The organism is Vibrio kyushuensis, assembly GCF_050337325.1.
Lineage (GTDB): Bacteria > Pseudomonadota > Gammaproteobacteria > Enterobacterales > Vibrionaceae > Vibrio > Vibrio kyushuensis.
On the sequence record NZ_JAKJSV010000004.1, the window covers coordinates 461372 to 519042 of the forward strand.

A 57671-nucleotide genomic window follows, 5' to 3' on the forward strand; every position below is an offset into this window, starting at 1 on the left:
GCGACAGTCATCAATATGACATTGTCTTTATGGACTATCGAATGCCAGAAATGGATGGTCTAGAAGCCACTAAAGTTCTAAGACAACGTGGCTTTGATAAACCCATCATAGCGCTAACGGCGGCTGTTACAGCGGAAGAGCGTGAGAAGTGTATTAACAGCGGTATGAATGATGTATTAACCAAACCGTATACCGCTTCATGTTTATATAAAATAATGACTAAGTGGATCAAGCCTGATTTAAATTAACTCTCTAACACTGGTAGAATTCGGCTTAGTTTATCGAGTGTCTCTTGATACTCTGAATCACACTCACTGTCTGCGACGACGCCGCCACCAGCCCACGCATAAATATTAGAATCTTTTGCTACAAGGGTACGAATGGTAATGCTGGTATCCATCGTTCCATCACGACTGATATAACCGATGCTGCCACAGTAAGCACTTCGTCTGTGAGGTTCGAGCTCTTCAATGATCTCCATCGCTCTCACTTTCGGAGCACCTGTAATGGAGCCGCCCGGAAAACATGCCTTAAGTAAGTCAGCATTACTGTAGTTGTCATCAAGTTTTGCTCTAATCGTACTGACAAGGTGGTGCACAGCTGGGAAGCTTTCTATATCAAACAGCTTTGGCACATGAACGCTACCAGGCTTCGCTACTCGGCCAATATCATTACGAAGCAAATCAACAATCATCAAGTTTTCAGCTTGATCTTTTTCAGCGCAAGCCAGTTCATGAGCGTTGGCATCATCAATTTTTTTATCGTCAGATCGCGGTCTTGTACCTTTGATAGGTTTGGTTTCAATGAAGCGGTCTTTTATTTGCAAAAAACGCTCAGGTGAGACGCTTAAAATTGCGCTCTCGTCGGTTCGAATGAAAGCAGAGAAAGGCGCAAGATTATGAGACTCAAGCTTCAGGTATGCTTGCCATTCGCTGCCTATATAATTGGCATGAAAGCGTTGCGCCAAGTTAATTTGATAGCAGTCACCAGAAAGAAGGTACTGCTGTACTTTGTCAAACTTGGTGGAGTAGCTCTGCTTAGTCATATTTGAAGCCCAAGGAGAACTCAACTGAAATGGAACATGTTGGTTTTGGTCGCTTGACTTGGCTTGTGACTGTAGCCATTGCCAGTGAGCATCCACATGAAGGCCAACGATATACGCAGAGCGTTTATGATGATCAATCATCAATGCCCACTCATAAAGACCGACCGCCATCTCCGGTAAGCCAATGTCATCTTCTGCTAAATTTGGTAAGGCTTCGACTCGACGCCCCAAATCATAGGAAAAGTAGCCTACAGCTCCTCCTATAAAAGGAAGCTCAGTACAATGCTCTTCGTCTGGAAGGTACTGATTCTGGAGGCTAGCAAGCAGTTCAAATGGGTCACTATGGCTATCAAAATTGCCGTTAGGGCTTGTCACATGAGTCGCTAACTGCCGAGTGGTTAATGTCACTATTGGATTCGCAACTAAAATATCAAAGCGACTATCAATGTGCTCTTCGGAGGCTGAGCGCAAAAGCATAGCCCAAGGTTGATGCTGGATAGGTGCGAATAGCTGATTGGCTAAGTCCGGTTGGTAGTCAATAGATGTCGTTTGGACAGACTCTTGCTCTTTAATTTTCATACGATTAAGTGTTCATGCAGATAGGGTTCATGCGGGGGAAGTGTTCATTTGTATAAATTGTGACGAAGAAAACGATCACTTCATAGCGCCTAAAGGAAAGCAAGAGTATCATAAAAACCAAATAAAAAGTCGCTACTTGATTGTAATGTCGATAGAAGTTGTTAAAGGCTGCCATACGGTGCTTTCTATAGCTCTCGACTCTTTCTATGATTAAAGGTAGTGATAAAGGAAGCATAACTATAATGAGGAAAGCAATGACAGCCATTCGTAAGCAAGATGTCATCAGTAGCGTTGCTGATGCACTCCAATATATCTCTTTCTATCACCCGCTCGATTTTATTCAAGCGCTTGATGCTGCTTACCAGCGTGAAGAGAGTAAAGCCGCCAAAGACGCAATTGCTCAAATCCTAATAAATTCTAGAATGTCTGCGGAAGGGCACCGCCCACTTTGTCAAGATACGGGCATTGTGACCTGTTTTGTTAACATCGGAATGGATGTTAAATGGGAAACAGACCTAACGGTTCAGCAGATGATCGATGAAGGGGTTCGTCAAGCGTATAACAACCCAGATAACCCACTGCGAGCTTCTATTCTAAAAGACCCTGCAGGCAAGCGAATTAATACCAAAGATAATACGCCAGCGGTTGTGCACATTAATATGGTGCCGGGTGATAAAGTTGATATTCAAATTGCAGCCAAGGGCGGCGGTTCTGAAAACAAAACTAAGATGGTGATGCTAAACCCGTCAGATGACATTGCAGAGTGGGTAGAAAAAACACTACCAACGATGGGCGCGGGTTGGTGTCCACCAGGCATGTTAGGCATAGGCATTGGCGGTACGGCTGAAAAATCAGCGGTACTGGCGAAGGAATCATTGATGGGGCATATCGACATTCAAGAATTGATCGATCGCGGCCCTGAGAATGCTGAAGAAGAACTTCGTCTAGATATCTTCAATCGAGTGAACAAATTAGGTATTGGTGCGCAAGGCCTTGGCGGTTTAACAACCGTGGTTGATGTGAAAATTATGACTGCGCCAACGCATGCGGCGTCAAAACCAGTGACCATGATCCCTAACTGTGCGGCTACTCGTCACGTACACTTCACGCTTGATGGCAGTGGTCCTGCGGAATTAACACCGCCTAAACTTGAAGATTGGCCTGATATTACTTGGGAAGCAGGCGAAAACACGCGTCGAGTCAACCTAGATGAAGTTACACAGGAAGACGTTCAATCGTGGAAAACGGGTGAAACGGTTCTGCTTTCGGGTAAGATTTTAACCGGCCGTGATGCGATGCATAAACGTCTACAAGGCATGATTGAAAATGGTGAAGGTCTGCCTGAAGGGTTAGACCTTAAAGGTAAGTTTATTTACTACGTTGGCCCTGTTGATGCAGTAGGTGATGAAGTTGTAGGACCTGCAGGCCCGACAACAGCAACACGTATGGATAAGTTCACAGACATGATGCTAGAAGATGTTGGCATTATGGGCATGATTGGTAAAGCCGAGCGTGGTCCTGCAACGGTTGAGTCAATTAAGAAGCATAAGGCTGTTTACTTAATGGCTGTTGGTGGCGCAGCTTACCTAGTGTCGAAAGCGATTAAGAAATCACGTGTTGTCGCGTTTGAAGATTTGGGTATGGAAGCGATTTACGAATTTGAAGTTGAAGATATGCCTGTGACAGTGGCGGTAGACTCAACGGGTGCTAATGCTCACCAAATTGGTCCAGATACTTGGAAAGTTAAGATTGCAGAAGCAAATTCATAATAGATTTGATTCTTAATGATGAGACTCTTTAAAAATGTTGATGGCAACCGCTTAAATCTAACATTGCATTGGCGAAAGCCACTTTGAGTCTCGTTATACTTTCTTAAAGTAAAAAATATCAAACAGTTAAATTTGCATTATGGTTATAGTCTATAACTCTGATCTAGATATAAACTTAACTTACAAACACGATTTCAGGAGAGTAGAGTGCCTCGATTTATTCAGATTTTACAAATTGCCATTGCGATTGTAGTTGGTAGTTTCCTTGGTTATGACTTGATTTTGCACGGTATTAGCATTTTTGATGTTAAGTACGTCACCATCACTTGTGTTTTGTTTGTGATGCTAGAGCTTGCTCTGTTTGTTATCTACAAGTTGATAGAAGACGACTAAAGATTATCGGACTTCTCCAATCTCTAAGCCCTTGATATTAATCAGGGGCTTTTTTGTTCATCTAAGATTAAGATTAACTCAATTAGATTAGTCTCACAGGTTTAGTAAGAGAGCATTAATGAAAAGACTGAAACAAGAAGTGAACGACTTTCTTTATCGAAGTACCGACTCTCATGTTCGCATCGCGGTCACGGGGTTATCCCGTGCTGGGAAAACCGCTTTCATTACCTCTATGGTCAATCAGCTTTTGCACACTTCTACTCATGACAATTTGCCGCTGCTAAAAGCGGCAAGAGGCAAGCGGATTATTGGTGCAAAGCGTGTTCCTCAACATAATATGATGGTCCCTAGATTCGCCTATGACGAAGCGATTGAACAGCTAGGTTCAACACCGCCTCAGTGGCCGATACCAACACGTGATGTTAGTGAAATTCGCTTGGCGATTAAGTACAAGCCAGAAAAACGACATAAAAAAATCCTGAGCTCTACCTCTACACTTTATCTCGACATTATAGATTACCCCGGTGAGTGGTTGCTCGACCTTCCTCTGCTTGATATGGATTTTCACCAATGGTCGGAGAGCCAATTTGACGCGCTTAAAGGACAAAGAAAAGTTCTGGCTGAAAACTGGTTAAAACAACTGGAAGCGTTAGATCTCAACGCGGAAGCGGATGAGAAGACGTTAGAGTCAATTTCTTTGGCTTACACAGAGTATTTGCATAGCTGTAAAGAGGCGGGCCTTCATTGGGTTCAGCCTGGGCGTTTTGTTCTGCCTGGCGATCTTTCGGGAGCGCCCGTATTACAGTTTTTTCCTTGCCGAATTAAGTCAGGCAGTAAACCTGAAAAAAACACTAATCTTGAGATGCTGTCTAAGCGATATCAGCAGTATCAACAAAAAGTGGTGAAAGCTTTTTATAAGCAATATTTCTCGACGTTCGATCGACAAGTGGTTCTGGTTGATTGCTTGTCGCCGTTAAACGCCAGTCATGAATCATTCAATGATATGAGTACGGCTTTAGAGCAAATTATGCACAGCTTCCGATACGGTCGCAGCGGTATCCTTAAACGCCTTTTCTCTCCCAAAATTGACAAGATTCTATTTGCGGCCACTAAAGCTGATCACGTCACTCCTGAACAACACCCTAATTTGGTGTCATTGTTACAGCAACTGGTACACCCCGCATGGAAAAATGCTGCTTTTGAAAACATAGATATGAATTGCATTGCTATGGCCTCAATACAGGCAACCACCGCGGGTTTTATCAACTCCGGTGATAGTACTATGGCCGCGATTCAAGGTCATACTTTACAAGGCGATGCGCTGACGGTTTTCCCTGGAGACGTACCGAGTAAATTACCTCGCGCTGAGTATTGGAGTGAAACAGGTTTTGAGTTCAACTCTTTCGCGCCAAAACAAAAGCCAGAATACGGTCCGAGTGAGCATATTCGAATGGATAAGGCTCTGGAATATATTATTGGAGACAAGCTTAAATGACCGATTTAAAGACAAAGCATGTTTTTACACAGTCGCTAGATAAGTCGAGTATGGATACTCGCGAGAGCAGTGGTTATACAAATGCGAGTGTTGGTGAAGAACGCGAGTTAAACGCTCAACAAATATTAGATACGCAGCAAGCTGAAATGTTTGTTCCAAGTGTCGCCATTGAAGAGAGTCCCGAAGTCGAGTTAGATCTATTAATTCGCCCAAAGAAAGGTAGCAAGAGGCTGTTCGCAGCATTATTTACCGTTTTTAGTGGTTTACTGGGTTGGCAAGCGATTGATTCAATTTTGACGGCCATTACAACCTCCGATTGGCTCTCTCTCGGTTGGTCAGGGCTCATCGCAACTATTTCCGCCTTAGGCGTTGGCGCAATCGGTAAAGAACTCTGGAAACTAAGAAAGCTCCGTCATCATTTTACCGCACAAGAGCAAAGTGAAGCGTTAATCAAACAAGGAGGCGTCGGAAAAGCTCGTTCCTTTTGTATCGATATAGCGAAACAAAGCGGATTAACCGATGAGAACCCAAGTTTTGATCGGTGGAAAAATAGCATTACCGATTCACACAGTGATGCTGAAGTTATTGAGCTTTATGAGTCGCTCGTTGTACGCCAATTTGATGAGAAAGCCGCTCAAATAGTGACAAAGCATGCGACCGAATCCGCCATTTTGGTTGCTGTTAGCCCACTTGCGTTGGCGGATATGGCACTTGTAGCGTGGCGAAATTTAAAGATGATCGACTCATTAGCCACCTTGTATGGCGTCGAACTTGGTTATTGGTCACGAGTATCACTGTTCAAACTCGTGTTAGTCAATATGGCAGCGGCGGGAGCCAGTGAACTTGCGATAGACGCCAGTATGGATTTGCTCTCGATGGATGTCGCGGGGAAACTGTCCGCTAGAGCAGGGCAGGGGATTGGCGTTGGAATTCTATCTGCAAGGATTGGAATTAAGGCCATTGCACTGTTAAGGCCTATGGCTTGGCAAAAAGAGAATGCATTAACCTTGTCGACGATTCGCAAGCAGATCGTCTCCAAAGTCGCTGCTATTTCAAGCAAATAGTCGTAAGCATCGTCTTATTCAAGTTAGAATTCTTGACGCATTACAGGGCATGAGCGAAACTAGTGTCAACTTTTTCTGACACCGTTCAATTAGGATTTCTTAGTGCGTCTAGAAGTATTTTGTGAAGATAGATTAGGTCTAACTCGAGAGTTGCTTGATATATTAGCCTCAAAGAATATTGACCTACGCGGCATCGAAATTGATGTCAGTGGTATTATTTACCTCAATTGTCCCGATATTGATTTTGACACTTTCAGTGAGTTGATGACTGAGATACGTCGAATTTCTGGGGTGAAAGACGTTCGAAAAATCCAATTCATGCCAATTGAACGGCACAATACAGAGCTAATATCTCTACTTAATAACCTTCCAGATCCTGTACTAGCGATTGATCTTAAAGGTCATATCGATTTAGCTAACCATGCGGCGGTCGATCTATTTAAACAAGCCGATTCAGATATTATCGGTCAGCAAGTTTCTTCTTTATTACCAAGCTTTGATTTTTCTCATTGGTTTGAAGGCAGTATTATCCGTCAACGTGAAAATCTCGTCATTGACGGGCTTGATTACGCAATGGAAATCATGCCGGTTTATATTACGGGTGAGTCAAACGAATCAACCTTAGCCAGCGCAGTAATGATCATTCGTTCTGGCAGTAACAAGCTTCAGTTTGATGATAACCTACCTCTTAATAACAACTTGGGTTTCGAGTACTTTGTTGGGGTATCCAATCGTCATAAAGCCTTAATCAGCCAAGCCAAGAAACTATCAATGCTTGATCAACCCTTACTGATTGAAGGCGAAACCGGAACAGGCAAAGAGATGTTGGCACGTGCTTGCCACAATCGTTCTAATAGAGCCGCTTCTTCATTCTTGATTTTAAGCTGTGCATCAATGCCTGATGACGTTGCTGAGACCGAATTGTTTGGTCACGCACCGGGATCATTTAATCATGAACAAGGTCATAAAGGGATTTTTGAGCAGGCGAATGGCGGTACCGTATTTCTCGATGAAATTGGTGAGATGAGTGCTCACTTGCAAATAAAGTTATTGAGGTTTTTACAAGACGGCACATTTAGACGAGTAGGCGAAGAGCATGAAGTGCATGTTGATGTCCGTGTTATTGCATCGACAAGACACAACCTTGCAGAACTTGCAGACTCAGGCGCGTTTAGAGAAGATCTGTTTTATCGACTTAATGTACTGACTCTGCGTATTCCTGCATTACGTGAGCGAACTAATGACATTGCACCGTTGTTGGAGTTGTTCGCAGCAAAATACGCGACTCAACTTGGTATGGCGAAACCTGAAATGGCAGACGATCTGGTTGATGGGCTTTCGAATTATCAATGGCCGGGCAATATGCGCCAACTCGATAATATGGTGCTGCGAGCACTGACCGAGTGGCAAGAAGGCCGCCTTGATGTGTCACTATTCCATTTACCACAATTAGAAGCGGTATCGACAGGCATTCCGAGTGTAAACTTAGATGGCTCCCTTGATGAAATCATGAAAGAGTATGAATCACAGGTACTTGAAAGGCTTTACCAGTCGTTCCCATCAAGTCGAAAATTGGCAAAACGTCTAAACGTTTCTCATACATCGATTGCTAATAAGTTACGTGATTATTCGATTCGAAAAAATCAGTAAAGATGAAATCGATGCAAGACTATTACCGATAAACCGCTCATGAATGATAGAGGCGAATGAATAGAACGAACTCACACCGTAGTGTCTATGAAGCTGATGATAGCTTCGTGCTGCGCACTGCAGAAATCGACGACGCTCAAAGAATTACTGATTACTTTAACCGGAATCGCTCGCATCTGAAGGCATGGGAGCCTAAACGGGAAGAGGCTTTCTTTAGCTATACTGGTTGGGCTCAGAAACTTGTAAAGCTTCACGAACTTCATTCGCTCGGGCTTGGCTTTTATTTGATCATCATTGACCCCAATGAAGATAAAGTGATTGGTACGGTTTCATTCAGTAATTTATCTAGATTTCCTTGCTATACCTGCACCGTCGGTTATTCTCTTGATGAAAATGCCCAAGGTAAAGGGATCATGTCCCGTGCACTCAAGCTTGCGGTAAATTACATGTTTACCTATCAGTCAATGCACCGAATTAACGCGGCTTATATGCCAAGTAATGAACGAAGTGCTGCGGTACTAAAGAATAATGGTTTTGAAAAAGAAGGTTTTGCTAAACAGTTCTTACTTATTAACGGTCAGTGGCAAGATCATATTTTGACCAGTTGTATTAATTTCGATTGGAAGGCGGTGAATCGGTGAACGAACGGCTAGTTAAACAGCTTTCACTTATTATAGAACTCGATCAGCTCAAGTCTGTTTTACGCCGTACACGAGTGAAAAGTGCTGATGGGCGTTTGGAAAATAGCGCAGAACACAGTTGGCATGTCGCGCTTATGGCGATATTAATGGAAGAGCATGCCAATGAGCCTGTTGATATTTCACGAGTAGTAAAAATGTTGCTATTGCACGACATTGTCGAAATAGATGCTGGCGACACCTTTGTCTATGATATGGCGGCTTCACTTGAGCAGGAAGAGAAAGAGTTGGCGGCAGCTGAGCGTTTGTTCTCAATGCTGCCAAGTGATCAAGGTAATGAGCTAAAAACAATTTGGCTTGAGTTTGAATCCGCTTTAACGGCAGATGCCAAGTTTGCCAAAGCGCTTGATCGTATAATCCCCATGTTGCTTAACTTTCATAATGATGGACAAAGTTGGCAAGAACATGGCGTCACTCAAGAGCAAGTGCTAAACGTCAACAGTAAGATTGCGCTTGGATCGCAGACGCTGTGGGATGAAGCAAAACGAATGATAGATCTAGCTGTTGATAACGGCTGGTTAAAAAAATAACGAGGAATTTGAATGTCGTATTTGCCTTTGGATCAATACCAAAGAAAATGGATCTTTACACACCAATCAATGCCAGTTCCTGAAGAGGATCTTGCACTGATAAAACCAATGGATGCCGCAAGAGCTTCACAGCTGTGGAAAGAGAACATCAGCCCTCAGAGCCCTGATGTCGATCGTTTAAGCAGCCAAGATTGGCCGCGTAAAGAGAGCAACTGGACGACGGAAGTTGACTGGATGGCTAACTGGGAAGATGACGAACTTGGCTTACCTGAAGAGTTGATTGAAAAGCTAGGCTGGCAAGACGATGTAACGGTCTATTTCTGCTACGAAAAATATAATATTTTAGAAACTAAATGGTCTGTTTTTAAAAAGCATTGGAAGAATTTCTTGTTCTACGATGATGGCCCAATATTGCTTGGGCGTCGCCGCAAAGAAGCACTGTGGTTTAACTCAAAAGGTACGGTTAAGTTTGGTATTCGTAGCTGACCTTTAAACGAGAGTAATATGAAAAGCAGCGAATATCGCTGCTTTTTTGTGATTTAGTTCAAATTAAATGCCTATACTTAGCTGAGCATCACCCACTTACAAGGTGAAAGATGAGTGTAGAGCAGAAAATACTTCAAATGGTTGTTGAGATCACGGAGCAGACGAACTCTATTTCGTTAGCGCACTGTGTGACCGCAACTTTAGCCGAAATGGTGCCGATTCAAAGTGTCCACCTAGTTCATTATTCTGGTGAGTCCTCTCATCTAATCGCTGCAATAACTCGCGAAGAGAATAACCATGGGCAAGCCTCGTATCACTGGTTGCCGACAGAAGAAAAGCCTATCTCTGCTGACTTTGACCATAATATGAGTTCTAGTATGATCAAAGATTCCGGTACTGGTCTCTTTCATTGTATTTTCCCTATCTGTATTGATGAACACACATCTGCTCGCTTTATTGTGGTCATGGCTCAGCGCCCAAATGAGTTTCAGCTTCTTATCGAAGGCTTCAGCCATATTTACAAAAACTACTTAATCGTTTTAAGGGATAGTGAACGCGACGAACTGACTGGGCTTATGAACCGAAAAGTGATGGAGCAAAAACTAACACAAAGCTTTGAGTCTTCTGTCGAAGGGCAGTTTGACGACGAATACTCTCCAAGAGTTGCAATATTGGATATTGATAAGTTCAAGGCGATCAATGACACATTTGGGCATTTGATTGGCGATGAAGTGTTGTTGATTTTCTCTCAACAAATGCAGCAGTTTTTTAATCACGAAGAACAACTGTTTCGCTTTGGTGGTGAGGAGTTTGTCGTGCTGTTTCCTCGAACAAAACTGGATGACGCAGAAAAGAGAATGGAGGATTTTCGTCAACATATAGAACAATACCGTTTCCCTCAAGTATCCCAAGTTACTTTTAGCGGTGGCATCTGCTCAATTCAATCGACAGATTTTGTTCCTAGTATTTTAGATCATGCAGATAAAGCGCTTTACTACGCAAAAGATAATGGCCGTAATAGAGTCTGTAGCTATCAACGATTGAAAGATGAAGGCGTATTTAGCGATGATGATATAAGTGATAGTGATGCCGAATTATTTTAACTTACTGTAACGTCAAGTGTTTATGTGTGATTATTATTCCATATTTTGTGGTTAAAAAAGACTCTTCAACGTTGTGTGGTATTCTTCATCGATATATTGATATCACTATTAATTGAGTGTTTGCATGCAAGGAAGCGCAGTAGAAAACCTAATTTTACAGTTGAAAAAGGACTTTTACGTAAAGCTTGGTTTTATGCATTCCGACACTGTATGCCAATGTGACCCAACCTTATCAATGCTGACGGAAGAAGAGCTGAAAGTTATAGAATCGGCTTGGGTTGAACTGTCATTGTGGCAGCAGAACCAAAGTCATTAATACTTTACCTTTTCTATATTTAAGTCTTAAAACGCCATCTTGAAAAATCACGGCTTCGTTTAATTCGTTTCAATTTAAGTTTCTGCTCGGTCAGTCGTTTAGCTTCTATATGGCTCATTCGTTATACTCTTTTCATTCAGATACGTTTCATTTTAAATGAACTATTGAAAAACTTATTAACAATCCCCATAGTTACTCTCAGTAGGCGTGTGACACGTTATTGTCATTAGTACTAAAGCAAACATTAAGTGAGTAGTAATATGGCGGAAGTTCGAGCCAGAGTTGGTCTTAAAGTCGGTTCCCAAAGTAATATTGATGCGGAACTTCTCTCTTTTCATGGTTTAAATTCAGAAAAAGAGCATGTCGCGCTTATATTCAAGCAGGCAGATAAGCAAACAAATACACCATTAGTTCGCATGCACTCAGAGTGCTTAACTGGCGATGTATTTCATTCGTCACGTTGTGATTGTGGTGAGCAGCTAGAAGAAACCATTGTAAAAATGGGCGATGAAGGTGGAATTATTTTGTATCTTCGTCAAGAAGGACGCGGCATTGGTCTTTATAATAAAATTGATGCTTATCGTTTGCAAAGCGAAGGTATGAATACGTATGAAGCCAATAACCATCTAGGGTTTGGTGATGACCTGCGTGATTTTACAGAAGCAGCTCAGATGTTAAAGGCGTTAGAAGTCGACAAAATTCGTCTCGTAACGAATAACCCGAAGAAGATTAAAGAACTGCAAGACAATGGCATTAAGATAGCTGAAGTAGTAAACACCTCTGCTCACGTCAAGTCAGGTAACGAAAGTTATTTACAAGCGAAAGTTTCTCATGGCAAACACAATTTAAAGCTTTAGTTTTATTGAGTTTGTTATAGAAAGCCTCACTTAGTTGAGGCTTTTTTGCTTTTTAGTGCTCATACAGTTGCTTAATTTTCTGCCATACTTTTAGATATCGTCAACAGGGAGTGTATGAGAATGAAAAAAAGAGTTCTGTTCGTGTTATCAGTGATGTTGCTATCGCTCCCTACGTTAGCGCTAGATCTAGAGCGCTTTGAGGCGCTAACATGGTTAGAGCCTCACTCTTCTACTGTGCAGTTGATACAGTACCCAGACTTACTAGATCAAATCTATCGAGAGAATGACGATCAATTGATCTGGTTTGATGTCGATGAAAGTCAAAAATTAGAACTGCAGCTTGAGATGATAGAAAAAGCGGGGTTTAGTCCGCTCTTCACTAATCAACTAACGCAATTAGAACTCTTTCGTAACGAAAACCGTTGGTTTGAATATGATTTGTTGGCGACTGACACACTGCTTCTGTATATGAGTTACGCGGAGCAAGCTCCATTAGTTGGTGAATCGTGGTTTTTTAATCAGCCCCTGAAAAGCACTTTACCTGCGCCAAGTAGAAAATCGATAAACTCGCTGCTTATCGCTGTCGAGCTTCATCAACTTGAAGAGCTCATTGATGAGTATACGCCGAGCAACGCTGACTATCGTGAGATCAGTGCGTCATATAAGCGTTTAAAGCAATTTGAACAGACAAGTTTACCCACATATCACCAGAAAAAATTAACCAAAGTAGGCGATAAGCTCACTCATCGTAATGAACTGATTCAACGTCTTAAGGTTGTTAACGTTAATACCGATGGTGTCCGAGATGATGTTAATTGGTATGACGCTTCTCTAATAGAACCGATCAAAGAATTTCAACGCATTCATGGGCTGAAGGAAGATGGCATCATTGGCGCGCAAACATTGAAATGGTTAAACACACCACCTTCTCAGCGACTAGCAATGCTTGCTCTTAATGCTGAACGCTCAAGACTGTGGCCGATGCAAAGGGACACTCTGATCTTGGTGAACGTTCCTAGTTTTGATATGACTTACTGGTATTTAGGTGAGGAAGTGTTTCAGTCGAAAGTTGTCGTAGGACGGACTTCAAGAAAAACACCGGTTATGCATACAAAGTTGGACTCATTAATTCTTAATCCGAGTTGGAATGTGCCAAGAAAGATTATGGTGGAAGATATCTTGCCTCAGGTAAAGCGGGACGAGAATTATCTTATGAACAATCGATTTGAGATTGTGAAACGCTGGAATACGCCAGCCACTGTGAACCCAGAAGAGATAGATTGGGCTCAAGTTAACCCTAAGACATTCCCTTATAAAATGCGTCAACTTTCAGGGGATAGTAATGCGCTAGGCTTATACAAATTTAATACGCCTAACCGTCGAGCTATTTATCTGCATGACACACCGAGTAAGCATTTATTCGCGAAAGATATTAGAGCCTTTAGCTCCGGTTGTGTACGGGTTGAAAATGCTGATCTGTTTGCCAATACGCTATTAGAAACGCAAGGACTTGATGTTGTCGACTCGGAAAGCAATGATCACCTGACGACTCAGTCGATTGCGTTAAAAAAGAGAATCCCAGTTCATATTATTTATCAAACCGTCTGGGTTGAGTCTGGGCAAGTTCAGTATCGAGATGATATTTACCAATACGATACCTATCATCACGATGCTAATTATAACGAAACCTACGGCAAAGCGCGGCAAATTCAGGGTAAAGGATAACTCTGACGAATTTCTGACAATTCAATCATTAGTAAAACTTTTCTTTGTCGGTCAAATAGTAAGCGGTTAATTTCGTCTGTTTGACCGTTTCTAGCACGATTTATGCATTTGAACTTCACATTCTAGTTAGGTAATGTCCACGTTCTTATTATTGGGCAGTGTGTGTGAAGGGTAATATTTTGGTTTTGTCTCGACGTCATTTTTTAAAGTTAGCGGGTGGTAGTATTGTAGTTGCAAGCGGTGTTCCCTCTATTGCTCGTGCATCTTATCCAGATAAACCACGTCACTTGGTGATGAATAATCTGCATACTGGTGAAAGTGTTGAAACGAGTTACTTCAATGGTGTGGATTATATCGAAGGTGAACTCAATCGACTTAACCATTTATGCCGAGATTTCCGCCGAAATGAAGTCCACCCAATGGATCGACGCTTGTTTGATCAAATCTCTAATATTCAGTCGCTAATAGGCTCGAACGCTGAAGTTCAAATTATCTCTGGTTATCGCTCTCCAATCACGAACGAATCACTACGTACAAAATCAAACGGTGTTGCTAAGAAAAGCTTCCACATGCTCGGCCAAGCCATGGACTTTCGACTTGATGGTGTTGACTTGAAAAGCGTACGAGAAGCCGCTATTGGTCTAAAAGCGGGTGGTGTTGGTTATTATCCTCGAAGTAACTTCATCCATATTGATACTGGACCAGTAAGAAACTGGGCATAGTCTAATATGTGCTCATTCGCCTTGTACAAGCATTGAAAAACAAAATTGGTAGTGTCATAGTTCGGGCAGTTTCGATTGTGTTCAAGGTAGATATATGTCTCTTCAGTACCAAGTAGTTCCGGTTACCTCTTTTGCTCAAAACTGTTCCATTGTCTGGTGTGATGAAACCATGGAAGCCGTGGTTGTCGATCCAGGGGGGGATGTTAAACAGTTAGTGATGATGATCAATGAGTTAGGCGTTAAAGTTGTACAGCTTGTACTCACTCACGGCCATCTTGATCATGTTGGTGGAACCGAGCCTCTAGCTAAAGAACTTGGTGGTCTTGACGTTATTGGACCTCATATTGGTGATAAGTTCTGGTTAGACGGATTACCAAACCAAAGCCAAATGTTTGGTTTTGCCCATACTGACTCATTTGAACCCAACAAATGGCTGGAAGAGGGAGATACGGTCTCTTTTGGTAATCAGTCTCTAAATGTTGTTCATACTCCAGGTCACACGCCAGGGCATGTCATTTTGTTTAACGAAGCGGCCAAGTTAGCGTTTGTGGGTGATGTGCTTTTTGCTGGTGGAATTGGTCGTACTGATTTCCCTCAAGGCAATCATGCAACGCTTATCTCTTCGATTAAAGAGAAGCTATGGCCATTAGGTAATGATGTAACCTTCATTCCAGGTCATGGTCCTTCTTCAACATTTGGTAAAGAGCGAGTTTCAAACCCATTTGTAGCTGATGAAATGCCATTGTATTAGTTAGGTATAAGTTTTTCACCTCGCTTTAGCTTGATTGCCTAGTCTTAATACATTAACGAGTGAATCTATTGCTCATGCTCGGCGGCTGCCAAATACCGCCGAGTTAATCCAACAAAACTCTCTTCATCTCTATCTAAGTCACTGGTTGAAATAAAGATATCAAAGCCAAAGAACTCTCGTTGATAGGCCATTCGGTTTGCGAGTGCTGCCCGAAGCCCCTGATAGCAGACACCAGAATGGCTTCTATATTCCTTTGAATCCAACACGATATCTTCAAAGTCCGCTTTGTTGTTACCGTTATTGCGTTGGCCAATATAGAGAAGGGCACGCTGGCTTAGTAGTATGTCTGTCCCAACTCTCGGGCAGATGCTATTTAGATATGGAGAGTATCGACGCAGTTTAATTCCTATCCATGGAAGTGGTAACTGCTCACCCTCTTGCTCAATATGACAGATACCAATTCTCTCGATATCTGTCCATTTAACGACCCACCCACCTCGGTATAAATGTTGCTGGAAGTGGCTAGGTGTTAGTGTATAGGAGACTTTAGACCTTTCGATGACTACGTAGATGACTGCAATGACCACAAGTGTCAATAATAGAGTGATGGTTGCAGGTACTGCATCTAGAAAGTTATAGATCGCGGCAATAAACGTTAGAGCTGCCATGACTAAAGCAGGTTTAAACTGGGTTAAAATGGCACCCATATCGAAATTAGATAATTGTAGGCTTTGCATCTTGATTAGTAACCATTGGCATATGTACAAATACTCAGTTCATACTTGAAGTGAAATATTATCTCTGTATGAATTATAGTCAGCATTGGAGGGCAAGCTCATTTTTGATGACCAAAATAGCTAATTCCCTACAAATCAGAGCGTTTTTTTGGTATAAATCGCGCTTCAAATTTTCACCACTGCAACATGCAGTGAAATGGAGAGATACTCGATGAGACTTGCTCATAAGCGTAAAGTGCAGATGAAATTGCAAAAGCACATTAAAGCGACTGTTGCGAATGCTAAAGCAACACCTAAAGCGAAACCTGTTGCTAAAAAAGAAGCAGCACCAGCAGCTGTGAAAACAGTAGCCGCTAAGAAAGTGGACGTTGCATTAACACCTAAGCAGCAACAAGTTTTAGACATCGTAGTTAGTAATGCCGAAGGTATTAACCCGAAAGGTATCGGCCTTGCCGCTGGCCAAGAAGAAGCAAAAGCAGCTTCTTGGGCGACAGGTGCACTGAAAAAGCTACTTGAAGAAAACCTAGTTGAAAAAGAACAGTTAGCAGGTAACAAAGTTATCTACAAATCAGCTTAATTTGCTGTCTTTTTAAAGGTTTAAGCCTCGCGAATGCGGGGCTTTTTTTTGTCTTAAATTTTGCCTATTTGTCTAGATTTATGTTTTATGAAGACGAAGTGCATATCGTTGCTTCACAATATAAGAACAATTACGCAACTACCTAGCTCGGTACTTACTTAGGTAGTTGTTGAGATAAATTCGTGTTGAATCTAGAGCTAACCCTTGGTTTTACTATTATTGCTAATTATAGCCTACGTAGTTCTACGTACGGCTAAAGTTTAACGGCTGCTTTTCGAAATATTTTCATTGCGTGTTCTCGCGGATTCTATTTTTCTTTCTTTGTTCAATGATTGATAATGAAACAAGCCTAGATGGCTACCATCAAACAAAGGACGTAGATATGAGTCTTATTAATTGCTCCCTAAAGAGAGTATTGAAAAACACCACAGTGATTGCAGCCACATGCCTAGCTATGATGGCTACATCGGTGACTGCTGCAGAAAAAGTATATCGATTAAAGCTTGCTGAAACTTGGGGACCAAACTTCCCTGTATTTGGTGATGCGACTAAAAATATGGCCGCTATGGCAGAGAAGATGTCGAATGGGCGATTACAAATCCGCATAGACTCTTCTAACAAGCATAAAGCGCCATTAGGTGTGTTTGATATGGTGAAGTCTGGTCAGTACGATATGGGCCACTCAGGCTCTTATTACTGGAAAGGCAAAGTACCAAACACTCTGTACTTCACTTCAATGCCTTTTGGTATGACGCCGGCTGAGCAATACGCATGGTTCTATCATGGCGGTGGCATGGAGTTAATGGAGCAGGTTTATTCTCCACATAATCTAATGTCATTCCCTGGTGGTAACACTGATATTCAAATGGGTGGCTGGTTTCAAAAAGAGATCAACTCTGTTGAAGACCTTAAAGGGTTAAAAATGCGTATTCCAGGCTTTGCTGGAGAAATATTGGCAGAACTTGGTGCTAAACCAACAAATATTGCACCGGGTGAGTTATATACCTCGCTAGAACGCCGCACAATTGACGCACTGGAGTGGGTAGGGCCTTCGCTTGATCTTCGTATGGGTTTCCACAAAATCGCGCCATATTACTACACAGGTTGGCACGAGCCGGGGTCGGAACTTCAGTTCCTAGTCAACAAGCGTAAATGGAATAGCCTTCCAGAAGACTTACAAGAAATTCTTCGCGTAGCAATGCGTACTGCGGCTTATGACATGTATACACAAGCAACGCATGAGAGTGGTAAGAACTGGTCTACGATGAAGGCTGAGTACCCAGATGTAAAAGTCAAAGACTTCCCACAAGAAGTGATGGTTGCGCTTAAAGAGGCCAATGATCGCTTGTTAGCTCAACATGCTGAAAAAGATGAATTAGCAAAAGAGATCCAAAAATCTCAAGCGGATTATCTTAAGCAAGTTCGCTCGTGGACCGATATATCTCACAGAGCTTACTTGAACAGCCAAGCACAGTAGTTAAAAAAGAAATACTTAAAAACGAAATAGTGAAACACGAGATGGCCAACAGACAAATAATAATTGGTCACTCGTATTCACTTTAATGATTTTATAATAAGAGAGCCGTCCCCATGGCTCTCTATGCCTAAGAAACTTATTAATAAACTTCGCTAGCTGTCCCCTATGCGGTTATGCGGAGCACCTTTAAAGTTCCATGGAGTCGGGAATGAGAAGTCTTATTTATGTTGAGCGTTTCTTTAATCGAATCGGAGATGTCTTCGGTTGGTTGTCTAGTATTCTGTTCATTTTACTGCTGGTGAATGTAGTCTACGACGTAGTCATGCGCTATGTCTTCAATGATGTATCCATTGGTTTTCAAGAGATGGAATGGCATCTATTTTCAACAGTATTTTTACTTGGTGTGCCATACGCTATTAAAGCGGGTGGGCATGTTCGAGTGGATATTTTCTACGAACGACTCTCATTTAAAGCTCAAGCCATTATTGATTTAATTGGCACGTTTGTTTTTCTACTGCCGTTTTGCTTGTTGGTAGCCTGGTTTGGCGTCGACTTTGCAAAAGAGAGCTACTTGCTTGGTGAGACATCAGGCGATCCGGGCGGCTTGCCTTATCGATGGGCGATCAAAGCCATGATCCCATTGTCATTTTTCTTCATGGCAGTAAGTGGGATTGGCCTTGTGTTGCACTCGCTAAATAAAATTTTCAATCCGCATTTGATGCACGAAAACCCACTGAATAACAAGTAAAGGATGTTGTCATGATTGGTATAGTAATGTTCTTTGTTGCGTTATTCGCACTGTTATTAGGTTTTCCTGTAGCATTTACATTTGGTGGTATTGCACTGATATTTGGGGTTTGGGCTGAAGGCGTAGAGATGTTTGCATTCATGCCTTACCGAATTCAGTCGATTATGGAAAATACTGTTTTGATGGCAGTCCCTTTATTTGTTTTCATGGGGTTAGTGCTTCAAAAAACACGTCTGGCGGAGCAGCTTCTTGAGTCGATGGGCAAACTGTTTGGAGGAGTGCGAGGTGGTATCGCTATTTCGACAGTTTTAGTTGGTGCGCTACTTGCCGCCTCTACTGGTGTTGTTGGTGCTTCGGTTGTGGCAATGGGCCTCATCTCGCTGCCTGTTATGCTCAAATACAATTACGATAAAGGGCTTGCGTGTGGAACTATCTGTGCGTCGGGTACGTTGGGGCAAATCATTCCACCTTCGATTGTATTAATATTATTAGGCGACGTTTTAGGCGTACCCGTTGGTGATCTTTTTGGCGCGGCTATTGGGCCTGGCCTGATGTTGGTTGGCGCCTATGTCGTTTATATTTTAATTTATGCAAAGCTGAACCCTGAAGCTGCACAATCCATTGAACGTGATGAATCAATTAGCCGAAAACAGGAAGTTATAACAGCTCTCAAAGCCGTTGTACCGCCTCTTGCGCTAATCATTGTGGTGCTTGGCTCTATATTTGCGGGTGTGGCTACACCAACTGAATCGGCAGCTTTAGGTGGAGCAGGCGCGATAGTTCTGGCAATTATCTATGGTCAGTTTAGTTTCTCTATGGTTTATGCCGCGGCAAAAGAGACTGTAAAAGTCACGGCTATGGTATTTGCTATCTTGCTAGGTGCAACGGCATTTTCTATGGCGTTTACCTATACAGGTGGTGATTACTTAGTAGAAGAGTGGATGCTACAACTTCCAGGTGAAAAGTGGGGTTTCTTACTTATTACCATGTTAGTCATTTTGATACTGGGCTTCTTTATCGATTTTGTTGAAATCTGTTTCATTATTGTACCGATTATTGCACCTGTTGCTGAGTTAATGGGCATCAATATGACGTGGTTTGCCATCCTAGTTGCAATGAATTTGCAGACTTCGTTTTTGACCCCACCGTTTGGCTTTAGCTTGTTTTACCTAAAAGGTGTTGCACCAAAGGGCGTTACAACGATGGATATTTATCGAGGTGTCATGCCATTCATCGCTATTCAAATAGTGGTACTTATGTCTTTACTCATATTCCCGGGATTTTATGGTATGTCTTAACTCGCTTAGTTAATAATAAAGTGTCAGTTATTAATAAAGAGTGTGACCGATAAAATTTCACCAATGGTAGTGAACTGATACAGTAGAACGGCTTGTCGATATTGGACAAGCCGTTGTTGTTTGTGGGGAAGGGAATGCCTCTAAAAGTTAAATTAATACTGTTAACACTCATACCACTGTTGCTTGTTACAGCGAGCATTAGTTGGATCTCTATTTACCAAGCACAAAAGCTTGGTGAAAAAGAAGTTGAAATCTTTTATGACCGTTTAATTGCGGCGAAAGAGAGCGCGCTAAAGGACAGCTTAGATTTGGCGTTTGATGCGATTTCGTATGTGTATAACGATCCAGATATTCGCGAGGCAGAAGCGAAAGCCGAAGTAAAAGCGATCCTCACTCGTTTAAGATATGGTTCTGATGGGTATTTTTTTGCCTATGATGAAAATGGAGTCAACCTCGTTCACCCAATTCAGCCGGGCTTAATTGGCAAAAATTTGCTGCATATACAGGATAGTGATGGAGATTACCTGATTGAGTCATTGCTGTATCAAGCTAAGTCGGGCGGTGGCTTTCATCAATATTTATGGCAAAAACCGTCTACCGGAGACATTGTCCCAAAACTAAGTTATGCGCAATGGCTAGACAAATGGGACTGGATGATTGGTACAGGGCTATACATTGAAGATATTACCGTTGAAGTTGCCAACATGCAGTTAGCGGTGAATAATAATATTGAAACGACATTTTTCTCCGTCATGGTTATTTTGGCTGTGACGGTTTCCGTTATCATTGTTTTAACGCTTGCGATTAATTTACATGAACATCGTTTAGCGGATAAGAACCTAAAAGAACTCGCCTATCAAACCGTTATGTTTCAGGAAGATGAGAAAAAACACCTTGCACGAGAACTTCATGACGGGATCAATCAGTTACTCGTATCAAGTAAGTGCCATTTAGAACTATTAGGACACCGATTGGAAGATGACTCACTCAAAGTGCATGTAGAGAAATCACAGCAGTCGTTAGTTTCAGCCATTAATGAAGTTAGACATATCTCCCATCAGCTAAGGCCAAGTGCACTGGATGACATAGGCTTAGAAGCGGCACTTTCAACTTTACTGCAAGACTTTCAATCTCACTCTGGTATCGAGATTGAGACAATTTTTGATACACAAAAAGGTAAGCTTAAATCCGAAGTCGCGACAACGCTTTACCGAGTTACACAAGAGTCTCTCAATAATATTCAAAAGCATGCTCATGCTACGAAAGTGACGGTGGTATTACAGCAAATGGGCAATATGCTTCAACTCATGGTCAGGGATGATGGCGTGGGATTTTTAGTAAATAATGCACTTAAAACGCGGGGCATTGGTTTAAGGAATATGCGGGAGCGAGTTGAGTTTATGGGTGGGGATTTTGAACTAATGAGTGAGCCTGGCTTAGGAACTGAAACTATTGTACTGCTTAATTTAGATGGACTAGTTTATGGATAAATTAATTAGTGTTGTAATCGTTGATGACCACCAAGTTGTGTTAGATGGATTCATGGCAAGATTGGAGCTGGAAAGTGATATTAAGGTCATCGGAACGGCGAGTAATGGGCTTGAAGCGATTGAAAAAGTGAGGGAGCTAAATCCAGATGTAACTCTCATGGATGTGAGTATGCCACTGATGAATGGTATTGATGCAACTCGTTTGATTAGAGAAGAGTTTCCGCATGCAAAAGTTCTGATGCTGACGATGCATGACCATCGTGAGTATATTATGAAAGTCATGCAAGCAGGTGCGGTTGGATACATGCTGAAAGAGATCACCGCGGAAAAAATGGTTCAAGCCATTAAAACCGTAGATCAAGGGTCTACGTACTTTTGCGAAACAACAACTCAAACGTTGTTTTCTCAAGAAGTCATACCTTCCAATAGCAATAATGTTAGCCCGCTAAGTCGCCGTGAAGAGTCCGTTCTTAAACTGGTTGCACAGGGAAGTAGCAGTAAAAAAATTGCTAGTTTGCTTGATATAAGCTGCCGTACGGTAGAAACACATAGGCAAAACATCAAGCATAAGCTCCATTTAAGTTCGACGGCAGAGCTTGCTAAGTATGCGTATGAGAAAGGAATTATTGAATAATTAAACAGGTGCCCATGCGGTTAAAAGTGTGAGGCACATCGATTATTATTGGTTTTAACGATGTAAACTGTTACCCTTCTCGCGAAAACTCATAAGTATATCCGTGCAAATTGTTTAGGCCACTAAGGAAGTAGTGGCTTTTTTATAGCACAAAATTTGGATGTACGCCGTAACTTGAGAGGGAAAATGTCACACGTTAAAGATAAATATAGTATTGAGAATACCGACTATACCGTTGGTCAAGATAACGTACAAAAATGGGGCTTCGATATTCATACGCCTGTTTTTGTCATTAGTGCAGGTCTAATCCTTTTATTCCTTTCTGTACTTTTAGTCGTCGAACCGTCCACTGCAAAATCCTCACTAGACAGCATCAAATGGGCCATCATTGATAAGTTTGATAACCTTTTCATGTGGTCAGCCAATATATTCGTCATCTTTTGTGTCGGTCTAATCTTTACACCCTTTGGAAAAATTCGCCTTGGTGGAGAAGATGCTAAAGCAGAACACTCTAACCTGTCTTGGATAGCCATGCTTTTTTCAGCGGGTATCGGCATTGGTTTAATGTTCTACGGAGTTGCAGAGCCAGCTGCATATTTCACAGATTGGTATGGCACCCCGCTTGGTGTTGAAGCGTATACCGAAGAAGCTGCTAAGCTCGCTTTAGGTGCAAGTATTTTTCACTGGGGTATCCATGGCTGGGCAATCTACGGTATCGTAGGTTTGTCACTGGCACTGTTTGCGTACAATAAAGGTCTTCCTTTGTCGATGCGCTCAGTATTTTACCCGCTACTAGGTGACCGTACTTGGGGCTGGTTTGGCCATGTGATTGATATCATGGCCGTGCTTGCAACTTTATTTGGTTTAGCAACCTCTTTGGGCCTAGGTGCTCAACAAGTAACAAGTGGTATAAATCACGTATTTGGAACTGACGGTAGTCTCGGTTTGCAAATGGCAGTGATCGCGTTCGTTACTATGTTTGCAATTCTTTCGGTTGTTCGTGGCATCCATGGCGGCGTTAAAGTTCTGAGTAACCTGAATATGATCCTTGCATTCGGCTTACTGATTTTTGTTGCTCTGATTACACTGTCTGTGACCCTTTCAACTCTGCCTGTCGCGTTGATGGGTTATGTAGAAAATATCATTACAATGAGCAATCCTATCGGGCGTGAAGATCAATCATGGATGCACGGTTGGACCGTATTCTACTGGGCTTGGTGGATCTCATGGTCACCATGTGTAGGTATGTTCATTGCGCGCGTATCTAAGGGCCGAACGGTAAGAGAGTTCTTAACGGCTGTGATAATTATTCCAACAGCAATTACTTGGGTATGGATGTCAGTGTTTGGTGGCGTAGCGCTTGATCAAATCGCGAATCAAGTGGGTGAGCTAGGTGCTAATGGCTTGACGGATATTTCGTTGGCTTTATACAGCACATTTGATGCACTTCCTATGGCTAATGTTTTGTCTATATTCTCAATTGTATTGATCATGGTATTTTTCATTACATCATCTGACTCTGCGTCACTGGTTATTGATAGCATTACTTCAGGTGGTAAAGTTGATGCGCCGGTTCCACAACGAATCTTCTGGGCAGTTATTGAAGGCTCAATTGCTGCAGTACTGCTGTGGGTTGGTGGAACAGAAGCCATTCAGGCTCTACAAGCCGGTACCATTTCTACAGCGTTGCCATTTACCTTTATTCTGCTAGTGATGTGTGTAAGCTTAGTGCTTGGCCTTCGTTCAGAAATGACCCACTATAAATTCGCAACAGCATAATATATAGAAGGTTTAAATAGAGAATAAAAGGAGTACGCTGTACTCCTTTTTTAATGCGTAAAAACAAATGCCAATATCTATTGGCTAAAAGTAATCAGTTTTTAAATGACATGCTGATTTCACCATTAGAAAGCATGGTGTCTATTGTGATTTGTAAGGCGTTTACATCACGAAGCGTGATTGATTTATTGCAGGCAAGATACTTGATATCGGTAAGAAAAATGAACGGTGAAGACGATATGGGAATATCTAATTCATTAGAGAGTGTGGTAGCAGAACGAATGTCAGAGAGCCAAAAATCTACTCCCTCTCTTCGTAACATCCGAATGCCATCTTCTAGATCCTTCGTCAGCATAAGGTTGAACCCTTGCTTCTTCATCTCCTGTGTTATGGCGTAACCTTCATAAGCAACGATTTTATCGTAGACAGCATCTCGGATTGTAAACAGTGTGTGATCAGTAGAGTTCTTACTGTACAGTGCGTATTGGCTGATGGCGACAGGGCCAATCCAAACAAAATCTGCTTCAATCAGCTGTGAGCGAGCAACAGGAAATGAGCAGGTGTTTCGTCTTAGTTTTGAAGACTTCAGTGCCCTTGGTTTTGGAATATATTCAATATTGTAATCTATATTCGCGCGGTGGAAAATTTCCGTAATTGTGTGATAAGTGATTCCACTATTAGGGTTTCCCTCCTTGTTCACCATTGGAGGTGAATAAAAAGTATTCAGCAGAAGAGGTTCCGCATGGCTCAGTGTACTAGCGATGAGCAAAGTAAAGATTAGCGAACATCGATATTCCATAGTTTATAAACCTCTGAAAGTGGAAGCGTCACACCTTGCTGTTTTTCAACTATTTCTTTCCACGGAGCTCCGGGTTTATTAAGCCAAACAGTTGGATCTGAGATCATATTTAATTTTGGTGAACATTGGCGCATGGGAATAGCAGATAATGACTGCATGTGTTGGTCAAATTTACTAGCTAGCTTGAATAGGGTCTCCTTTGCAGTAATATCCCCATAAAGATACTCACCGATATGTTGCCACCACATTGCGGCCATTGTTGAGTAATCTGGAATATTAACTCCAGAAGGCGTCCATACATTTTTAGCATCACTTTGATAAAACTCGACGAGGCCACCTAAACGCTTTTGCATAGCAGTGAAAGCGGGTGATTGAATATCTGAGTGCCGTATAGGTGTAAATCCGTTCAATAGCTTATCAAAAGTTACTGTTTTCGAAACAGTGAACTGTGCATATAACCACGCCGCCTCTTTTTGTCTATCGGGTGTTGAATGAAGAAACGTCCAGGAACCAGCGTCTTGGTAACCAGATTTCATTCCTTGTTTCCAATATTTACCACGAGGAGAAGGGGCTAATCGCCATAAAGGGTCGCCATTTTCATCAATGACTTTGGAGTCTTCATCAAGCAATATTGGCACAAACGCGCTATACCAAAAGATTTGCTGCGCCACCCTTCCTTGTGAAAGAAATTGAGCGGCTGTTCGAAAAGTAAGTGATTTTGATTCTGGAGGAGCATAGTTTTCTAGCCAAAATTTATATTTTTCTAGAGCATAAATAGCAGCAGGGCTATTTAATGCACCGCCACGAGTAACACTAGCGCCTACAGGAATGCACTCTTCAGCACGGATTCCCCAGTCTCCGACGGGAAGACCACTTGGTAAACCTAAATCATTAACACCTGCAAGACTTAGCCACGAGTCTGAGATTCGCCATCCCAATGAAGGCTCGTACTTAGCGTAATCAAAGTGTCCCCAAATACGTTCACCGTCGATTTCTTGAATGTCATAAGTGAAGAACTGTGCAATATCTTCATAAGCTTGCCAGTTCTGAGGCACAGCTAATTCATAGCCATATTTAGCGTGAAATTTTTTTTGAAAGTCGGGGTTAGAAAACCAATCATGTCGATACCAATATAAATTAGCAAACTGCTGATCTGGGAGCTGGTAGATAGTGCCCTGAGCATTTTTAGTAAATTCGATACCTATAAAATCGTCAATATCGAGTGTTGGTAACGTAATATCTCGCCATTCATTTTCTATAAAATCAGACAGTGGAACGACTTTGCCGGTTCGAATATGCGTACCAATAAAATCACTGTCATTTATGTAACCATCATAAATATGTAACCCAGAGTTCATTTGAAGTTGAAGGCGCTTAACGAGATCATCTTCACCAGTAATTTCGTGGCTGACTTGAATTCCAGTAAGTTGAGTAAATATTTTCGCCAAATACTGAGATTCATATCGATGCGTTGGGATATCTTCAGATATCACTGTGACTTTAGTTCCTTTATACGCTTTGGCTGCCTCCTTAAACCATTCGAGTTCGGCGTTTCTCTCGGTAACGTTGAGAGATGAGTTAATAAAATGTTTAGTAACGTCGTTGACAGTAAGTGGAGCATCGGAATTTGAAGACGAAACAGGGGTAGGTACGAACAGAACCAACGAGAAACCTAAAGCAAAGATTCTCCCTTTGGTTGAGCAGAATTGGGTTAAGCCATGTATAGGTACAGACCGACGTAGTTTCATGCTCGTGTAAACCTTTATATAACCCAATTGTTAGTTTTGAGTTTAGTACAGATTAATTAGAGGTGATGCCGAGTTATTAATTATAGCTGTACTGTTTTTTTATACAGTTATTTCTTGTGTATTTTCATACAGTATCTATACTGGTTATAGGTACAGTGTTATTTGAGGTGAAATATGTTGTGGGAAACCTTAGAGCGAGTAAATCGCTTACGACAAGAAGCTTTAAGCAACCAAGCATTTGTCGACTCAGCAAAAGAGCATGAACAAGCTTTGCAAACTGAAGAGTGCATAGAAAATAGAAAGTCACTGCGTAAAAAGGGGAGGGTGAAAGCTCTTTCCCAAGTGTACCAGCAAACAGAGTTTGGCTTTAACCCATCTGATATAGAGCACTAATTAAACTGAAACTAAAGGCCTCTCAGAGTATCTACTGAGAGGCTGCTATTGTCTATTTTGCTCGTTATCTTAGAACTACTCTGGTGTTTCCGGTTATTGTCTGTATGGTATCCTCTTTCCCTAAAGTTCAATTGATAATGGGTCCACCCTTTATCTGAAATAGCCTAAAGAGTACCAATATGAGAGCATTCGTTGTTCGAGCTAGAGCCGCTTCAACAGACAAAAATACATTCCTAGCCTCAGTAGGAGAAGAAGCACATACAGAGATTCTGGCCCATGTGTTAATGAATGCTATTTTTACTGCTCAGTCTCACCGTGATGACGTAGAGGTGTTTTTGGTAATAGAGAGTACTCAAGATTTTTCTAGAACCGTTCGTTTTCAATCCAGTGAGCTTCGCAATATTGGTGGCTTTCATGAACAAGCACTGATTAATAAAATTGCTAATGCTCTAGGAGCATCCGTAGGCATGGATAAAGAGCAACTGCGCGAGGTCGAACCGGGTATTACTGTTGAAACAGTAAGTTTTGAGCGTTTAGTGCAAAGGCTTGCTGAAACATATCAGCTCTACCTTTTAGATAAAAAGGGAGATTCAGTTCGTGAGATTGAACTATCCCATGATGCTTGTTTTTTATTAACAGACCACATCCCGATGCCAAAGAAGTCTTGGAATAGTTTGAAAAGATTAAATACACAAAAAATAAGCTTAGGGCCAAAAATGCTGTTCGCTTCTCAGTGCATCGTATTAATTCAAAATGAGTTGGATATTCAGCTAGCTTAGCCTTTTGTATTGGAATCAATAGCTTTAATTTAGGCAGCGTTTCTTGACTGATACACTGCCTTTATTCTGATTTGGATCATAGTTACTCCTGCATTTCATTTTACGTCCCCTTTACGCTTTTATATCAACTATATTTAACCTATCTCGCAGGTGAAATTAGTTCATATAGGTGCAGAACGAATGAAAATAAAACTTAGCCTTGCAGTTATGCTTTTATTGATAGGAGGGGGTCTTTTCTATCAAATTGATTCTACAAACCAAAAGAGCGCACCAACTGGCGAGCGAATAACCATTGCCGTCTCTCAAACACCGTTGTCTTCTCCTTTTATTATTGCCTCTCACCTAAAACTTTTTGAAAAACAGAATGTTAATATTGAGTTGATTCCATGTATGGGGGGAGTAGCTTGTGCTAAATCGTTGTTCAATAATGAGGTCGATTTTGCGACTGCATCTGAATCTGTGGTGATGTTTGAAAGCTTTAATCAAGATGACCTCTCATTAATATCGTGTTTTGTTGAGTCAGATAATGATGTGAAGTTATTGACGTTAAAAGACAATAACATCAACTCTATTGATGATCTGATAGGAAAGAGAGTAGGAATTATAAAAGCGAGTGCGAGTGAATTTTATTTTGACTCCCTATTAAGAGCAAACAATCTACAAAGTCTTGAACTTATTCGGGTTTATATGTCCCCTCAGCAGTTGAGTGAGGCACTTTTTAGCGGAGATGTCGATGCAGTGTCGATATGGGAACCACATGGTTACTTAATCATGTCAGGATCAAAAGAAGTTGTTAACTTAAGCCTTGATGGCATATATCACCTTACTTTCAACTTGTTGACTCGAGATTCAGAAAAGAAAGAACGCATGGAAGCCTCTGTAAAAATTCTTACTGCAGTAGACCAATCGATTCACTGGATAAATCAAAACCCAGAAGAAGCGAGAGAAATCATTGCAGGGTTTCTCGATATACCAAAGTCTCAGCTAGAGTGGTCATGGGAAGACTATACATTTCGTTTATCGATTGGCAATGCGCTTTTGTCTAATCTTCAGTTGCAAGCTCGTTGGGCTATAGAAGCAAAATTAGTCGAGGGTGAAATGCCCGACTATCGAAAAATTCTTTCACCAAATGCGTTGGAGCAGGTATTACACAAACCTGTAAGCTATCAGTAATGAACTCTATCCTTAGTAAGCTCAATTTACTCGTTGTCACGTCGATTTTGCTTGTGGCCGTAGTTACAGCATCTCTATGGAATATCAAGAATGAGCAACAGCTAAGTGATACTCGTGTAGAGACAATCCTGCAGACTCAGTTAAGGGTTGATATGCTAAGAAGCCAATTATGGGTGTTCTTACAGCATGACGATAAGGCCAGTTTAGAGGAAGTTTACATCGCGCAACAAATGCTATCAGAGAATTTAAATATGCAAAGTGAATTCTCATCTTATATTAAAAATTTACAAAGAATGAACCAGAGCCTAGATATATTATTGCGTAAAGAACGGTCTTTATACGACTCTCAATCCCATAATGAAGAACTCTTACTAGCTCCATTATCGACTAAAGAAGCAGTGTCGCTGCTTCACTCTCGCTATAATATGATTGTGCAAAATATGGCGGAAGAACTCTTTCATCTACAAAAAGATGTCCTATATAGCAATAAAAAGAACCATGAAAAATCGCTATTAATGACAGGAGTAATACTCTTGTTATTTTCTGTAGCTATTTCCTTCATGACGTTACTTGTTTACAAACAATTTAAAACTGGCTCAAGATTGATTAAATCGGGTATACATAAATTGTCTGATGGAGATCTTTCTAGTCGGATAGAAAAAACAGAGCTTGATGAGGAGTTTTCAACTATAGCGCGATTTTTCAATGAGATGAAGGGTTCTTTACAGGAAAATATAGTCACAAAAGACCAACTTGAGAAAGAGGTGAAATCCAAAACATCAATTTTAATACAGCAAAAAGACCGCCTGAAATACCTATCTGATCATGACTCTTTAACCAGTGTACTAAATCGAAGAGCCTTTTATATTCATTTGGAAAATGTAATTGAAGAGACAAGTCTTACAAAACTTAAAGCAGTGTTTTTATTTATTGATGTTGATAAATTTAAAGATATTAATGATACGAGAGGACACAATGTTGGTGACCGAGTATTAGTTAATTATGCGTCGAGACTACGCGCCAATATTCGTCCTTCTGATATTATTGGCAGGGTTGGTGGAGATGAATTTATTATTTGTTTGAGTTCATTAAATAGTATTGAAATGATCCCGTCGAAATTGACAAAACTATTAGATGTATTGGATCAACCGATGGAAATTGAAGGATTAACATTGTCTGTTACGAGCAGCATCGGTGTTAGCGTCTACCCCGATCATTCCACTCAAATAAGTGAATTGCTAGACCGTGCGGACCAAGCGATGTACCAAGCAAAAAAAGAGCAACGTAGCGCATTTTGTGGTTTTGAATTTGATTGTGAATCCAAAGGGAGGACTGGATAGCATAATAAAAATAAAGGTTTGTCTAAGCGTCTATTCAATTAGAGTCAAAAGTGTCGATACGACTATAATCAGAAGTAGCGTTAGTCACTAGGAAATTAGTTAGGAGAATCTATGGATCAGTTTTCATTTATTAAAGGTTTACCAAAAATCGAATTGCATATCCATATAGAAGGTTCTTTAGAGCCGGAAATGATGTTTAAGTTAGCAAAAAGAAACAAGGTTGCTTTAAGTTATGAAACACCTGACGACGTGAAAAGAGCTTATGAGTTCGATGATCTTCAATCTTTTTTAGATATCTATTATCAAGGCGCAAATGTTCTGATTCATGAACAGGATTTTTATGATCTGACGTGGGCTTACTTACTTCGTTGCAAACAAGACAATGTTATACATACCGAACTGTTTTTTGACCCGCAGACTCATACAGATCGAGGAATTGAATTCGGTGTTGTGGTTAATGGCATTAATAGGGCGCTTAAAGACGGTCAGTCAGAACTAGGTATTTCTAGCCAACTTATTATGTGTTTCTTACGACATTTAGATGAGGCTTCGGCAATTGAAACGTTGAACCAGTCATTACCTTACCGAGATCAGATTATTGCTGTTGGACTTGACTCATCAGAGGTAGGGCATCCACCAGAGAAATTTCAAAGGGTATTTGAACTCGCTTTAGAACATGGGTACAAGACCGTCGCTCATGCAGGAGAGGAGGGGCCAGCAAGTAACATTGTTAATGCATTGACCTTACTGAATATTTCTCGGATAGATCATGGTGTTCGCTGTGTGGATGACAAAGTACTCGTAGATCAACTGATTAAGTCAAGAGTTCCGCTTACGGTATGCCCTTTATCAAACATTAAGTTGAAAGTATTCGAGTCAATGAAACATCATAATATCGTGGAGCTATTGGAAAAGGGGCTATGTGTTACGGTGAACTCAGATGATCCAGCTTACTTTGGTGGTTACATGAATGACAACTTTTTTGCGATAGCAGAGAGTATTTACGTCACTAATCAACAGCTCGCTCAGTTTTCATATAATGCAGCGGAAGCCAGTTTTGTCGACGACACTCAAAAAACAGAGATGAAAGCTTTAATTACAACTTACGTAGAAAAGTGTTCGTTACTATAAGAAAAAGAGAATAATAAACAAAAAAGCGGTGAGATAACTCACCGCTTTTTGAACTAAAACTAGTTAATTATCGCCTAGCTAGGTTTGTTGCTCTGTTGTGGTTTTTTAAACTGGCGACGTTTTGGTTTGTTCGCAGCACCACTTTCAGATTTATTTCCACCTACATGACGCTTATTTTTGCCTGCTGGTTTATGGCCTCGAGCGTTATCACCAGAGCGTTGCCCATCTGCGTGGTTGCTTTTTGGCTTCTTAGGCTTTTTAGCTTTAATTGGTCGAGTATCTAATCTCGATTCCGGCAGAGTATTTTGTGGCTTGAAACCTTCCAGTTCATGACGAGTCAGTAGCTGCTTAATGAGACGCTCAATACCAAACAGATCGGCTGCTTCATCAGCACATACTAAAGATATCGCTTTGCCCACTTCACCTGCGCGGCCAGTACGACCAATTCGGTGAACATAATCTTCAGAGATATTAGGTAGATCAAAGTTAACAACTTGAGGAAGTTGTGGGATATCGATGCCGCGAGCTGCAATATCTGTTGCAACCAATACTCGAATCTCACCTGACTTAAAGTTCGCTAAAGCCTTGGTTCTTGCCCCTTGGCTCTTATTGCCATGGATAGGAGCAGAAGTAATACCCTGATCATTTAGGTAGTGAGACAGTTTGTTTGCCCCATGTTTAGTTCGGCTAAAGACTAAAACTTGTTTCCAATCTCCATCTTTAATTAGCTTCACAAGCATTGGTGCTTTTTGCTTTTTATCTGCAGGGTAGATGCACTGCTCGACAGTTCTTGCCGTTGAGTTTGCAGGGCTAACTGAAATCTCAACTGGATTATTTACTAAGCCCTTTGCCAACTCTTTTATTTCGTCAGAGAATGTCGCTGAGAACAGTAGGTTTTGACGCTGTTTTGGTAACACATTTAGGATTTTACGGATATCGCGAATAAAGCCCATATCAAGCATGCGGTCAGCTTCATCAAGAACAAGAACTTCAAGTTGAGAGAATCTCACCGCTTTTTGATTGAACAGGTCTAGTAGGCGGCCTGGTGTTGCAACAAGCACGTCACAGCCTTGGCGCAGTCTCATCATTTGAGGGTTAATCTTAACACCACCAAATACAACCGATGAACTTAAAGGAAGATGCGCGCTATAGCGCTCTACATTTTCATTGATCTGCGCAGCAAGTTCACGTGTTGGCGTAAGAATAAGCGCACGAACATGATTACTTTTCACTTTAGGGCCGTTAGTTAAGCCTTCTAAAATTGGAAGAGTAAAGCCGGCTGTTTTACCTGTCCCAGTTTGCGCTGCTGCCATTACATCTTTACCTTGAAGCACAGCCGGTATTGCTTGTGCTTGGATAGGGGAAGGTGTGTCGTAACCTTGTTCTTTAATAGCTTTTAAAATTGGAGCAGAAAGACCGAGTGAGGTAAAACCCATAAATATGATTCTCAATTAACAATGAAAGTAGCTTACCAGCCGCGAATAATGAACATTTTGAACAACCGCTCTTAATAGGATAGAGCAGTTGGTGTCAATTTGGACAAGCAGCAAAAAATAAGATCAGCTTGCGGCGACAAAAAGTGCGCCATTTTGAGGCTTTTAGTCTTGAACATCAACCGATATTTGCCGAACTCACAAAAGAACAGTATTAGCCACAATAGGAGATTATATTTTCCGCGTTGATAGATGATGAAGAAATTATCAAACTATTACGATTTCAAATCATTAATGGTTATAATGGTGTTTTAGTCTTTAGAAATTATAGTAATGTTTGAAAATCTACGCCTTGTTCTGTTTGTTTTACTGGTCACTATTAATACCGCTATTACTGCGTTGGTTGTCGGCCTATTCGCACTGGTAAAATTTATACTGCCTCTTCCAATTATCAAAGTAACTTTTACACGTTTAGCTAATGGTCAGTTTTGGTTATGGGCTACATTTAATTTGTGGATGCTTAATGCCAATAATAAAATCGAATGGAAGGTAGAAGGACAAGAGGCGTTGTCGAAGCAACATTGGTATTTAATGATGTCGAATCATATCAGTTGGGCTGATATCGTCATTGTTTCATCTGTATTGAAAAATAGAATACCGATGACTAAATTCTTTTTAAAGCACGACTTACTTTATGTTCCTTTTGTCGGATTGGCATGCTGGGGGCTCGACATGCCTTTTATGAAGCGCCACTCTAGAGAATATCTATTACGACACCCTGAGCGTCGCAATGACGACTTTGATGCGATCAATAAAGCGTGTGAAAAATTCAGCTATGTTCCAACAACATTAGTAAACTTTGTTGAAGGCACTCGTGCGAATCAAGAAAAACTTGAAACGGTTAAGACCCCTTATCAGCATCTATTACGACCAAAAACAGGTGGAGTTGCATTCGCTTTGAACGCAATGGGCAATCTTTTAGACGGTATTGTTGATGTCACATTGGCTTACCCTGAGAATCAAAGCTCTCCGTTTATTGACCTACTAAAAGGTCGACTAACCAGTGTCGTTGTTCATGTGAAGGTTCACCCTATGAACGAAGATGTTTCAGGCGATTACTTTAATGATAAAGCGTTTAAGCGCCGCTTCCACAAATGGCTTGATACACAGTGGAAAGAAAAAGATGAATACTTAAAAACAGTATATGGGACAAAGAAAGACTCTTAATAACACTGCTCCTAGGGTTATAGTTTTCAAACGGTTGTATTAAATGGTCGATTTGCTATCAGGCAATTCGGCCTTTTTTATTGTCAGAACACAGCGGAACTAATAAGTATAAATATGACGGGGTAGAGTGACGTATTTTACTGGCGACTTATTCTATCAGGGAAGTTAAACGATAAAGCGGGTTGTTTTTTATAGCGAATTGAAAGGTTAGAGAGCGTTGAGATACAGTGGTTATGGAGGAGCTGTAGTGATCAGCTACCAAAACTAGATTAGATAAAGAAGTGTTGGTAATAACTTATTAAAGTAAATAGCTGCTATTTAAAAAAAATGCAGGCCTAGGCCTGCATTTTTAATATTCTGTCAAAATCGACAAGCTTATAGACAAACAACGTTTGCAGCTTGAGGACCTTTTTGACCTTGTTCAACGTCAAAAGAAACCTTTTGACCTTCAGCAAGAGTCTTGAAACCGTCAGAAACGATTGCACGGAAGTGAACGAATACGTCAGCGCCGCCGTCGTCTTGAGAAATAAAACCGAAACCTTTAGTTTCGTTGAACCATTTTACGTTACCAGTTGCTTTAGACATGATGTCTCCTTAATTTTCAAAATAATTCGCAAAAATGCAGTTGTAGCCAATAGAATCATTTATGTGGTGTAGCGATATATTACAGGAAAGACTCCATGAACAAGCTGGTAAGCCGATGCTCGAGGATTTTCAAATACATAACACGTCATTCATATAAATAGGTCTGATATCAGGCCGAAACGAATACTAGCACACTCAAAGGGAATGTGGAGTGTTTCTCAAAAAATAATTAGAAAAAAGCACTCCGAGGGTAATGAATATGGTCACTTGGTTAATATTTAACTAGTTATTAATCGAAGACCATGAGGTAGCGCATCGCCAAATATTCGCTTGGTTTCGCTATCCGATAATTCGGTTATTTCTTGAACTAATTTAATCCAAGATTCGGGTACTTTACTCTTATTTAATTTCATTAATACGTCAGCTCTAAAGTCGTCTGAAATATCAAATAAGCGGTCGCCTGTTTTACGACAAATCATCACCGCCGCAAAAGCGATCATTGGCTCTTTTTGCCAGTTTTGTTCAAGCAGCGTTGGCAGCCATTGTTCAGCTTGCTCGCGAGGAATAACTGTATGTTGACTACCATACAAAGGTGTTCTTGACGCTAAACGGCCAAATGCCCACCAGTGTGCTTGTTCAAATTGATTATGATTAACTGCTTTACTAACAAACCAACTTGCCAATAACACCTTATCTTCCACCTCAAGATGCTCTAATGATGCAGCAAGGCGTACCATCGACTCATAACCGTGCTCTTGCGCCATCTGAGCTGTTTTTGGATTCTTCATCGCCCCAGGGTGTAGATATTTGGCAATGTCGGCTAAGATTGTTTCTTGTTGCTCTTGGTTTAGTCCACCCGCGACGCGACGCCAGAACACCCACCAATCGGTCCAACCTTGATGGTTTTGAAATTGAATATTTTGTTGATACAAAGGCCAGATCTGGTCCATACGCCAGCTATCGGTTGCTTCACCGAAACCAGGTCTCATTGCAAACCCAGCAAGACGTAGCCAATTCTTTTCATGGGACTCAGAGCGACGTCGACGTTTACGCCCTTGTGCCAAGCTATCGAATAGATGTCGTAGAGTCGCGAAATCCCACTGGTCACGCTTTCCTAATGACTTTTCGAGTGTCTTTGTGAGTGTTTTTATCTCTTTATTATCAGCACTTTTCTTATTACCGCTATAAAGACGAGTAATGAGTTCTTTGCACTCAATAAGTTTCGGGCTCAGTTTATGCTCTTCACTCTCTTCTGATGATTGGTTACGAACTTCAAATTCTAAGCTCCATCGTTGATCATTATCAACGCCTACACACTCAAGTTGCAGCGTGCCGACTTCAGTCAGCTGGCAGGCTAATTGAACCTCGACGCGCTCTTTTTGATTTTCATACAACTCTTTGTCTACTACATCAGGGGACGTTTGCTTACTTTCTAGCGTTGTAATGTAAGGAGGCAAAGGTGCAAATAGATCGGCATCCACATCCGTTAACAGACCATTTTGAGCGGTCGCGTTATTAGAAAGAGTATCATGAGTAGAGGTGAGCAAATTAAAGCGTACAGGTTCACCAAGTGTTAGTGAGAACTTGCGGCCAGTTAGGCGAATCTCTTGACCTTCTTCTGTCCCTTTAGCCAATAAACATAGAGCTTGATTCTTCTTGTTTTTTTGCTCCAAATGCAAAAAATAAGAGCGAGCTGAACCGCCACCAATTTTAAGTTGCGCGCCACGTCTTGCTTTGGCAAAAGCAACGGCCCCTAAAGCTACGGATAAGTCAGGATGAGGGTTATCAAGTAAAGTTATGGAGGAGCCTCGCCATTGCTCTAACAGTGACGTCATGCGATTGGTGACCAGTTCACTGTTAAACACACCACCGTTAAGAAGTAACGCTACAGGAATTGCGGGTTCTGACGTCGATTCTTGGCTGTAACTTTCTTCGGCGTAAGAAAGAGCAGAGTGAGAGACTTGTTGATGCTGAGACAAGAATTGCGCCAAATGTTTACTAACCGCTGGGTCTGAGACATAAGGTAATCCAAACTCGACCACCGCACTTCGTCGCTTGTCGGGTATCTGATTGAAGTCACTGAGCGGAAAGAATCCATCAAGTGCGATTTGGTGAACTTCTTGCTTGGTTAGGTTAACGCTTTTTGTGCCGCCTAATAGCTTAGAACCACTGCCGAGCATGGTGATCTTCATTTCATCAGGCGCATTCGCTGATAACAAATTCTCTTTTGCTCGACGCGTTTGTTGAATAAGTTTGGTAAGGCCCGCAGCCGTCAGCTTTTTTGATTGATTGAAACGCTGCTCAGCAAGATGTGCCAAAGCTAAATCAAGGTTATCGCCACCTAGCATTAGATGATCGCCTACACCTATGCGATTGAGCTCTAGTGGGGTATCGTCATGAACTTTAGCTTCAATCAAGCTTAAATCAGTTGTACCGCCACCTACGTCGCAGACAAGAATAAGAGGCAACTCTTTAAGCTCTTCATCTGCGGTATCTTTATGCCGAGAATGCCAGTCATAACAAACGGCTTGTGGCTCTTCGAGTAAAATAATAGCGTTTAGGCCAGCCAGTTTAGCCGCTTCTATGGTGAGTTTTCTTGCTGACTCATCAAACGAGGCAGGGACGGTGACAACAACATCTTGCTTTTCGAGCGGATTACTTGGATTACGGTGATTCCAAGCAAGACGAATGTGATTGAGATAGCTTGCACTGGCAACAATAGGAGAGACTTTATCTACATCCGTTGCACCAGCCCAAGGAAGGATCTCTGAGCTTCTGTCTACCGCTTGATGTGAAAGCCAACTCTTTGCACTGGCAACTTGTCTACCTTCTACTTTCGCACCAAGCTCTCTTGCCCATTCACCGATGATGACCTGTTCAATATCACCTTGTACTAGGCTATCTTGCCAAGGTAGGGTGATGTCTGATGGTGATATCTGTCCCACAGCGGGGTGATAGCGAAAAGATGGAAGCAGCGGTTTTCGAACCACTTCTCCGGGGCCAACAAGTTGATCAATCTCGAAAAGAGATACAGGGGCTTGTTCTAATTGATCAGTATTCTCACAATAGGCGACAACCGTATTGGTTGTACCAAGATCAATACCAACAAGAAAACGCGATGATGCCATGTGCAGACCTTAGATAGAGAAACGGCACCTTTGTAGATGCCGTTTTAGATTACTGTGTTAGCTCGTTGGATGTTGAGTCTTCTCGAACATCAAATTCGACGTGCCACTTTTGCCCATTGTCGGTTGCAATAGCTTCTAGGTATAGAGTACCGAGCTCAGTCACGCGAGAAACCAATGTCACGGGAACGACTTCACCTTCACGGCGACCATCAGATGCAGGTAGTGTCACTTGTATTTCTGGTAGCTCATCGAGTTCGCTTGGTGCCCAATGATCTAAGTGGGTTCCAGCAACGTCTTCACGTCGTGTCGTCGAACCAAAGAATTGGAAGTGGACAGGTTGACCAATCACAAGACCAAACTCTTGGCTTGGTACTTGAGCCACTGAACCTTCTTCCATGCCAAAAGGAGCAATACATAATGCTTCCATTGGGGGAGCCATTCCAGGGATTGCAGGCATAGCACTTTCAATGCCCACATAATAGCTAGAGGCGATGCCACCACGAATACGCACACCTTGACCGTTACGAACGCTGGCGTAGTATGCAGCACCACTTGCAACGGCGAGATCCAAATCAAGACCAGAGAGTGATTTTGCTTGTGGTTGCTCTGCTTTTGATAGCCATGCATTAATGGTATCGCGCAGTCGGTTTGCTAACAGTTTCGATTTCAACACACCGCCATTAAATAAAATAGCAGTCGGTTTAATAAAGTTTTGTGCGACAGGCTCGTTTGGCATACCTGGCATTCCAGCCATGTTTGCAAATGGGTCAAAGCTTTGCTCAGTCGCTTGGTTCTCTAAACCTTTATCTTGGGCGTTAGCTTGCTTAGTCAAAAACGCAGCAATATGGCGAGTGATACCGGCATCTTGTGCATACGGCAAGCCCATCTGTGTTAGTGCACCACGAGGCTTTTGAACCGGATGCTCAGAGACGTCAATGCTCGGGAAGAAGCCGTCAACCAGTGTTTGCTGAACTTCTTGTTGAGTGAGCTCTGTTTTTAGCGTTGCACCTAGAAGTTTTGAACCTCGGCTTGGTACAACGATAGGAACTGATTGCAGTTCGCCATCGTTAAGAAGGGCTTCTTTTGCGTCACGGCATGCGTGCGTCATCGCTTGAACCTGCCAAGGAGCTAGCTCTTTGCCTTCTTGAGCCAACTTCATTTTTAAACGATAGGCTAAGGCAAGATCCATGTTGTCGCCACCAAGCAAAATATGCTCACCAACGGCAATACGGTTCAATGATAAGTTACCATCATCTTCAGTCACTTCAACTAACGATAAGTCAGTGGTACCACCGCCAACATCGATAACGAGAACGATGTCGCCAACATTCACTTCATCACGCCATGCATCACCGTTATTGTTGATCCATGAGTAGAGGGCAGCTTGTGGTTCTTCAAGAAGAGTCAGCTGTTCAAAACCTACATTACGTGCAGCTTCTGCGGTTAAATCTCTAGCGGCTGGGTCAAAAGAGGCTGGAACCGTGATCGTTACATCTTGTTGTGAGAGCGGTGACTCTGGATGGCTATGATCCCACGCTTGTTTCAGATGCTCTAAATAAAGCTCTGTTGCTCGAAGCGGAGATACTTTTTCAACATCTTCAGGGCTTCCTGCGGGAAGAAACGCACTACGTCGGTTCACACCACCATGGCACAACCATGATTTTGCACTCGCAATCAGACGGATAGGGGTTTTTGCGCCAAGATTACGGGCAATAGCACCAACGAGCGCTGTTGGTTCAGTCGACCAAGGCAGAACACGTGACGATGGGTTCATTTCGTGCTCATGAGGTTGGTATAAAAATGAACCAAGCTGATTTCTGTTTTCAACCGTTCCCGGCGTTGTAAGCTGCGGAATGGCAAGAACGTGAACTTCAGGCTGAGTACTTGCGTCTGATTGGTCTTGGTTTTCAGTATAAGAAAGCACGCAGTGGGTAGTACCTAAATCGATACCGACGCTAAATTTTGCGGCTTGATCATGTGACTGTTGGTTTTCCATTACAGCTCTACCTCAGCAGGGGCAATAATTGAAGCATCATAATTTTTAGCAAGCTTTGGCAGGGTCATATCAGTCGCTTTCCAACCTTTATGGACCAGTGTGCCCGTAAATGGCGCAGAACCAGTCACGTTGCCCGTTAAGCGAACTTGTTGAGCATTGAAGCCTTCTTCAATGGTAATACGAGTTTCTTCTTCTTCCGTGCGGATCGACGTTAGTGATACGTAGTCATTTAATACCTTCTGGCCGCCAGTATGAATAACTCGAGCAGCTGCCCCTACTTCTTCATCAGAGAATGAGGTTAGGTCTTCTTTTAGGAAATCAATCAAGCGAGCTTCTTGCTGCATGATAGATAAAAGCTGCATTGCTGAGTCAGTTGAAGCGGTGGCAAGTTTGGATTCTACTTCAACCACTTTCTCGATGATTTTTTCTACTTCAACGATCTTTTCAACTTCAATGATCTTTTCTACTGGTTTTTCAACTTCGACGATTTTCTCAACTGGCTTCTCAACCACTTTTTCGACCACTGTCGATTTACGAGAAACCGCAATCAGTAGTAACAGAACGCTCGATGCTGCTAAACCTGTATGAAGCATATCGATTGTTTGAGGAATCATATTAATATCAAAGTTCATAACGAATTCTCTTTGGTGGTTATATTTAAGGTGAGCTATTCACCTTTGGCACGGTTACTAGTTCATCTTTAGCTCTAATACGTTAAGCATAACTGTATTTCTAACGTATGACGTGAGGGCTAGATCATGCCGAATGTATGTAGTTAATGGTGGCGGATATTATCACATTCAAGCTTTATGGCTCGACAAAACGCAGGATTGACCAGTGATTCAGACCTAATTGATGAGTTTTTAAACACTTCTGAGTGTGAAGATCCGTTTGGCAGTAGTTTTCATTGTCTAGTTGTTAAGATCTATAGCCGAATTACATTCAAGACTGAAGTCAGATAACAAAACGAGAGGATTGTTGTATGAAAGCGGATGGTTATAGTGGTTGATTTGGTATAACGGTATCTAGCATCAAACTTCAGTAGCAGGGATATAACAATAATAAGGAATCATATGTTGAAACAAACTTTAATAGCGTTAAGTGTGATGTTAGCTTCATCTTCGACTTATGCCACGTCTCAGGTCGCGGATGTAGCAGACAGCGTGGCTCCCGAGTTTACCAGTGCCGTGTCTGAAAAGCAGAGTGTAATTGCTAATAAGTACATGGTGGCAGCGGCGCACCCTCTCGCTGTAGAGGCGGGGTATGAAGTTCTTAAAAACGGTGGCTCAGCGGCGGATGCATTGGTTGCTGTTCAAACCGTATTGGGTTTGGTAGAACCTCAATCATCTGGCTTAGGTGGTGGGGCGTTCTTAGTCTATTACGATGCGAAAAATGAAAAAATCACAACGTTTGATGGCCGTGAAACAGCGCCTTTAGCTTCAAAACCAGAGCTGTTTCAGGATGAAAATGGCAAACCGCTCAAATTTTTTGATGCCGTCGTCGGGGGACGCTCCGTCGGAACTCCCGGTACGGTAAAACTACTTTCAACAATGCATGAGAAATACGGTCGCAAAGAGTGGTCCGAATTATTGCTGCCTGCAAAAACATTGGCGATGGATGGCTTTTCTGTTTCTGAAAGAATGGCTTCTTCCATTGCCAGAGATAAGGAGAGGTTGAGTCGTTACCCAGATACGAAAGCGTATTTCTTTACGCCGGATGGTCAGCCCCTGCAGGAAGGGCATCTTCTCGTTAACAAGCCTTATGCGAAAACGTTAGATACTCTTGGGAAAGAGGGTGAGGCTGCGTTCTATTCTGGGCAGATTGCGAAAGATATCGTCGACAAAGTGACGGGTATTAAAGACAACCCTGGCTATCTAGCGCAGGAAGATTTCACTACGTACAAAATTAAGGAACGAGACGCAACGTGTGTTGTTTATAGGCAATACGATGTTTGCGGTATGGGACCTCCGAGTTCAGGCGCACTCACTGTTGGGCAAATATTGGGCATCGCCAGTCATTTTGATTTGAAAGGGATGGGGCCGAATGATCCACAGTCTTGGCAAATCATAGGTGATGCGTCTAGGTTAGCGTTTGCTGATAGAGGCCGGTACATCGCAGACACCGATTTTGTGCCAATGCCAGAAGGTTTACTTGACCCTGCGTACCTAAAAGCTCGGGCAGGACTTATTACTAAAGGTAAGGCTCTGACAGAAGTTACTCCGGGGAATCCACCATGGCAAAGTAAATTGGCGTTAGCTGATGATCAATCGATCGAACTTCCGTCAACCACCCATGTTGTGATTGCAGACGCAGAAGGTAATATTATTTCTATGACCAGTACCGTAGAGAACGGTTTTGGCTCGCGAGTCATGAGTAACGGCTTTATTTTGAATAATGAGTTAACAGACTTCTCTTTTGCCTCGCACAGCAATGGCCTTCCAATTGCTAACCGAGTAGAGCCGGGCAAACGCCCAAGGTCATCCATGGCGCCAACCATCGTGTTTGAAAATGGTAAACCGTACATGGCAGTCGGGTCACCGGGTGGATCTCGCATTATTGGTTATGTAGCAAAAACGCTGATTGCTCACTTTGATTGGGGTATGGACATTCAAGACGCCATCAATATGCCAAACATGGTTAATCGCTTTGGTACCTTTGATGTTGAAGAAGGAACAGATGCCGTACGCTTCAAAGAGCCGCTGGAAAAGATGGGATTCAAAGTCGATGTCCGCGATTTAAACTCGGGGCTACACGGTATCGTCTTCAGTGATGGAACACTCATTGGCGGCGCAGACCCAAGACGAGAAGGCGTTGCAATGGGAGATTAACTTCACATTGCACACTATTGTACTAAATGGCCTATGAGCCGAGTGCTTTAATACTTCTGAAGGTAATGGTGTTAAAGCACACGGTGGTTTTAGCTTGTGGCGGGATGAATTATCCCGTCACAATAGCCGACAGTTTATCATTACTTGGCAGTTTTTTACCTATGCGCTCACCTGTTACACAATGATAAGCCAAGCCGCTGAGTAGTTTTTGGAAAACACCTTTCATCACTGGGCGCATAATAAAGTGTCCCATAAACTGACCTAGTGGGCCGCCTTTCACCACAAAGTCTGATGACATGAATATTTCACTAGTGTTCGCATCAATGGCTTTTACCCCCATTTCAGCCTGCATGCTTTTTAAGGGCAGAGAATACTCAGAGAGTTCCATTGTGAAACTTTGGCCTTCTTTGTACTCAATGATCTCTTCAATAAGGCTTGAACCATCATGAAAAGTACACAGTCGTTTTGTACCAAGCCCTGACTTTATATTACCAATAATTTGGGATGATTCGATTGTCGTTGCGAATCGCTCAACACTGCTATAATCAGCCAGTACTTTCCATATATCTTCCGCAGGGATATTTACTCTAATTGATTTTTCCGTGTGATGCGCCATTACAATATTCCTTCATTTAGGTTATCAGGGTTGTTCGAATTTTAGATTTACAGTTTGATTATTTGCTCAGTCTTAGATGCTTATGTTGCTTTTAATCCAAGCAAGATGACTTCAATAGAGTCTGTGAGATCTTTATCAAAATCAGGTCTCATCATCATGAATTCCTCTTGCTGGTATATCTTGTTCAGCGCGTCATTATGAGAGTTCGCAGCCCACGCGTTTGTCATTGCTGCGAAGCTGAGATTTAAGAACTTAAAGGACTTTTCTTCCTGGAATTCTGGGTAAACATTGCTTATTTCCATTGATAATCGATACAGAAGATCTTTGGACAGTGTTTTAAATTCATGTAGTTGTTCGTATGAACTGTTCTTCTCAAGCGAGATAAATAGGATTGGGGTTAAATCCATAAATTGTGGGTGAGACTTTACGGTTTTGACCCAGCTTCTTGAGAATTCGTTTATGTCTGGATTCATCCCCAAACTCTGGAGTTGTTTACAGCAATCGGTAAACCAACCTTCAAACAATTCAGCAAAGATATTCAAAAAGATCTCTTCTCTAGAACTGAAGTATCGGTACATGTTTGATTTAGTGAATCCCGCTTCAGTTGCAATGCCGTTAAAGCTGACGTTGTCGTACCCCTTCTGCTTAAAAAGGGTAAAAGCGGCATTAAAAATTGCTTCTTTACGCTCGTTCTTCTTGTCGTCAGTTCTTGCTCTTTTCCAGTTCATGCCGGTTTCCAGTTTATACTCGTTATTAGCTAAAATAGATTAAGTGTCCAGTGGTCTCTTATTTGAAATATAAAAGACCACTGGTCTCTTGTCAATGTCTATTTTGTATACTGCGTGTATTGCTTCCTCATTCGGTGCTCTACATTTAGGTGCAAATAAGGTAATATCTTGCGCCTTCAGGAAATTGGATTAGTAGTAAAGGCTGGTAATGAACTATAACCGTGTCGTGTGTTTCGATTTAGAAATGTGTTGTTGGAACGTAGATGGTGTAGGTACTACGGGTGAGATCATAGAAGTTGGTTTAGCTGAAATTGATGTCGCTTCAGGTGAGATCGTTAAACGAGCTCAGTATTATGTTAAGCCTGAGCATGATGAAGTGTCACTGTTCTGTGTTGAGCTTACCGGCATTACTCCTCGAAAAATCGAAAAACAAGGTCGTCCTCTTAAATCGGTAATGAAGTCTGTGCTCAAGAATTTCGGCGGTCCAAATAAAATATACGCTTCTTGGGGGCGTGATGATCAGATCCTATTTAACGAGTGTCGCGAAAAAGGGGTAGATTTACCCTTTAAAGAGTTCATTAATCTAGCAACCTTGTACCGTATCCAAAACCGTCTCAAAGATAAACGTATTGGGCACAGAGCAGCTCAAGAAGCGAAAAAAATTGAGTGGGAAGGGCGCCAGCATTCTGGGTATGTTGATGCGTACAATCTGGCGAAACTTGCTCTGACAATGCTCTAAGTATCCTTCTGTAAACCATAAATAGAGCAAGAAAATAGCGGATAGCAGTAAGAATATTAGGCTCGCCCTGAGCCTAGTTCAGATTAACGGGTTACTTTTCTAAAACAGAAAGCTTTGCTCGAATGAATTCACTATGGTCAACGTATAAAAGCTCGGATGTTTTACGAATGACTGCATCTTCAAGCGGGTCTATCTCTCCGTCAGCGTGTGCAATTTGCCACATTGCTTTGATGAGTTCGAAGCGAGTCTCCTGAGATAGCTCTCTAAGCTGGGAAGTAAACTCGTAAAGTGAAGCTGCTTGCTTTGTTTGCTCTTCCGCTTGTACAAGGAGTTGGTTCGCTTCCGCTTCATTGAGTTCAAGTAACCGCTCAATCAAATGATGCTTTGCTTCTCTTTCAACTTGGTTGATCTGGTGATCCGCGCCTGCAACTTCACATAACAAACATGCGATCGCAAGATTAGGGTTCTGCTTTTGACTGCCGCTTAGGTCTTCGCCTTCAAGCAGTTGTTTAAATAGGGACGTGATCGCATTGAACATAGTGATTCCTCTGTTATTCGCTTGTTACTCAATAGCGTATTGCTTAAGTAATAGGGGCGAAGGCTTGAAATCACAAGTCAAAATTGTGTCAGCACTGTTCAATTGATGAAGATTCGGCGAAATAGACCGATATTAAGACTACGATGTTGGGGCGTCTGGAACTTCAGGGTCTTCCAGAATTTCTATGATTTCTGAGCTTGAGTGTTCATGTCCCATTAAAAACAGTGAGACCATCGCATCCGCTTTAGTTTTAGTATCCGATGCATCGTCTATGATCTGTTCAAATTTATGGCGGATCATGGCGACTTCATGCTCAACAAATCCTCGGCCTTCTTCGTCACCTTGAGTTTCTTCAGGTGCGTTATCAAACTCCAAAAACAGAAGCTTTCCATCAATCGTGGCTTTGGTCAGTCGTTCTGGTAACCACTCTTCGCCCATGACGATATCGAGATCGCTATCTTTAGGAAGTCCGTCTAGAATTATTTTTAAATCAGATACTTTCACATTTCTGTCATTTCGGAAAACATATATACTATTGTAACGGTGAATTCCCATGAAACATAAGAGTTCCTAATGAAATTGATGTCATTTTGGTGATGTTGAGCAAGGAACGCGAGAAAATAAGACCATGATAAAAAACAAAACGGGTGTGGTTCACATCGTTTATTCGACGTTAGCCGCAAGCATGTTCGCAGTGAGTATGCCATCACTCGCCGAGACAGAGACTAATTCACGGCCCTCTACTGAAGTAGAGGAAGCTAGTGTATTTGCGCCGGTCGCTGAGCAAGAGTGGGGACTAGCCGCCATGACGCGCCTATCTTCTATCCCTTATTATAACGATGTGGGTGACCGCTCCGTAGGTTCCTTTGTACCGATGATGTTCTTCAAAAACGATTACGTGTTTATTGAAGGTACGGAATTTGGAGCGTACCTCTATCAACCTGAAGATGAAAGGGTCGAGGTCAATGCACTTCTTAGGATGCGTTTTGTGGATATCCCGGCGACGTATCAAAATGGCTACGAGGGTGATACCGCGGATCTTGGTGCTCAAGTCTCTTATCAACTTGATGATATTTGGGCGATGGACTTTGAGTTCATGACGGATAGCCGTTTTAATTGGCACAGTAATGCGACCATTCATGGCGTGTTTGAATCGGGTGACTGGGAAATAAAACCTAAGGCAACCGTTCGTTATAAAAGTAAAGACTTTAACAGCGTCTATTACGGGTTTTCGAATTACGAGTTTGGGAACGATGTAAGTGCAGGTGTCGATGCACAGGTTGGTATTGGTGCTCGTTACCATGTGATTTCTAACTTGTACTTACTCGGCTCTACCGCCGTAACAAGGCTAGACGATAACGCCTATGAAAGTGCCGCGGTAAAAGATCGTTACCAAGGTGAGCTCTATCTAGGCTTTGGGTTTTTTAACGATAAAGCCAAAGCACCGAAATCTGAGTTGACTAACAAGCGCTACATCCGTGTTGCTCACGGTTGGGCTACCCCGTCAAATATTGGCGATATTATCAAGTTTAATTCTGAAAAGGATGAACATAACAACCAACTAAGCTCGGTCTTTTATGGTCACCCTTTAACCGATGAGCTGTTTGGTATTCCTCTTGATATTTACCTGACTCCTGGCCTTGTACATCACTGGTCATCAGATGTTCAATCATCCAGCACTGAATACGTCGCAGCGATTAAGGCCTATTACACAGTGAGTTGGCCAACCAAGTGGCGTTTTGGTGTCGCTGAAGGCTTGTCTTACATTGATAACGTTACCTATATCGAAGGCACTGAGATGGTCGAAAAAGACAAAGTGCCGAGTAAATTATTAAACTACTTGGACTTCTCTTTCGATGTGAATATTGGTGATTTATTCAATCAAAATGATCTGAACAATATGTGGCTTGGTTATTCTATTCACCACCGCTCGGCGATTTTTGAAAAATCCTCTCAATATGGACGTATCAAAGGTGGTAGTAACTACAACACAATCTACGTTCAATTCGATTTTTGATCTCTAGCACCTCCCTATAGATAAACAAATAAAAACGCCCATAAGCTTCAATGCCTATGGGCGTTTTTTATTGTTTTGTTTTTTTTCGAAACCAGAAAAGTGCTACAATCCGCGCAGTTTTTTCTGCTTAGTTAAATAGGAATTGCTTTGACCTCGTCTCAGCCAAATAAAGAATCTCAAACTCAGCCTGCCAGCCCTAAGTCTGCAAACACGGCTCAATCACTGCGTAAAGCGTTAAGTGAGTGCATGCTGCGTGATAGATTTCGTCTTAGTAAACGCATTAGCGGCGCAAGCAAAATAAAAAAAGAAGCGTCCCGCAATACCGTATTTGACGAAATCGCACTAGACATCGCAAAATCGATGATGACTGCACAGCAGCGTTTCGGCTATAAAACAACAATTGAATACCCAGATATTTTACCGGTTAGTCAACGACGTGATGATATTGCTGAAGCAATTGAAAACAATCAGGTCGTGATTGTAGCGGGTGAAACCGGTTCAGGTAAAACCACTCAGATACCTAAAATATGCGCTGAATTAGGTCGTGGTAAATATGGCTTGATTGGCCATACTCAGCCAAGACGATTAGCGGCCCGTTCGGTAGCGAACCGTATTGCGGAAGAGATGAAAACCCCGCTCGGCGAATTTGTTGGTTATAAGGTTCGATTCAACGACCAAATTTCTGATAATACACAAATAAAACTGATGACGGACGGTATCTTGCTGGCTGAAATTAGCCATGACCGTTTTCTAAATCAATACGATACGATCATTATCGATGAGGCGCACGAGCGCAGCCTTAACATCGATTTCATCTTAGGTTATCTAAAAGAGCTGTTGCCACGTCGTCCTGATCTTAAGATTATTATTACTTCAGCAACGATTGATCCTGAGCGATTTTCAAAGCACTTTAGTGATGCGCCAATCATTGAAGTGTCGGGCCGTACGTACCCCGTTGATACTCGTTACCGCCCATTAAGTGGTGAAGATGATACCGATCGTGATCAGCTTGAAGGTATTTTTGAAGCCGTCGATGAGCTTTGCGATGAAGGCCTTGGCGATATTCTAATCTTCATGAACGGTGAGCGTGAAATTCGCGATACCGCTGACGCTTTGAGCAAGCGAAATCTGCGTGATACTGAAATTGTTCCGCTCTATGCGCGGCTATCCTCTAGTGAACAGAATAAAATCTTTCAGTCGCACTCTGGCCGAAGAATCGTTCTTGCAACCAACGTGGCTGAAACGTCACTGACTGTTCCGGGTATTGAATACGTTATTGATCCGGGCACAGCGCGCATCAGTCGTTATAGCTATCGAACCAAAGTACAACGACTGCCTATAGAGGCGATCTCGCAAGCAAGCGCGAATCAGCGTAAAGGTCGTTGTGGTCGTGTCAGTGACGGTATTTGTATTCGACTTTATTCAGAAGAAGATTTTGAATCTCGCCCTGAGTTTACCGATCCTGAAATTCTTCGTACTAACTTAGCCTCTGTTATTTTGCAGATGACCTCGCTTGGTCTTGGTGATATTCAAGCATTCCCATTTGTAGAAGCGCCTGATCAACGTAATATCCAAGATGGTGTTCGCTTACTCGAAGAGCTTGGAGCGATTGCTGCGGATAAAAAAGCTGGCAAGCAGGTTGGCAGTAATAAAAAACAGCTAACACCAATGGGTAAAAAGCTAGCTCGTTTACCGATCGATCCGCGTTTGGCTCGAATGGTATTAGAAGCGAGTCGCAATGGATGTTTGAAAGAGTTGATGGTTATCGCTTCTGCACTTTCAATTCAGGATCCACGTGAACGTCCTTCAGAGAAGAAACAAGCATCGGATGAAAAGCATAAGCGATTTTTCCACGAAGAGTCTGATTTCCTAACGTTTGTGAATCTTTGGAACTACATTAAAGAGCAACAAAAAGAACTCAACGGCAACCAATTCCGTAAGCAGTGTAAGAAAGACTACCTGAACTATTTACGCGTACGTGAATGGCAAGATGTTTACTTCCAGATTCATCAATCAATGCGTGAAATGGACTTTAAACTCAATGATGAAGAGGCCTCTTACGAGAAGGTTCACACCTCCATTTTATCGGGCCTGCTTTCTCATATCGGTATTAAAGACCCTGAAAAGAGTGAGTACCAAGGTGCTCGTAATGCTCGTTTCAGTATCTTCCCTGCGTCAGGGCTATTTAAGAAACAACCTAAGTGGATCATGTCTGCTGAGCTGGTGGAAACCTCAAAGTTGTGGGGACGCATCATTGCTAAGATTCAACCTGAGTGGATTGAACCGTTAGCGGTCCATTTAATAAAACGTAGCTACAGCGAACCTCACTGGTCGAAAAAACGTGCTGCGGTAATGGCTGATGAAAAAGTGATGCTGTACGGAATTGCCATTGTTCCAAAACGCTTAGTGAATTACAGCCAAATAGATCCGACAATCAGTCGAGAGATTTTCATTCGCAGCGCGTTAGTTGAAGGTGAGTGGGAAAATAAACATCCGTTTTTCAAACAAAACCGGAAGTTACTTGCGGAAGTAGAAGAGCTAGAGCACAAGTCTCGTCGTCGTGACATCTTAGTTGATGATGATGAGCTGTTTGATTTCTATGATCAGCGTGTCGCGACCGATGTTGTTTCTGGTCGTCACTTTGATACGTGGTGGAAGAAAGCAAGCAAAGACAACAAAGAGCTACTGAACTTTGAAAAAGAGATGCTGTTCAGAGGCGACGCTAGCCATGTTACTGATTTGGACTACCCTAATTTCTGGCATCAAAACGGCATTAAGCTAAAGCTGAGCTACCAGTTTGAACCGGGTGAAAACAGTGACGGTGTCACGGTGCATGTCCCGCTTCCGATTCTTAACCAAATTGAACAGGCTGGCTTTGATTGGCAAATCCCGGGGCTTCGACATGAGCTTATTGTTAGCATGATCAAAGCGCTGCCTAAAACCATTCGTAAGAACTTCGTCCCAGCGCCAAATTACGCAGACGCCTTCTTAGGGCGAGTGACGGCAATGGAAGCGCCGTTGCTTGATTCGCTTGAAAAAGAGTTGCGTAGAATGACGGGCGTAGAAGTATTACGTGATGATTGGAATTTAACTCAGATACCAGATCATCTTAAAGTGACATTTAGAGCTGTGGATCATCGCCACCGTAAGCTTAAAGAAAACAAAGATCTTCATGAGCTAAAAGAGAGCCTTAAAGATAAAGTTCAAGAGACGCTCTCGAAAGTCGCAGATGATGATATTGAGCAACAAGGTCTTCATACTTGGAGCTTTGGTGAACTACCAAAAGTTTATAAGCAAAAGCGTGGCGGATTTGAAGTTAAGGCATACCCAGCATTAGTTGACACCAAAGACAGCGTAGAAATTAAGCTGTTTGAAACAGAACAAGAGCAACAACTTGCGATGCGTGCTGGTCAACGTCGTTTAGTTTTGCTTAACGTTCCGTCGCCTGTTAAGTATCTGCACTCAAACTTACCTAATAAGTCGAAGCTTGGACTCTATTTCAACCCATACGGACGTGTTCTGGATCTGATTGACGATTGTATCGCGTGTGGAATAGATAAGCTCATTGAAGAGCAGGGCGGGTTAGTTTGGGGTTCTGATAACTTCGAAGCATTGAAAGAGCATGTTCGTGCTGAACTAGGTGATACCGTTGTTGATGTAGCGAAACAAGTTGAGACAATTTTGACGACTGCGTTTGCGATTAACAAAAAGCTTAAGGGCAAGGTCGACTTTACCATGGCGTTTGCGTTGTCAGATATTAAAGCTCAGGTCGAAAGCTTGATCTTTAAAGGATTTGCCACCGAATGTGGTTGGAAGCGTTTGCCAGACATCTTGCGCTATATGAAAGCGATTGAAAAACGGATGGAAAAACTTCCAATCGATCCAAATAAAGATCGCTTACACATGCTAAAAGTGGAATCAGCAACGAATGATTACAAAGAGTTACTGAATAAGATACCGAAAGGCGTTACGATTCCGGACAATGTAAAAGAGGTACGGTGGATGCTTGAAGAATTGCGTGTGAGCTACTTTGCTCAGCAGCTTGGAACACCTTATCCGGTATCCGATAAACGTATTAAAAATGCCATTAATGAATGTTAATTTTCGGTATAGACCTTGCATACTGTAAACGTAACACTATAATTCGCCAACATTACGGCAATGGCCCGCCGCAAAGGGCCATTGCTGATGACTATAAATAATAGCTACAGCAATGATTAGCTATAACGAAAAAGGTTTCACATGAAAAAGACTCTTTTAGCCCTTGCTCTTATTGGTGCATCAACGACAGCTATGGCTGACTCATTTATTTACGGTGGCGCTTCTGTTGGTTCTTCTAGCCTAGACAGTGAAGATGCAACCTCTTATAGCATTCACGCTGGAACAGGTCTGCTACCGTTCATCGGTTTAGAAGCTGGTTATACGGACCACGGTAAATTTGAGTTTACTCCTGGTGGTGACGTGAAAGCATCTTCAGTTTACTTTGCAGTGAAGCCAAGTATCAACTTCGGCCCACTACAAGTTTACGCAAAAGGTGGTGTTCACTCTTGGGACATGACAGGTAATGGCGGCGTGAATTTCAATGATGATGATAGCTACGACATGATGTACGGTGTTGGTGCAGACTACGCTGTATTTGGCCCTATCTCACTGGGTGCAAACTACATGAACTACGTTATGGATAATGAAGACATCGGTACGTTCTCTCTAACAGCTTCTTTCAACTTCTTATAATAAGTCGTTGTTAATAGGTCGATTATAAATTGGTCTATGAACTGTAGATAGATAAACGCCAGCTGTGATGCTGGCGTTTTTGTTTACGCTATCGGTTTCTGCAATTAATTAAATGATCTGCGAAGTGCGTTTACAATCGCATCGCTGACCACTTTCAACCGTTTAGAGTGAATCGTTGATAGCGGAGAAACTAACGATACCGGCACATCCATATACCTCCAATCTTCTAATATTCTGACTAAGCGCCCTGAAGCAAGGTCGCTATTGCACAAAAATGTGGGTAAAGCAGATACTCCAACCCCAGAAAGAGTCAGCTTATGCACACTGGTTATCTGGTTCGTTTCTACCACAAGCGGCGTTTTTACAACTTCAGTAACGTCTCCTTTGGTTAGCCTCCAAGTTTGATACGGCTTATTTGTACTTAGCCCAATACACCGAACGTTCGTTAGATCGTTTGGATGGCTTACATCAATTTCCTTAAAGTACTGTTTAGAAACAACGGTTATCGGTTGAATATAGCCAATATTTCTCACTCTAAGGTTGCTCTCTTCTAAAGGACCAATGCGGATTGCAAAGTCGTAACCTTCACCGATCAAATCAATATTATCGTTGGTACTGTTAATGATGATTCTAAGGTCAGGGTATTGATCACATAGAGAGTGCACGCATGAAGAGAGTAAAAATAGTTCAAAATCTTCAGGGACGGTAATCTTAATGGTTCCTGATAGGACGTTATCCATTCCATAAAGTGATTTCTCCGCTTCTTCAATATTTTCCAACGGCCCTAAACAGGATTCATAAAAATGACGTCCGGCTTCGGTTAGGCTTTGCTTGCGAGTGGAGCGAACGAGCAGCTTGGTTCCAGTGCGCTCTTCAAGTTTCGTTACCGCTTTGCTCAGGCTCGATTTTGGTACTTTGAGCGCATCAGCGGCTTTAGTGAAGCTCCCAAACTTTACAATATTAACGAAATAATAGATTAACTGGATGTCCATTGTTTCTCCTAGGAAACAGTGAAATTCAAAAAAGGCGGATTATCAACAATGTAATATCAGTTAATAATGTTCTCAACCAATAGAGGCCCAAGAGTTGAAGTCACGACGGATTTCGACGCCTTAGAAAGGAAGATATACATTATGACAACTGATACGAAGAAAGTTCTTATTATTAAATCGAGCCCAATGGCAGATAATTCAGTATCTGGATCTATGGCTGATTACCTTGTTGAACAGCTAGGCCTGAAATCTGAGCAGTACCATTTTACTGTACGTGATTTATCGGTTACGCCAGCACCTGTTTATGATTCTGAAATTTTGAATGCCTTTTATACGCCTGCGGAAAAACTGACTGAGGAGCAGATTAAAATTGTTAGTCCATCTCTTGAGTATATTGAAGAATTAAAGACGGCTGATATCATCGTGCTTGCTTCACCTATGCACAACTTCAGTATTACAACGCTACTTAAATCCTATCTTGACCAAATTTGTCGTATTGGATTGACGTTCAATTACCATGAGAAAGGGCCCGAAGGGCTTATCAAAGGCAAACAAGCCGTCATCATTAGTAGCGCAGGTGGTAACTTCCTAGCAGAGTCTGAGAAACATAAGGACTTCCAAACGCCTTACTTAACCCATGTTTTGAACTTCATCGGAATTGATGATGTAAGTACTGTTTACGTCCATGGCATGGGGCTAGGGGAAGAGTACTCTGCTCAATCCATACAACAAGCGAAACTTAGCCTAGCCAATATTTCGGTTAATACACTTTGAAAAGTGACGAATCTACCCATTATAACTAAAGCTAAAAACAAGGATAAGTTATGTCTAAATTAATGAAAGCAGCCGTCATCAACAATTGGGGCTCACGTGAGCAGTTTGAAATTGCTGAGCTAGCAGCCCCATTCATTGGGCCGGAAGACGTGCTAGTGAAAGTCGCTTACTCGGGATTAAATCCAGCAGACTGGAAGATTCGAGCCGGTCATTTGAAAGCGCATATGGAAGAGAAAACTTTTCCGCTAGCGTTAGGGTTAGAGGCGTCGGGTACTGTTGAGTCTATTGGGGAGTTGGTGACGGGCATTTCAGTTGGGGACCGCGTCGTGTGCGGTTCCAATCTGTTTGAACAAGGTAAGCATGGAACCTATGCTCAATACTTATCTGTACGTCAAAGTCATGTGGTCAAATTACCGGATTCCATAAATTTTAAAACCGCTGCTTCACTGCCCATTGCAGCGCTTACTGCTTGGCAAGCCTTGTTTAGTGAAGATAAAGGTCATTTGTCATCTGACGAAGGAAAAAGGGTGCTTATAAATGGAGCATCTGGTGGCGTTGGCAGTTTCGCTGTTCAATTCGCGAAGTTAAGAGGAGCGATGGTTGCCACAACGTGCAGTGGACGAAACATCGATTATGTGAAAGAGCTAGGCTCCGATCTCGCGATTGATTACCAGAGTGACAGTATTGATAAATCAGTATCGGATTGGGCTCCTGAAGGGGTCGATCTGATCATTGATGCTGTTGGTGGAAATTCGATCATAGACCCGGTTAGTCTGTTGAAGCAGGGAGGAAAACTAGTGAGCATTGCTACCATCACTGAAGATGGAGACATTCAAGCCAGTATTTTAGATGCTCAAAATCGTGGTAGAGAAAAAATATTTGCTTACTTGAGTGACGATTCATTTACTAAAGATTTAAGTGAAGTAGTGGAGTTATTAGAGAATGAAAAAATTGCCCCCCCGAAGATCAAAAGCTTTCCAATGGCGGAGGTTTCCTGCGCGCATCAGCAGTTAGAAAGTGGTAGAGCTAAAGGGAAATTGGTATTAGAGATACCTTAGGTGCATAAAAAGGACCAGCTATCCTCTAGTGTTATCATCGATATGGATAATATCTTTATGCTCATCATTGGTTTTGGACCATATTTTAGCGGAATTAGTGATCTGAATTACACAATTAGATTTGTTAGCTGAAACGAGTTAAATACATGCTATTTTTAGTGGAATAGTAACGACTTATAGGTGATTCATGTATTCAAGGATGAAAGTGTTTCTAGCGTGGATATTGCTGGTTTTTGTTCCGCTCGCAGCCCATGCCTCTGTAGATAAACTCGTATCAAATCAAGCTCGACTCTCTAGCGATCTTATTGCCCTAACTCAAGCACATGATAACGAACGTTCATTTTTGGAAGATGTTCTACGTAGAAAAAATGAGGCATTAAGAGAGCAACTAGCTCATGAAATATCTCTAAATACTGATGATGAGCGTATTAATCAGGTTATCTCTGATCAAATCTTGCTACTTGATTCATTGATTGATTTAAGTAATGGCAGTGTGGCGACCATTGTTAAGCAAGCTAGGGATAGTAAAGGGGATGAAAAGGTTCAATTTGAATTAGAAGCACAGAAACGGATTGGCGTAATGGACACCTATTACGAACAGCTTTTTGCTACTTTTCAGTTGGCGACACAGAGAAGTATTGATGTTTCTGAGTCAGTAGACGAGCTAAAAATTGCGTTAACGGATAGAGCAGAGTTTTTGTCTAATGCTGTACTTTATGTCGATTCTACAAAAAAAGAAGTCGAGCGTCGTATTAGCTATGTCAGCGAAGAGGAAAAAGCGACCTTAACTCAAGAGATCATTCGGTTTAATGAGCGCATCGCAATGATGGTGATCAGTTTGCAGTCGTCAGTCTCATTGATGGAATCGATGGGGGTGGAAGCCACAGACTATAAACAGTTGTTGCTAGCGACGACTGGCGATATAAATGCAGACGTTCTTGATGTCGATGTGGCATTAGGTTTATTTGAAGAGTGGCTAGATTCATTTAAAGTTTGGGCCTTTGAAAATACGCCTTCGATGTTTCTCAAGTTGTGTCTATTTTTGGCGATTTTGTATGGGACAAAAGCACTCGCTAAAATCGTTAGCAAAGGCGTTAAGAAAAGCGTAAAACATTCCAAAATGGATTTCAGTGTATTGATGCAGGAGTTCTTTGTTTCTGTAGCGTCTAAGGCTGTCATCTTTATTGGTCTGCTCGTAGCGCTTTCTCAAGTTGGCATTGAACTCGCACCACTATTAACTGGTTTCGGTGTGGCTGGTGTCATTATTGGTTTTGCACTACAAGATACGCTATCAAATTTTGCATCGGGCTTAATGATCCTGATTTATCGTCCGTATGATGTCGGCGACATGGTCAAGGTTGCTGGAATTCAAGGAACAGTAAAGAACATGAGCTTGGTTTCTACGACAATTCAAACAATTGACAACCAGAGACTTGTTATTCCAAATAATAAAATTTGGGGAGATGTTATCAATAACATTACTGCCGAACGCACGCGCCGTGTTGATATGGTGTTTGGTATTGGCTATGCCGATGATATCGATAAAGCTAAAGCGGTGTTAAATCAAGTATTACTCGATGATACGCGGGTACTGAAAAACCCTGAGCCTATGGTGAAATTGCATACACTTAACGAATCGTCAGTTGATTTTGTTGTACGTCCTTGGGTGAAAACCGATGACTATTGGGATGTCTATTGGGATGTGACAGAGAATGTTAAGAAGCGTTTTGATGAAGAGAGCATTACGATTCCGTTTCCACAGCGAGATGTTCATATCTATCAGCATCAAGAAAGTCAGGTGAAAGAATAGGGCTAAACACTTGAAGGTAGGTTATTACGATTGAAGCGAGCTACTCGCTTGATTGTAATAACCTTATTTCCAGCACAAACCCCAATAGTTCAGTAATATACACGCCTAGATGCACCGATTTAAGTACTTTACTTTGCTCATAAGTAAAGCGGTCAAATATGACAGATAGAAAGTTAATAAAGCCGCAAACGGTATATATAGATAGATATCAATCCACTCTAGTAACCACTCTTCAGCAAATGACGATATCGATTTAATAAACAGGGGGTGGATAAGGTAAATACCAAAGCTGAGATTTGCGAATCGGCTTAATTTTAGGTCGACGTTAGTAAGGCATTTGATTAGCAGAAATAGCGCAATGGATGCCGCGACAACGTTGATGCTTAAGTATGAATAAAAGTAGAGATAGGTTATATAGTAGCTGCCAATAATCGTAATCGACAAAGCAAATATACATACCAATAAACAGTGTATTACGTTTGTTTTTACACCATATCGAGCGAAATACCCGCCCAAGCAAAAATACCCTAAGTAACTTAAGAAATCATTGGTGAATAAGCTCACTTTGGCGTTTAAATCAAAATAAATAAGAGCGACATTCGAAAGAGCAGCTAGCATGGCCAGCCCAAAGCATAGGCAAATAAATACAAACAATTCAATTTTTGTGAGAGAGTTTTGAATCGCCCTTAAAACAGGAGTTACGAGGTAAAGTAACGGAATCATGAAGAGATACCATAGATGATAATATGGCTCACCTAGAGCCCAACCCTTCGCTACTGTAAAATAAGCTGCAGAGATATCATCATTTATGAAGTACTTGAGAATTACCCACAGAGAGTAAAACAAAGACCAAAACAGCAGAGGGACTAGAACTTTATTGATTCTCTTCTTGAAAAATACAATATTAGATTCAGTTTTACTGAGTAAGAAGTAACCGCTAATCATGACGAACAGAGGGATGCACCACATAGTGACAGATGCGTATATATTCCCTGCCCACCAACTACGATTACCATACAACGGGTCAGCTATATCAATGTCACTAACAAAACTAGACGCTACATGTAATAGAACCACTGCAAAAACAGCAAATACTCGCAAGTTATCTGCCCACAAGTAATTCGTGTTGTTAACTTTGTTCAAACTTTATCTCCAACGAATGATGATACTAATTTCATCTAC

General features: G+C 41.9%; 50 protein-coding genes and 1 pseudogene (1 of these 51 cut by a window edge). 36 read left to right on the top strand and 15 right to left on the bottom strand.

Going from position 1 to position 57671, the window contains the following annotated elements:
• A pseudogene (locus L4D20_RS11190) lies at nt 1–248 on the top strand (response regulator) (its annotated part extends 142 nt beyond the left edge of the window); the annotation flags it as partial.
• On the opposite strand, the gene pabB reads toward L4D20_RS11190, so the two are convergent.
• Nucleotides 245–1624, bottom strand: coding sequence for an aminodeoxychorismate synthase component I (gene pabB / locus L4D20_RS11195; protein ID WP_428801650.1), 1380 nt, complete (start codon nt 1622–1624; stop codon nt 245–247). The pseudogene L4D20_RS11190 and the gene pabB sit on opposite strands and share 4 nt — an antisense overlap.
• Before the next feature lie 254 nt (nt 1625–1878).
• Here pabB and L4D20_RS11200 point away from each other — a divergent pair, with 254 nt between their 5' ends.
• From L4D20_RS11200 to L4D20_RS11265, 14 genes are all read left to right on the top strand, one after another.
• Nucleotides 1879–3393 carry a fumarate hydratase gene (locus tag L4D20_RS11200; protein ID WP_428801651.1) on the top strand — a complete coding sequence of 505 codons (1515 nt, stop codon included), beginning with the start codon at nt 1879–1881 and terminating at the stop codon, nt 3391–3393.
• Nucleotides 3394–3600: 207 nt separating this feature from the next.
• Nucleotides 3601–3786: a hypothetical protein gene (locus L4D20_RS11205; RefSeq protein WP_102404892.1), complete on the top strand. Its 186-nt coding sequence runs from the start codon at nt 3601–3603 to the stop codon at nt 3784–3786.
• 118 nt (nt 3787–3904) lie between these two features.
• Complete coding sequence (locus L4D20_RS11210; protein WP_428801652.1) at nt 3905–5281, top strand: YcjX family GTP-binding protein; 1377 nt, start codon at nt 3905–3907, stop codon at nt 5279–5281.
• Complete coding sequence (locus L4D20_RS11215) at nt 5278–6345, top strand: YcjF family protein (RefSeq protein WP_428801653.1); 1068 nt, start codon at nt 5278–5280, stop codon at nt 6343–6345. Before L4D20_RS11210 ends, L4D20_RS11215 begins: the two co-directional genes overlap by 4 nt.
• 102 nt (nt 6346–6447) lie before the next feature.
• Nucleotides 6448–7995, top strand: coding sequence for a transcriptional regulator TyrR (tyrR, locus tag L4D20_RS11220; protein ID WP_428801654.1), 1548 nt, complete (start codon nt 6448–6450; stop codon nt 7993–7995).
• A gap of 56 nt (nt 7996–8051) precedes the next feature.
• The gene (gene rimJ, locus L4D20_RS11225; RefSeq protein WP_428801655.1) at nt 8052–8636 is read left to right on the top strand and encodes a ribosomal protein S5-alanine N-acetyltransferase; all 585 of its coding nucleotides are present in this window, start codon (nt 8052–8054) and stop codon (nt 8634–8636) included.
• Nucleotides 8633–9223, top strand: coding sequence for an HD domain-containing protein (locus tag L4D20_RS11230; protein WP_428801656.1), 591 nt, complete (start codon nt 8633–8635; stop codon nt 9221–9223). The genes rimJ and L4D20_RS11230 overlap by 4 nt, the downstream gene beginning before the upstream one ends.
• A 12-nt stretch (nt 9224–9235) precedes the next feature.
• Complete coding sequence (locus L4D20_RS11235; protein ID WP_428801657.1) at nt 9236–9709, top strand: DUF2947 domain-containing protein; 474 nt, start codon at nt 9236–9238, stop codon at nt 9707–9709.
• Between the two features lie 110 nt (nt 9710–9819).
• Nucleotides 9820–10812 carry a GGDEF domain-containing protein gene (locus L4D20_RS11240; RefSeq protein WP_428801658.1) on the top strand — a complete coding sequence of 331 codons (993 nt, stop codon included), beginning with the start codon at nt 9820–9822 and terminating at the stop codon, nt 10810–10812.
• A 124-nt stretch (nt 10813–10936) separates the two neighbouring features.
• Nucleotides 10937–11128, top strand: a complete 192-nt coding sequence (locus tag L4D20_RS11245) for a hypothetical protein (RefSeq protein WP_428801659.1) — start codon at nt 10937–10939, stop codon at nt 11126–11128.
• Between the two features lie 260 nt (nt 11129–11388).
• On the top strand, nt 11389–11985 hold the full coding sequence (locus tag L4D20_RS11250) for a GTP cyclohydrolase II (RefSeq protein WP_428801660.1): 597 nt from the start codon (nt 11389–11391) through the stop codon (nt 11983–11985).
• Nucleotides 11986–12105: 120 nt separating this feature from the next.
• Nucleotides 12106–13710, top strand: a complete 1605-nt coding sequence (locus L4D20_RS11255) for a L,D-transpeptidase family protein (protein ID WP_428801661.1) — start codon at nt 12106–12108, stop codon at nt 13708–13710.
• Between the two features lie 179 nt (nt 13711–13889).
• The gene (gene mepK, locus L4D20_RS11260) at nt 13890–14432 is read left to right on the top strand and encodes a peptidoglycan L,D-endopeptidase MepK (RefSeq protein WP_428801745.1); all 543 of its coding nucleotides are present in this window, start codon (nt 13890–13892) and stop codon (nt 14430–14432) included.
• Between the two features lie 94 nt (nt 14433–14526).
• Nucleotides 14527–15183 (top strand): MBL fold metallo-hydrolase, encoded by a 657-nt coding sequence (locus L4D20_RS11265; protein WP_428801662.1) that lies wholly within the window; start codon nt 14527–14529, stop codon nt 15181–15183.
• A gap of 65 nt (nt 15184–15248) precedes the next feature.
• Here the strand turns inward: L4D20_RS11265 and L4D20_RS11270 are convergent, their stop codons facing one another.
• The gene (locus L4D20_RS11270; protein ID WP_428801663.1) at nt 15249–15920 is read right to left on the bottom strand and encodes a DUF2982 domain-containing protein; all 672 of its coding nucleotides are present in this window, start codon (nt 15918–15920) and stop codon (nt 15249–15251) included.
• Between the two features lie 211 nt (nt 15921–16131).
• Here L4D20_RS11270 and L4D20_RS11275 point away from each other — a divergent pair, with 211 nt between their 5' ends.
• The 7 genes from L4D20_RS11275 to L4D20_RS11305 all read left to right on the top strand — a co-directional run bounded on the left by L4D20_RS11275 (nt 16132) and on the right by L4D20_RS11305 (nt 23923).
• Entirely contained in the window at nt 16132–16497 is a 366-nt protein-coding gene (locus L4D20_RS11275; RefSeq protein ID WP_428801664.1) for a MarR family transcriptional regulator, read from the top strand.
• Nucleotides 16498–16879: 382 nt separating this feature from the next.
• Nucleotides 16880–17974 (top strand): TRAP transporter substrate-binding protein, encoded by a 1095-nt coding sequence (locus L4D20_RS11280; RefSeq protein WP_428801665.1) that lies wholly within the window; start codon nt 16880–16882, stop codon nt 17972–17974.
• A 208-nt stretch (nt 17975–18182) separates the two neighbouring features.
• A complete protein-coding gene (locus tag L4D20_RS11285) occupies nt 18183–18722 on the top strand; it encodes a TRAP transporter small permease subunit (protein WP_428801666.1) in 540 nt (179 codons plus the stop codon).
• A gap of 11 nt (nt 18723–18733) precedes the next feature.
• On the top strand, nt 18734–20020 hold the full coding sequence (locus L4D20_RS11290) for a TRAP transporter large permease (RefSeq protein ID WP_428801667.1): 1287 nt from the start codon (nt 18734–18736) through the stop codon (nt 20018–20020).
• A gap of 134 nt (nt 20021–20154) precedes the next feature.
• Complete coding sequence (locus L4D20_RS11295) at nt 20155–21510, top strand: cache domain-containing protein (protein ID WP_428801668.1); 1356 nt, start codon at nt 20155–20157, stop codon at nt 21508–21510.
• Entirely contained in the window at nt 21503–22144 is a 642-nt protein-coding gene (locus L4D20_RS11300; protein ID WP_428801669.1) for a response regulator, read from the top strand. Before L4D20_RS11295 ends, L4D20_RS11300 begins: the two co-directional genes overlap by 8 nt.
• 186 nt (nt 22145–22330) lie before the next feature.
• Nucleotides 22331–23923 (top strand): BCCT family transporter, encoded by a 1593-nt coding sequence (locus tag L4D20_RS11305; protein WP_428801670.1) that lies wholly within the window; start codon nt 22331–22333, stop codon nt 23921–23923.
• A 94-nt stretch (nt 23924–24017) separates the two neighbouring features.
• Here the strand turns inward: L4D20_RS11305 and L4D20_RS11310 are convergent, their stop codons facing one another.
• Entirely contained in the window at nt 24018–24722 is a 705-nt protein-coding gene (locus tag L4D20_RS11310; protein WP_428801671.1) for a hypothetical protein, read from the bottom strand.
• Nucleotides 24701–26470, bottom strand: a complete 1770-nt coding sequence (locus L4D20_RS11315; RefSeq protein ID WP_428801672.1) for an ABC transporter substrate-binding protein — start codon at nt 26468–26470, stop codon at nt 24701–24703. The genes L4D20_RS11310 and L4D20_RS11315 overlap by 22 nt, the downstream gene beginning before the upstream one ends.
• A gap of 174 nt (nt 26471–26644) precedes the next feature.
• Here L4D20_RS11315 and L4D20_RS11320 point away from each other — a divergent pair, with 174 nt between their 5' ends.
• The 5 genes from L4D20_RS11320 (at nt 26645) to L4D20_RS11340 (ending at nt 31286) form a co-directional block, all read left to right on the top strand.
• Nucleotides 26645–26863, top strand: coding sequence for a hypothetical protein (locus tag L4D20_RS11320; RefSeq protein WP_428801673.1), 219 nt, complete (start codon nt 26645–26647; stop codon nt 26861–26863).
• A 179-nt stretch (nt 26864–27042) separates the two neighbouring features.
• Nucleotides 27043–27642: a tRNA (pseudouridine(54)-N(1))-methyltransferase TrmY gene (gene trmY / locus L4D20_RS11325; RefSeq protein ID WP_428801674.1), complete on the top strand. Its 600-nt coding sequence runs from the start codon at nt 27043–27045 to the stop codon at nt 27640–27642.
• 180 nt (nt 27643–27822) lie between these two features.
• Nucleotides 27823–28815, top strand: coding sequence for an ABC transporter substrate-binding protein (locus L4D20_RS11330; protein ID WP_428801675.1), 993 nt, complete (start codon nt 27823–27825; stop codon nt 28813–28815).
• A 53-nt stretch (nt 28816–28868) separates the two neighbouring features.
• Nucleotides 28869–30155, top strand: a complete 1287-nt coding sequence (locus L4D20_RS11335; protein WP_428801676.1) for a diguanylate cyclase domain-containing protein — start codon at nt 28869–28871, stop codon at nt 30153–30155.
• Nucleotides 30156–30266: 111 nt separating this feature from the next.
• Entirely contained in the window at nt 30267–31286 is a 1020-nt protein-coding gene (locus L4D20_RS11340) for an adenosine deaminase (protein WP_428801677.1), read from the top strand.
• A 74-nt stretch (nt 31287–31360) separates the two neighbouring features.
• On the opposite strand, the gene L4D20_RS11345 is transcribed toward L4D20_RS11340, so the two are convergent.
• The gene (locus L4D20_RS11345) at nt 31361–32722 is read right to left on the bottom strand and encodes a DEAD/DEAH box helicase (protein WP_428801678.1); all 1362 of its coding nucleotides are present in this window, start codon (nt 32720–32722) and stop codon (nt 31361–31363) included.
• A 330-nt stretch (nt 32723–33052) separates the two neighbouring features.
• Here L4D20_RS11345 and yihG point away from each other — a divergent pair, with 330 nt between their 5' ends.
• Complete coding sequence (gene yihG, locus L4D20_RS11350; protein ID WP_428801679.1) at nt 33053–33946, top strand: 1-acylglycerol-3-phosphate O-acyltransferase, YihG family; 894 nt, start codon at nt 33053–33055, stop codon at nt 33944–33946.
• Nucleotides 33947–34321: 375 nt separating this feature from the next.
• On the opposite strand, the gene cspE is transcribed toward yihG, so the two are convergent.
• From cspE to L4D20_RS11370, 4 genes are all read right to left on the bottom strand, one after another.
• The gene (cspE, locus tag L4D20_RS11355) at nt 34322–34531 is read right to left on the bottom strand and encodes a transcription antiterminator/RNA stability regulator CspE (protein WP_017033441.1); all 210 of its coding nucleotides are present in this window, start codon (nt 34529–34531) and stop codon (nt 34322–34324) included.
• A 278-nt stretch (nt 34532–34809) separates the two neighbouring features.
• Nucleotides 34810–37659 (bottom strand): Hsp70 family protein, encoded by a 2850-nt coding sequence (locus L4D20_RS11360; protein WP_428801680.1) that lies wholly within the window; start codon nt 37657–37659, stop codon nt 34810–34812.
• A 49-nt stretch (nt 37660–37708) separates the two neighbouring features.
• Entirely contained in the window at nt 37709–39655 is a 1947-nt protein-coding gene (locus L4D20_RS11365) for an Hsp70 family protein (RefSeq protein ID WP_428801681.1), read from the bottom strand.
• Complete coding sequence (locus tag L4D20_RS11370; protein WP_428801682.1) at nt 39655–40287, bottom strand: DUF2760 domain-containing protein; 633 nt, start codon at nt 40285–40287, stop codon at nt 39655–39657. Before L4D20_RS11370 ends, L4D20_RS11365 begins: the two co-directional genes overlap by 1 nt.
• A gap of 441 nt (nt 40288–40728) precedes the next feature.
• Here L4D20_RS11370 and ggt point away from each other — a divergent pair, with 441 nt between their 5' ends.
• On the top strand, nt 40729–42483 hold the full coding sequence (ggt, locus tag L4D20_RS11375; RefSeq protein WP_428801683.1) for a gamma-glutamyltransferase: 1755 nt from the start codon (nt 40729–40731) through the stop codon (nt 42481–42483).
• A gap of 109 nt (nt 42484–42592) precedes the next feature.
• Here ggt and L4D20_RS11380 read toward each other — a convergent pair whose 3' ends face one another.
• Complete coding sequence (locus tag L4D20_RS11380; RefSeq protein ID WP_428801684.1) at nt 42593–43099, bottom strand: SRPBCC family protein; 507 nt, start codon at nt 43097–43099, stop codon at nt 42593–42595.
• 80 nt (nt 43100–43179) lie between these two features.
• A complete protein-coding gene (locus L4D20_RS11385) occupies nt 43180–43827 on the bottom strand; it encodes a TetR/AcrR family transcriptional regulator (RefSeq protein ID WP_428801685.1) in 648 nt (215 codons plus the stop codon).
• A 208-nt stretch (nt 43828–44035) separates the two neighbouring features.
• On the opposite strand from L4D20_RS11385, the gene L4D20_RS11390 reads away from it, so the two are divergent.
• Nucleotides 44036–44566: a 3'-5' exonuclease gene (locus L4D20_RS11390; RefSeq protein WP_428801686.1), complete on the top strand. Its 531-nt coding sequence runs from the start codon at nt 44036–44038 to the stop codon at nt 44564–44566.
• Nucleotides 44567–44657: 91 nt separating this feature from the next.
• Here L4D20_RS11390 and L4D20_RS11395 read toward each other — a convergent pair whose 3' ends face one another.
• Both L4D20_RS11395 and L4D20_RS11400 read right to left on the bottom strand, forming a co-directional pair.
• Complete coding sequence (locus L4D20_RS11395) at nt 44658–45104, bottom strand: tellurite resistance TerB family protein (protein ID WP_428801687.1); 447 nt, start codon at nt 45102–45104, stop codon at nt 44658–44660.
• A gap of 138 nt (nt 45105–45242) precedes the next feature.
• On the bottom strand, nt 45243–45608 hold the full coding sequence (locus tag L4D20_RS11400) for a VC1380 family protein (RefSeq protein WP_428801688.1): 366 nt from the start codon (nt 45606–45608) through the stop codon (nt 45243–45245).
• A 196-nt stretch (nt 45609–45804) separates the two neighbouring features.
• Here L4D20_RS11400 and L4D20_RS11405 point away from each other — a divergent pair, with 196 nt between their 5' ends.
• The 3 genes from L4D20_RS11405 to L4D20_RS11415 all read left to right on the top strand — a co-directional run bounded on the left by L4D20_RS11405 (nt 45805) and on the right by L4D20_RS11415 (nt 51855).
• Nucleotides 45805–47121, top strand: coding sequence for a MipA/OmpV family protein (locus L4D20_RS11405; RefSeq protein WP_428801746.1), 1317 nt, complete (start codon nt 45805–45807; stop codon nt 47119–47121).
• Nucleotides 47122–47268: 147 nt separating this feature from the next.
• Nucleotides 47269–51222, top strand: coding sequence for an ATP-dependent RNA helicase HrpA (gene hrpA, locus L4D20_RS11410; protein ID WP_428801689.1), 3954 nt, complete (start codon nt 47269–47271; stop codon nt 51220–51222).
• Nucleotides 51223–51363: 141 nt separating this feature from the next.
• Complete coding sequence (locus L4D20_RS11415; protein ID WP_428801690.1) at nt 51364–51855, top strand: outer membrane beta-barrel protein; 492 nt, start codon at nt 51364–51366, stop codon at nt 51853–51855.
• Between the two features lie 104 nt (nt 51856–51959).
• Here the strand turns inward: L4D20_RS11415 and L4D20_RS11420 are convergent, their stop codons facing one another.
• A complete protein-coding gene (locus L4D20_RS11420) occupies nt 51960–52847 on the bottom strand; it encodes a LysR family transcriptional regulator (protein WP_428801691.1) in 888 nt (295 codons plus the stop codon).
• A gap of 141 nt (nt 52848–52988) precedes the next feature.
• On the opposite strand from L4D20_RS11420, the gene L4D20_RS11425 reads away from it, so the two are divergent.
• The 3 genes from L4D20_RS11425 (at nt 52989) to L4D20_RS11435 (ending at nt 56489) form a co-directional block, all read left to right on the top strand.
• The gene (locus L4D20_RS11425; protein WP_428801692.1) at nt 52989–53621 is read left to right on the top strand and encodes an FMN-dependent NADH-azoreductase; all 633 of its coding nucleotides are present in this window, start codon (nt 52989–52991) and stop codon (nt 53619–53621) included.
• A gap of 50 nt (nt 53622–53671) precedes the next feature.
• Nucleotides 53672–54679 (top strand): NADP-dependent oxidoreductase, encoded by a 1008-nt coding sequence (locus tag L4D20_RS11430; protein ID WP_428801693.1) that lies wholly within the window; start codon nt 53672–53674, stop codon nt 54677–54679.
• A 199-nt stretch (nt 54680–54878) separates the two neighbouring features.
• Nucleotides 54879–56489, top strand: a complete 1611-nt coding sequence (locus L4D20_RS11435) for a mechanosensitive ion channel family protein (protein ID WP_428801747.1) — start codon at nt 54879–54881, stop codon at nt 56487–56489.
• 105 nt (nt 56490–56594) lie between these two features.
• On the opposite strand, the gene L4D20_RS11440 is transcribed toward L4D20_RS11435, so the two are convergent.
• Nucleotides 56595–57632, bottom strand: a complete 1038-nt coding sequence (locus L4D20_RS11440) for an acyltransferase (protein ID WP_428801694.1) — start codon at nt 57630–57632, stop codon at nt 56595–56597.
• Nucleotides 57633–57671 lie beyond the last annotated feature (39 nt).

Excerpts from the sequence above, each read along its gene's own strand:
- pabB (WP_428801650.1), bottom strand. The coding sequence starts at position 1,624 with ATGAAAATTAAAGAGCAAGAGTCTGTCCAAACGACATCTATTGACTAC.
- L4D20_RS11200 (WP_428801651.1), top strand. The coding sequence starts at position 1,879 with ATGACAGCCATTCGTAAGCAAGATGTCATCAGTAGCGTTGCTGATGCA.
- L4D20_RS11210 (WP_428801652.1), top strand. The coding sequence starts at position 3,905 with ATGAAAAGACTGAAACAAGAAGTGAACGACTTTCTTTATCGAAGTACC.
- L4D20_RS11215 (WP_428801653.1), top strand. The coding sequence starts at position 5,278 with ATGACCGATTTAAAGACAAAGCATGTTTTTACACAGTCGCTAGATAAG.
- rimJ (WP_428801655.1), top strand. The coding sequence starts at position 8,052 with ATGAATAGAACGAACTCACACCGTAGTGTCTATGAAGCTGATGATAGC.
- L4D20_RS11235 (WP_428801657.1), top strand. The coding sequence starts at position 9,236 with ATGTCGTATTTGCCTTTGGATCAATACCAAAGAAAATGGATCTTTACA.
- L4D20_RS11240 (WP_428801658.1), top strand. The coding sequence starts at position 9,820 with ATGAGTGTAGAGCAGAAAATACTTCAAATGGTTGTTGAGATCACGGAG.
- L4D20_RS11245 (WP_428801659.1), top strand. The coding sequence starts at position 10,937 with ATGCAAGGAAGCGCAGTAGAAAACCTAATTTTACAGTTGAAAAAGGAC.
- L4D20_RS11250 (WP_428801660.1), top strand. The coding sequence starts at position 11,389 with ATGGCGGAAGTTCGAGCCAGAGTTGGTCTTAAAGTCGGTTCCCAAAGT.
- L4D20_RS11255 (WP_428801661.1), top strand. The coding sequence starts at position 12,106 with ATGAAAAAAAGAGTTCTGTTCGTGTTATCAGTGATGTTGCTATCGCTC.
- L4D20_RS11265 (WP_428801662.1), top strand. The coding sequence starts at position 14,527 with ATGTCTCTTCAGTACCAAGTAGTTCCGGTTACCTCTTTTGCTCAAAAC.
- L4D20_RS11270 (WP_428801663.1), bottom strand. The coding sequence starts at position 15,920 with ATGCAAAGCCTACAATTATCTAATTTCGATATGGGTGCCATTTTAACC.
- L4D20_RS11275 (WP_428801664.1), top strand. The coding sequence starts at position 16,132 with ATGAGACTTGCTCATAAGCGTAAAGTGCAGATGAAATTGCAAAAGCAC.
- L4D20_RS11280 (WP_428801665.1), top strand. The coding sequence starts at position 16,880 with ATGAGTCTTATTAATTGCTCCCTAAAGAGAGTATTGAAAAACACCACA.
- L4D20_RS11285 (WP_428801666.1), top strand. The coding sequence starts at position 18,183 with ATGAGAAGTCTTATTTATGTTGAGCGTTTCTTTAATCGAATCGGAGAT.
- L4D20_RS11290 (WP_428801667.1), top strand. The coding sequence starts at position 18,734 with ATGATTGGTATAGTAATGTTCTTTGTTGCGTTATTCGCACTGTTATTA.
- L4D20_RS11295 (WP_428801668.1), top strand. The coding sequence starts at position 20,155 with ATGCCTCTAAAAGTTAAATTAATACTGTTAACACTCATACCACTGTTG.
- L4D20_RS11300 (WP_428801669.1), top strand. The coding sequence starts at position 21,503 with ATGGATAAATTAATTAGTGTTGTAATCGTTGATGACCACCAAGTTGTG.
- L4D20_RS11305 (WP_428801670.1), top strand. The coding sequence starts at position 22,331 with ATGTCACACGTTAAAGATAAATATAGTATTGAGAATACCGACTATACC.
- L4D20_RS11310 (WP_428801671.1), bottom strand. The coding sequence starts at position 24,722 with ATGGAATATCGATGTTCGCTAATCTTTACTTTGCTCATCGCTAGTACA.
- L4D20_RS11315 (WP_428801672.1), bottom strand. The coding sequence starts at position 26,470 with ATGAAACTACGTCGGTCTGTACCTATACATGGCTTAACCCAATTCTGC.
- L4D20_RS11320 (WP_428801673.1), top strand. The coding sequence starts at position 26,645 with ATGTTGTGGGAAACCTTAGAGCGAGTAAATCGCTTACGACAAGAAGCT.
- trmY (WP_428801674.1), top strand. The coding sequence starts at position 27,043 with ATGAGAGCATTCGTTGTTCGAGCTAGAGCCGCTTCAACAGACAAAAAT.
- L4D20_RS11330 (WP_428801675.1), top strand. The coding sequence starts at position 27,823 with ATGAAAATAAAACTTAGCCTTGCAGTTATGCTTTTATTGATAGGAGGG.
- L4D20_RS11340 (WP_428801677.1), top strand. The coding sequence starts at position 30,267 with ATGGATCAGTTTTCATTTATTAAAGGTTTACCAAAAATCGAATTGCAT.
- L4D20_RS11345 (WP_428801678.1), bottom strand. The coding sequence starts at position 32,722 with ATGGGTTTTACCTCACTCGGTCTTTCTGCTCCAATTTTAAAAGCTATT.
- yihG (WP_428801679.1), top strand. The coding sequence starts at position 33,053 with ATGTTTGAAAATCTACGCCTTGTTCTGTTTGTTTTACTGGTCACTATT.
- cspE (WP_017033441.1), bottom strand. The coding sequence starts at position 34,531 with ATGTCTAAAGCAACTGGTAACGTAAAATGGTTCAACGAAACTAAAGGT.
- L4D20_RS11360 (WP_428801680.1), bottom strand. The coding sequence starts at position 37,659 with ATGGCATCATCGCGTTTTCTTGTTGGTATTGATCTTGGTACAACCAAT.
- L4D20_RS11365 (WP_428801681.1), bottom strand. The coding sequence starts at position 39,655 with ATGGAAAACCAACAGTCACATGATCAAGCCGCAAAATTTAGCGTCGGT.
- L4D20_RS11370 (WP_428801682.1), bottom strand. The coding sequence starts at position 40,287 with ATGAACTTTGATATTAATATGATTCCTCAAACAATCGATATGCTTCAT.
- ggt (WP_428801683.1), top strand. The coding sequence starts at position 40,729 with ATGTTGAAACAAACTTTAATAGCGTTAAGTGTGATGTTAGCTTCATCT.
- L4D20_RS11380 (WP_428801684.1), bottom strand. The coding sequence starts at position 43,099 with ATGGCGCATCACACGGAAAAATCAATTAGAGTAAATATCCCTGCGGAA.
- L4D20_RS11385 (WP_428801685.1), bottom strand. The coding sequence starts at position 43,827 with ATGAACTGGAAAAGAGCAAGAACTGACGACAAGAAGAACGAGCGTAAA.
- L4D20_RS11390 (WP_428801686.1), top strand. The coding sequence starts at position 44,036 with ATGAACTATAACCGTGTCGTGTGTTTCGATTTAGAAATGTGTTGTTGG.
- L4D20_RS11395 (WP_428801687.1), bottom strand. The coding sequence starts at position 45,104 with ATGTTCAATGCGATCACGTCCCTATTTAAACAACTGCTTGAAGGCGAA.
- L4D20_RS11405 (WP_428801746.1), top strand. The coding sequence starts at position 45,805 with ATGCCATCACTCGCCGAGACAGAGACTAATTCACGGCCCTCTACTGAA.
- L4D20_RS11415 (WP_428801690.1), top strand. The coding sequence starts at position 51,364 with ATGAAAAAGACTCTTTTAGCCCTTGCTCTTATTGGTGCATCAACGACA.
- L4D20_RS11420 (WP_428801691.1), bottom strand. The coding sequence starts at position 52,847 with ATGGACATCCAGTTAATCTATTATTTCGTTAATATTGTAAAGTTTGGG.
- L4D20_RS11425 (WP_428801692.1), top strand. The coding sequence starts at position 52,989 with ATGACAACTGATACGAAGAAAGTTCTTATTATTAAATCGAGCCCAATG.
- L4D20_RS11430 (WP_428801693.1), top strand. The coding sequence starts at position 53,672 with ATGTCTAAATTAATGAAAGCAGCCGTCATCAACAATTGGGGCTCACGT.
- L4D20_RS11435 (WP_428801747.1), top strand. The coding sequence starts at position 54,879 with ATGAAAGTGTTTCTAGCGTGGATATTGCTGGTTTTTGTTCCGCTCGCA.